At 73.6% G+C, this 55457-nt stretch carries 55 protein-coding genes and 2 tRNA genes (2 of these 57 cut by a window edge); 20 read left to right on the top strand and 37 right to left on the bottom strand.

All coding sequences use genetic code 11. The features are described from left to right. Together ACWERV_RS12395 and ACWERV_RS12400 are read right to left on the bottom strand one after the other, a co-directional pair. Window positions 1–1671: the 5' portion of a glycosyl hydrolase family 18 protein gene (locus tag ACWERV_RS12395; protein ID WP_452931943.1), read on the bottom strand. Its footprint begins 81 nt before the window's first position; only the first 1671 of its 1752 coding nucleotides appear in the window; it begins with the start codon at window positions 1669–1671; its stop codon lies off the left edge, out of view. 275 nt (window positions 1672–1946) lie between these two features. Further along, the gene (locus tag ACWERV_RS12400; RefSeq protein WP_452932095.1) at window positions 1947–3032 is read right to left on the bottom strand and encodes an LLM class flavin-dependent oxidoreductase; all 1086 of its coding nucleotides are present in this window, start codon (window positions 3030–3032) and stop codon (window positions 1947–1949) included. Window positions 3033–3482: 450 nt separating this feature from the next. Between ACWERV_RS12400 and ACWERV_RS12405 the strand changes: the two genes are divergently transcribed. Together ACWERV_RS12405 and ACWERV_RS12410 are read left to right on the top strand one after the other, a co-directional pair. Next, complete coding sequence (locus ACWERV_RS12405) at window positions 3483–4238, top strand: IclR family transcriptional regulator (RefSeq protein WP_452931946.1); 756 nt, start codon at window positions 3483–3485, stop codon at window positions 4236–4238. Between the two features lie 70 nt (window positions 4239–4308). Beyond that, window positions 4309–4385: transfer RNA gene (locus ACWERV_RS12410), tRNA-Lys, on the top strand. 46 nt (window positions 4386–4431) lie between these two features. Here ACWERV_RS12410 and ACWERV_RS12415 read toward each other — a convergent pair. Both ACWERV_RS12415 and ACWERV_RS12420 read right to left on the bottom strand, forming a co-directional pair. Beyond that, window positions 4432–5232, bottom strand: coding sequence for a pentapeptide repeat-containing protein (locus tag ACWERV_RS12415; RefSeq protein WP_452931949.1), 801 nt, complete (start codon window positions 5230–5232; stop codon window positions 4432–4434). Between the two features lie 376 nt (window positions 5233–5608). Continuing rightward, complete coding sequence (locus ACWERV_RS12420) at window positions 5609–7018, bottom strand: M1 family metallopeptidase (protein ID WP_398181231.1); 1410 nt, start codon at window positions 7016–7018, stop codon at window positions 5609–5611. Between the two features lie 282 nt (window positions 7019–7300). Between ACWERV_RS12420 and ACWERV_RS12425 the strand changes: the two genes are divergently transcribed. Further along, window positions 7301–8440, top strand: a complete 1140-nt coding sequence (locus ACWERV_RS12425) for a PP2C family protein-serine/threonine phosphatase (protein ID WP_452931952.1) — start codon at window positions 7301–7303, stop codon at window positions 8438–8440. Between the two features lie 22 nt (window positions 8441–8462). Here ACWERV_RS12425 and ACWERV_RS12430 read toward each other — a convergent pair whose 3' ends face one another. Beyond that, window positions 8463–9113, bottom strand: a complete 651-nt coding sequence (locus tag ACWERV_RS12430; protein ID WP_452931955.1) for a TetR/AcrR family transcriptional regulator C-terminal domain-containing protein — start codon at window positions 9111–9113, stop codon at window positions 8463–8465. 83 nt (window positions 9114–9196) lie between these two features. Here ACWERV_RS12430 and ACWERV_RS12435 point away from each other — a divergent pair, with 83 nt between their 5' ends. Further along, window positions 9197–10579, top strand: coding sequence for an FAD-dependent monooxygenase (locus tag ACWERV_RS12435; RefSeq protein WP_452932098.1), 1383 nt, complete (start codon window positions 9197–9199; stop codon window positions 10577–10579). On the opposite strand, the gene ACWERV_RS12440 is transcribed toward ACWERV_RS12435, so the two are convergent. Continuing rightward, a complete protein-coding gene (locus ACWERV_RS12440; protein ID WP_452931958.1) occupies window positions 10580–13522 on the bottom strand; it encodes an FAD-binding and (Fe-S)-binding domain-containing protein in 2943 nt (980 codons plus the stop codon). A 614-nt stretch (window positions 13523–14136) separates the two neighbouring features. Between ACWERV_RS12440 and ACWERV_RS12445 the strand changes: the two genes are divergently transcribed. Next, complete coding sequence (locus tag ACWERV_RS12445) at window positions 14137–14997, top strand: GAF and ANTAR domain-containing protein (RefSeq protein WP_452931961.1); 861 nt, start codon at window positions 14137–14139, stop codon at window positions 14995–14997. 13 nt (window positions 14998–15010) lie between these two features. On the opposite strand, the gene ACWERV_RS12450 is transcribed toward ACWERV_RS12445, so the two are convergent. The 13 genes from ACWERV_RS12450 to ACWERV_RS12510 all read right to left on the bottom strand — a co-directional run bounded on the left by ACWERV_RS12450 (window position 15011) and on the right by ACWERV_RS12510 (window position 25458). Next, a complete protein-coding gene (locus ACWERV_RS12450) occupies window positions 15011–15586 on the bottom strand; it encodes a GNAT family N-acetyltransferase (RefSeq protein ID WP_452931963.1) in 576 nt (191 codons plus the stop codon). Window positions 15587–15647: 61 nt separating this feature from the next. Continuing rightward, window positions 15648–15761 carry a DUF6886 family protein gene (locus ACWERV_RS12455; RefSeq protein WP_452932101.1) on the bottom strand — a complete coding sequence of 38 codons (114 nt, stop codon included), beginning with the start codon at window positions 15759–15761 and terminating at the stop codon, window positions 15648–15650. After that, window positions 15713–15997: a DUF6886 family protein gene (locus ACWERV_RS12460; protein ID WP_452931964.1), complete on the bottom strand. Its 285-nt coding sequence runs from the start codon at window positions 15995–15997 to the stop codon at window positions 15713–15715. Before ACWERV_RS12460 ends, ACWERV_RS12455 begins: the two co-directional genes overlap by 49 nt. A gap of 31 nt (window positions 15998–16028) precedes the next feature. Beyond that, the gene (locus tag ACWERV_RS12465) at window positions 16029–16703 is read right to left on the bottom strand and encodes a class F sortase (RefSeq protein ID WP_452931967.1); all 675 of its coding nucleotides are present in this window, start codon (window positions 16701–16703) and stop codon (window positions 16029–16031) included. 5 nt (window positions 16704–16708) lie between these two features. Then, complete coding sequence (locus tag ACWERV_RS12470; RefSeq protein ID WP_452931969.1) at window positions 16709–17389, bottom strand: hypothetical protein; 681 nt, start codon at window positions 17387–17389, stop codon at window positions 16709–16711. Window positions 17390–17522: 133 nt separating this feature from the next. Continuing rightward, window positions 17523–18302: an HAD-IIA family hydrolase gene (locus tag ACWERV_RS12475; RefSeq protein WP_452931972.1), complete on the bottom strand. Its 780-nt coding sequence runs from the start codon at window positions 18300–18302 to the stop codon at window positions 17523–17525. Between the two features lie 102 nt (window positions 18303–18404). Further along, window positions 18405–19508, bottom strand: a complete 1104-nt coding sequence (locus ACWERV_RS12480) for a 2-aminoethylphosphonate ABC transporter substrate-binding protein (RefSeq protein WP_452931974.1) — start codon at window positions 19506–19508, stop codon at window positions 18405–18407. 66 nt (window positions 19509–19574) lie between these two features. Next, the gene (locus tag ACWERV_RS12485) at window positions 19575–20372 is read right to left on the bottom strand and encodes an ABC transporter permease (protein WP_452931976.1); all 798 of its coding nucleotides are present in this window, start codon (window positions 20370–20372) and stop codon (window positions 19575–19577) included. After that, window positions 20359–21273 (bottom strand): 2-aminoethylphosphonate ABC transporter permease subunit, encoded by a 915-nt coding sequence (locus tag ACWERV_RS12490; protein WP_452931979.1) that lies wholly within the window; start codon window positions 21271–21273, stop codon window positions 20359–20361. Before ACWERV_RS12490 ends, ACWERV_RS12485 begins: the two co-directional genes overlap by 14 nt. Further along, entirely contained in the window at window positions 21266–22342 is a 1077-nt protein-coding gene (locus ACWERV_RS12495; RefSeq protein WP_452932104.1) for an ABC transporter ATP-binding protein, read from the bottom strand. The genes ACWERV_RS12490 and ACWERV_RS12495 overlap by 8 nt, the downstream gene beginning before the upstream one ends. Window positions 22343–22658: 316 nt before the next feature. Beyond that, on the bottom strand, window positions 22659–23441 hold the full coding sequence (locus ACWERV_RS12500) for a phosphonatase-like hydrolase (protein ID WP_452932107.1): 783 nt from the start codon (window positions 23439–23441) through the stop codon (window positions 22659–22661). Window positions 23442–23446: 5 nt separating this feature from the next. After that, the gene (locus tag ACWERV_RS12505) at window positions 23447–24565 is read right to left on the bottom strand and encodes a TIGR03364 family FAD-dependent oxidoreductase (protein ID WP_452931981.1); all 1119 of its coding nucleotides are present in this window, start codon (window positions 24563–24565) and stop codon (window positions 23447–23449) included. A gap of 134 nt (window positions 24566–24699) precedes the next feature. Further along, window positions 24700–25458 (bottom strand): GntR family transcriptional regulator, encoded by a 759-nt coding sequence (locus tag ACWERV_RS12510; RefSeq protein ID WP_452931983.1) that lies wholly within the window; start codon window positions 25456–25458, stop codon window positions 24700–24702. A 55-nt stretch (window positions 25459–25513) separates the two neighbouring features. On the opposite strand from ACWERV_RS12510, the gene ACWERV_RS12515 reads away from it, so the two are divergent. Next, complete coding sequence (locus tag ACWERV_RS12515) at window positions 25514–26641, top strand: aminoglycoside phosphotransferase family protein (protein ID WP_452931986.1); 1128 nt, start codon at window positions 25514–25516, stop codon at window positions 26639–26641. A 58-nt stretch (window positions 26642–26699) separates the two neighbouring features. On the opposite strand, the gene ACWERV_RS12520 is transcribed toward ACWERV_RS12515, so the two are convergent. Together ACWERV_RS12520 and ACWERV_RS12525 are read right to left on the bottom strand one after the other, a co-directional pair. Further along, window positions 26700–27839 (bottom strand): pentapeptide repeat-containing protein, encoded by a 1140-nt coding sequence (locus ACWERV_RS12520; protein WP_452931989.1) that lies wholly within the window; start codon window positions 27837–27839, stop codon window positions 26700–26702. A 164-nt stretch (window positions 27840–28003) separates the two neighbouring features. Continuing rightward, the gene (locus tag ACWERV_RS12525) at window positions 28004–29119 is read right to left on the bottom strand and encodes an ROK family transcriptional regulator (protein ID WP_452931992.1); all 1116 of its coding nucleotides are present in this window, start codon (window positions 29117–29119) and stop codon (window positions 28004–28006) included. Window positions 29120–29175: 56 nt separating this feature from the next. Here ACWERV_RS12525 and ACWERV_RS12530 point away from each other — a divergent pair, with 56 nt between their 5' ends. Both ACWERV_RS12530 and ACWERV_RS12535 read left to right on the top strand, forming a co-directional pair. Continuing rightward, window positions 29176–30237 (top strand): Gfo/Idh/MocA family oxidoreductase, encoded by a 1062-nt coding sequence (locus tag ACWERV_RS12530; protein ID WP_452931994.1) that lies wholly within the window; start codon window positions 29176–29178, stop codon window positions 30235–30237. Further along, window positions 30234–30704, top strand: a complete 471-nt coding sequence (locus tag ACWERV_RS12535) for a heme-degrading domain-containing protein (protein ID WP_452931997.1) — start codon at window positions 30234–30236, stop codon at window positions 30702–30704. The genes ACWERV_RS12530 and ACWERV_RS12535 overlap by 4 nt, the downstream gene beginning before the upstream one ends. Window positions 30705–31137: 433 nt before the next feature. On the opposite strand, the gene ACWERV_RS12540 is transcribed toward ACWERV_RS12535, so the two are convergent. Both ACWERV_RS12540 and ACWERV_RS12545 read right to left on the bottom strand, forming a co-directional pair. Then, window positions 31138–31989, bottom strand: a complete 852-nt coding sequence (locus ACWERV_RS12540; protein WP_398181176.1) for a fumarylacetoacetate hydrolase family protein — start codon at window positions 31987–31989, stop codon at window positions 31138–31140. Between the two features lie 193 nt (window positions 31990–32182). Further along, window positions 32183–33487 (bottom strand): DUF445 domain-containing protein, encoded by a 1305-nt coding sequence (locus ACWERV_RS12545; protein WP_452932110.1) that lies wholly within the window; start codon window positions 33485–33487, stop codon window positions 32183–32185. Window positions 33488–33584: 97 nt separating this feature from the next. On the opposite strand from ACWERV_RS12545, the gene ACWERV_RS12550 reads away from it, so the two are divergent. Further along, window positions 33585–34724 (top strand): aminotransferase class V-fold PLP-dependent enzyme, encoded by a 1140-nt coding sequence (locus ACWERV_RS12550; protein WP_452932000.1) that lies wholly within the window; start codon window positions 33585–33587, stop codon window positions 34722–34724. Between the two features lie 238 nt (window positions 34725–34962). Here the strand turns inward: ACWERV_RS12550 and ACWERV_RS12555 are convergent, their stop codons facing one another. Continuing rightward, complete coding sequence (locus ACWERV_RS12555; RefSeq protein WP_452932002.1) at window positions 34963–37233, bottom strand: transglycosylase domain-containing protein; 2271 nt, start codon at window positions 37231–37233, stop codon at window positions 34963–34965. 407 nt (window positions 37234–37640) lie between these two features. Here ACWERV_RS12555 and ACWERV_RS12560 point away from each other — a divergent pair, with 407 nt between their 5' ends. The 4 genes from ACWERV_RS12560 to ACWERV_RS12575 all read left to right on the top strand — a co-directional run bounded on the left by ACWERV_RS12560 (window position 37641) and on the right by ACWERV_RS12575 (window position 41280). Further along, window positions 37641–38444 carry an ABC transporter permease gene (locus ACWERV_RS12560; protein ID WP_452932003.1) on the top strand — a complete coding sequence of 268 codons (804 nt, stop codon included), beginning with the start codon at window positions 37641–37643 and terminating at the stop codon, window positions 38442–38444. Window positions 38445–38625: 181 nt separating this feature from the next. After that, window positions 38626–39390, top strand: coding sequence for an ABC transporter permease (locus ACWERV_RS12565; RefSeq protein WP_452932113.1), 765 nt, complete (start codon window positions 38626–38628; stop codon window positions 39388–39390). Between the two features lie 39 nt (window positions 39391–39429). Then, window positions 39430–40380, top strand: a complete 951-nt coding sequence (locus ACWERV_RS12570) for an ABC transporter ATP-binding protein (protein ID WP_452932116.1) — start codon at window positions 39430–39432, stop codon at window positions 40378–40380. Between the two features lie 51 nt (window positions 40381–40431). Further along, the gene (locus ACWERV_RS12575; protein WP_452932006.1) at window positions 40432–41280 is read left to right on the top strand and encodes a GNAT family N-acetyltransferase; all 849 of its coding nucleotides are present in this window, start codon (window positions 40432–40434) and stop codon (window positions 41278–41280) included. A gap of 69 nt (window positions 41281–41349) precedes the next feature. On the opposite strand, the gene ACWERV_RS12580 is transcribed toward ACWERV_RS12575, so the two are convergent. After that, window positions 41350–41652, bottom strand: a complete 303-nt coding sequence (locus tag ACWERV_RS12580) for a GroES family chaperonin (protein ID WP_052398200.1) — start codon at window positions 41650–41652, stop codon at window positions 41350–41352. Window positions 41653–41701: 49 nt separating this feature from the next. Further along, complete coding sequence (locus ACWERV_RS12585) at window positions 41702–42028, bottom strand: DUF3618 domain-containing protein (RefSeq protein WP_452932009.1); 327 nt, start codon at window positions 42026–42028, stop codon at window positions 41702–41704. Between the two features lie 97 nt (window positions 42029–42125). Between ACWERV_RS12585 and bcp the strand changes: the two genes are divergently transcribed. From bcp to ACWERV_RS12605, 4 genes are all read left to right on the top strand, one after another. Beyond that, on the top strand, window positions 42126–42593 hold the full coding sequence (bcp, locus tag ACWERV_RS12590) for a thioredoxin-dependent thiol peroxidase (RefSeq protein ID WP_452932012.1): 468 nt from the start codon (window positions 42126–42128) through the stop codon (window positions 42591–42593). A 76-nt stretch (window positions 42594–42669) separates the two neighbouring features. Further along, entirely contained in the window at window positions 42670–43296 is a 627-nt protein-coding gene (locus tag ACWERV_RS12595) for an HNH endonuclease (protein WP_452932015.1), read from the top strand. After that, window positions 43293–43784 carry an HNH endonuclease signature motif containing protein gene (locus tag ACWERV_RS12600; RefSeq protein ID WP_452932017.1) on the top strand — a complete coding sequence of 164 codons (492 nt, stop codon included), beginning with the start codon at window positions 43293–43295 and terminating at the stop codon, window positions 43782–43784. Before ACWERV_RS12595 ends, ACWERV_RS12600 begins: the two co-directional genes overlap by 4 nt. A 17-nt stretch (window positions 43785–43801) precedes the next feature. Next, window positions 43802–43885 (top strand) — tRNA-Leu (locus ACWERV_RS12605). A 60-nt stretch (window positions 43886–43945) separates the two neighbouring features. On the opposite strand, the gene rdgB is transcribed toward ACWERV_RS12605, so the two are convergent. The 3 genes from rdgB to ACWERV_RS12620 all read right to left on the bottom strand — a co-directional run bounded on the left by rdgB (window position 43946) and on the right by ACWERV_RS12620 (window position 45784). Beyond that, entirely contained in the window at window positions 43946–44551 is a 606-nt protein-coding gene (gene rdgB / locus ACWERV_RS12610) for an RdgB/HAM1 family non-canonical purine NTP pyrophosphatase (RefSeq protein ID WP_452932020.1), read from the bottom strand. 72 nt (window positions 44552–44623) lie between these two features. Further along, window positions 44624–45361 carry a ribonuclease PH gene (gene rph / locus ACWERV_RS12615; protein WP_452932023.1) on the bottom strand — a complete coding sequence of 246 codons (738 nt, stop codon included), beginning with the start codon at window positions 45359–45361 and terminating at the stop codon, window positions 44624–44626. A gap of 189 nt (window positions 45362–45550) precedes the next feature. Continuing rightward, window positions 45551–45784, bottom strand: a complete 234-nt coding sequence (locus ACWERV_RS12620) for a glucose PTS transporter subunit EIIB (RefSeq protein WP_031524681.1) — start codon at window positions 45782–45784, stop codon at window positions 45551–45553. Window positions 45785–45967: 183 nt separating this feature from the next. Here ACWERV_RS12620 and ACWERV_RS12625 point away from each other — a divergent pair, with 183 nt between their 5' ends. Beyond that, window positions 45968–47287: a PTS transporter subunit EIIC gene (locus tag ACWERV_RS12625; RefSeq protein ID WP_398181138.1), complete on the top strand. Its 1320-nt coding sequence runs from the start codon at window positions 45968–45970 to the stop codon at window positions 47285–47287. 182 nt (window positions 47288–47469) lie between these two features. Continuing rightward, entirely contained in the window at window positions 47470–48741 is a 1272-nt protein-coding gene (locus ACWERV_RS12630) for a PTS transporter subunit EIIC (RefSeq protein ID WP_398181135.1), read from the top strand. 132 nt (window positions 48742–48873) lie between these two features. Here ACWERV_RS12630 and ACWERV_RS12635 read toward each other — a convergent pair whose 3' ends face one another. The 8 genes from ACWERV_RS12635 to clpS all read right to left on the bottom strand — a co-directional run bounded on the left by ACWERV_RS12635 (window position 48874) and on the right by clpS (window position 54432). After that, a complete protein-coding gene (locus ACWERV_RS12635) occupies window positions 48874–49626 on the bottom strand; it encodes an MBL fold metallo-hydrolase (RefSeq protein WP_398181132.1) in 753 nt (250 codons plus the stop codon). Between the two features lie 262 nt (window positions 49627–49888). After that, window positions 49889–50839 carry a PLP-dependent cysteine synthase family protein gene (locus ACWERV_RS12640; RefSeq protein WP_398181130.1) on the bottom strand — a complete coding sequence of 317 codons (951 nt, stop codon included), beginning with the start codon at window positions 50837–50839 and terminating at the stop codon, window positions 49889–49891. Beyond that, on the bottom strand, window positions 50839–51117 hold the full coding sequence (locus ACWERV_RS12645) for a MoaD/ThiS family protein (RefSeq protein ID WP_398181128.1): 279 nt from the start codon (window positions 51115–51117) through the stop codon (window positions 50839–50841). The genes ACWERV_RS12640 and ACWERV_RS12645 overlap by 1 nt, the downstream gene beginning before the upstream one ends. Window positions 51118–51277: 160 nt before the next feature. After that, entirely contained in the window at window positions 51278–51391 is a 114-nt protein-coding gene (locus ACWERV_RS12650) for a putative leader peptide (protein WP_398181125.1), read from the bottom strand. 59 nt (window positions 51392–51450) lie between these two features. Continuing rightward, complete coding sequence (locus tag ACWERV_RS12655; RefSeq protein ID WP_452932028.1) at window positions 51451–51870, bottom strand: Mov34/MPN/PAD-1 family protein; 420 nt, start codon at window positions 51868–51870, stop codon at window positions 51451–51453. Window positions 51871–51958: 88 nt separating this feature from the next. After that, window positions 51959–53473, bottom strand: a complete 1515-nt coding sequence (locus tag ACWERV_RS12660; RefSeq protein WP_452932031.1) for an amino acid permease — start codon at window positions 53471–53473, stop codon at window positions 51959–51961. A gap of 72 nt (window positions 53474–53545) precedes the next feature. Next, complete coding sequence (locus tag ACWERV_RS12665) at window positions 53546–54115, bottom strand: DUF2017 domain-containing protein (protein WP_452932034.1); 570 nt, start codon at window positions 54113–54115, stop codon at window positions 53546–53548. Then, window positions 54115–54432 carry an ATP-dependent Clp protease adapter ClpS gene (gene clpS, locus ACWERV_RS12670; RefSeq protein WP_398181114.1) on the bottom strand — a complete coding sequence of 106 codons (318 nt, stop codon included), beginning with the start codon at window positions 54430–54432 and terminating at the stop codon, window positions 54115–54117. Before clpS ends, ACWERV_RS12665 begins: the two co-directional genes overlap by 1 nt. Window positions 54433–54567: 135 nt before the next feature. Between clpS and ACWERV_RS12675 the strand changes: the two genes are divergently transcribed. Continuing rightward, on the top strand, window positions 54568–55457 hold the 5' portion of the coding sequence (locus ACWERV_RS12675) for a nicotinate phosphoribosyltransferase (protein WP_398181111.1). It continues 433 nt past the right edge of the window; only the first 890 of its 1323 coding nucleotides appear in the window; the start codon lies at window positions 54568–54570; the stop codon falls past the right edge of the window.

The following is a 55457-nucleotide window of genomic DNA, read 5'->3' on the forward strand; positions in this document are numbered from 1 at the left end:
CCACTTGTGGCTCTTCCACGAGACCTGGTTGCCGCCGACGTAGACGGCCGAGGCCGACCAGGAGGGCAGGGTGCAGGTGCCGCCCGGCGGAGTGGTCGGGGGCGTGGTCGGAGGAGTGGTGGGCGGCGTCGTCGGCGGGGTCGTCGGCGGCGTCGTCGGCGGAGTGGTCGGCGGGGTGGTGGGCGGGGTCGTCGGGGACGAGCAGCCCGAGGCCGAGCCCTTCGTGGCCGCCACGATCTTGTTGAAGAGGGTGGCCGCCGGGTCCAGGTCGAGCAGCGAGTACATCATCGAGCCGGCGAGCCCGTGGCAGTGCGCGTAGTCCGCCTTGGCCTGGATGGCCTGGGCGCCGAGGCCGGTCCAGAACTCGTTGCCGTTGTAGAACCAGTTGGACTGCGTGGCCGGGTCGTAGAAGGTGTCGGCGGGGTTGTCGACGACGCCGGTCAGCTCCTTGTAGTACGCGGTGCCCGCGACCTGGCTGATGCCGCGCGCCTGGGACGGCCCGGAGGCCGACGAGTAGAGGCCGTGGTTGCTGCCCGCGCTCACGCCGGTCCACCCGCGGTAGTACGTCGGGTAGCCCATGGTGATCTTGTTCGCCGGGAAGCCGCCGGGGATGCCGTACGCCGAGTTGCCGCTCGTCCAGGCCGTGATGGCGTGGTCGACGCTGTACTTCTCGGTGCCCGGGGCGACCGGGGTGGAGGGGTCGCTCGGCGACTGGTACAGCGGGTCCTGGAAGTTGGTGGGCCCGGTGGCGTCCCAGGCGCCGTGCATGTCGTACGTCATGATGTTCGCGTAGTCGAGGTACTGGCCGATCTTGTCGGTCTCGATGTTCGCGATCTTGTCCTGGCCGGACGGCATCGCCGCGGTCAGCAGCATCTTCTTGCCGCCGTTGGCCGCGCCGTACGCGTCCAGCTCGGTGCGGAACTCCTGGGCCAGCTTGGTGAAGTTGGCCTTGTCGTTCGGGCTGTAGTGGTTGCCGACGTGGCCGTTGGGCGAGCCCGGGTACTCCCAGTCCAGGTCGAAGCCGTCGAAGATGTTCGCGGCCGCGCCGGTGCCGCCGTAGCCGCCCTGCACGGGGAGGTTGCCCTTGATGAACATGTCGATGCAGGAGCTGACCAGCTTCTTGCGGCTGGCGTCGGTCGCGGCGGCGTCCGAGAAGTACTTGGAGTAGGTCCAGCCGCCCAGCGAGATGACGATCTTCAGGTTCGGGTACTTCGCCTTGAGCTTCTTCAGCTGGTTGAAGTTGCCGACCAGCGGCTGGTTCCAGGTGTCGGCGACGCCGTCGACGCTGATGTCCGACCCGAAGGACTTCTGGTAGTCGGCGAAGGCGTCGCCCGCGCCGTCACCGGCGTTGGGGTTGCTCTCGTTCGTGGAGTCGGACGCCTTCGTGGCCTCGAAACAGGTGAGGTTCGTCGGGTCGATGTTCTCGAACGAGTAGTTGAGGATGTCGAGCTTGCCGGCGATGCCCTCGGTGTCGAGGTTCTTGGGGTAGAAGGCGTTGCCGTAGATGCTCCACTGGTCGTAGTAGGCGATGTTGACACCGCCACTCGACGCTGCCGCCGCCGCGGCGGGCTGGGCCGCCGTCGAGGACGACTCCGCCTGGGCGGTGCCGAGTCCGCCGACGAGCGCGGTGAGCGCGCCGAGGGCGAGCGCGGCGCTCGTGGCCGCGGCCACGAACGCTCTCTTCCTGGACTGCACAAGAACCTCCGGGGGGAGAGGGAGGAACAACAGGGGGCTGCGGGGTATGGATAGTCCCCTGATCAAGTGCACGTCAATGGTCTGAACCAAAGCCAGGACTAGACCAATTTCCGGCCCGGCGCGGCCCGTTGTCAGTTCACGACATGAGCAAAGCCGCTCGTCAGCCGGGTGACGAGCGGCTTTGACCCTGTGTGATGTTCAGCCCCGCGGTCGGTTCGGCGTTGGACCACCGGGTCGCGAGTTACCGGCAATTAACTCGCGGAGACGTCTTTGGGGAACCCGTACGCGTCCGCGATGAGGTCGTACGAGCGCAGCCGGACGTCCGGTGTGTGCGCGTTCGCGGTGATCACCAGCTCGTCCGCACCGGTCCGCGCGACCAGCTCGTCCAGCCCGGTGCGCACCGTCTGCGGGTCGCCGTGGATGACGTTGCCGGTCCAGGACGACAGGAACTCCTCCTCCGCGGGGCTGAACGGATACGCCGCCGCCTCCTCCGGCGTCGGGGTCAGCCCCGGCCGGCCCATCCGCAGCCGCAGCATCCCCAGCGCGCCGGCCATCACCTGGCGGCGGGCCTCCTCCGGATCCTCGGTCGCCAGCGCCGACACCCCGATCGAGGCGTACGGGCGGTCCAGCACCTCCGAGGGCCGGAAGGACTCGCGGTAGAGCGCGAGCGCCGGGATGGTGTTGTGCGCGGAGAAGTGGTGCGCGAAGGAGAACGGCAGCCCCAGCGCCCCGGCCAGCTGGGCGCTGAAACCGGACGAGCCCAGCAGCCAGATGCTCGGCCGGTCCGGCGACTGCACCCCGCCCTCCGCGCTGCCCTGCACCGGGCCGGGCACCGCGTGGATCCGGGAGAAGCGGTGGCCGGGCGGGAAGTCGTCGTCCAGGAACCGGGTCAGCTCGGCGAGCTGCTGCGGGAAGTCGTCCGCGCCCTCGTGCAGGCCCTCGGTACGGCGCAGCGCCGCCGCCGTCGCCCCGTCCGTGCCGGGCGCGCGGCCCAGGCCCAGGTCGATCCGCCCGGGGGCGAGCGCCTCCAGGGTGCCGAACTGCTCGGCGATGACCAGCGGCGCGTGGTTGGGCAGCATCACCCCGCCCGAGCCCAGCCGCAGCGTGCGGGTGTGGGCCGCCAGGTGGGCCAGGATGACCGCGGGCGAGGAACTGGCCACACCCGGCATCGAGTGGTGCTCGGCCACCCACATCCGGTGGTAGCCGCGCGTCTCCGCGGTCCGGGCGATCTCCACGCTGGTGCGCAGCGCGTCGCCGGCCGTGAGCCCGGCCCCGACCCCCAGGAGGTCCAGCACCGACAGCGGTACGGGCGCGCTGCCGCGGACCACCCCGCGGATCCCGTGCCCGGCGGGGCGCCGCTCCCGCCGCCCGCCACCGCCCGTACGGCCGTCCGTCCCGCCGTTCCTACCGCCGTCCGCTCGGGCCTGCTCGTCACCCACGGCCGATGCCTCCTCGTTGCTCCTGCGTGCCGCTCGTGGCACTCGGCCCGCGCGCGCCGGGCGCGCGGAATGCTCCGGAAAAGGACAACCGGAGTGACCGCGGGGTTGTTCCCGGCCGGAAATCGCTGCATCCGGAAATCGGGCAATGCCGTCGGCATATGCCAGACAGGCCCCTTCCTGCATATACGGCTGCGGTCACGGGAAGAACGCGCCAACCTCCTCTTCCCATAACGGCTTTGGGGCTATCGTGGAAACCGGTCGGACTGCCGGCTCCACCCACATCCGGGCACGAGCCGTGACCAGCAGCGACGACCGGGACGCAAACGGTCACACCTGCAGGGGGCTACCGTGGCGCTTGAGCACCGACAGACCGCGCCGGTCTACGCGGTCCAGCACGCCTTGCGCGTACTGGAAGCCGTCGACGCGCACCGGCACGGCGTCACCGCCGACCAGCTCGCCAAGGAGATCGGGGTACCCGTCGCGTACCTCGGCCAGCTCCTCGCCATGCTGCGACGCGAGCGTTATCTCGGATTTCTGCCCGGCGGCGGCTACGTCGTCGGCGAGTCCCTGGTGCTGCTCGGCGCGGCCAACCACGACGACGCCCTCGCCGAAAAACTCCAGGCCATTCTCGTCGAGCTGCGCGACGAGGTCGGCGCGGCGGTCTATTTCAGCCGTTACGACGACGGCGAGGTCAACATCATCGACTTCGCGGCCGGTCCCGACGCCCCCAAGGTCAACGAGTGGGTCGACTTCCGCTCGGCCGCCCACGCCAGCGCCGTCGGCAAGTGCCTGCTCGCCCAGCTCGACCACAACGGGCGGCTGGAACACCTCTCCCGGCACCGCCCCGCCCGCCTCACCTCCCGCACCGAGATCGACGACCGCGCGCTGCTCACCAAACTGGAGCGGCAGCCCGCGAGCGTCCCCACGCTCGACCTCCAGGAGTACGCGGTCGGCACGGTGTGCGCGGCGATCCCGGTCACCATAGGCAAGACGGTGGCGTGCCTGGCCCTGTCGATGCCGCTCGCCAAGGCCCACCGGCTGCGCCCCGCCGTCGACACCCTCAACGAGCGGGCCGCGCCCGTCCTGCTCTCCATGAGCATCTGAGCCGCGCCCGCGGGTCCCCCGGAAGAGTGGTCATCGGCACCCCTCCGGAGGACGTATAGTTGTCCTCGTTGCGCCGCTAGCTCAGTTGGTTAGAGCAGCTGACTCTTAATCAGCGGGTCCGGGGTTCGAGTCCCTGGCGGCGCACCACCGAGGCCCGTACGCACTGCGTACGGGCCTCTTTCCCGTACCCGGCTCAGGCCCAGTGGGCGGGACGGGCCAGGCCGTCCGGAAGGCGGGTCGCCGCGTCACCGGCCGCCCCGCCGAGCTGGGTGGCGGTCACGAACAGCGCGCCGCGCAGATCCGCCGCCCGCAGATCCGCGCCCCGCACGTCCGCGCCGATCAGATCCGCGGACCGCAGGTCCGCACCCCGCAGATCCGCGCCCACCAGCAGGGCCCCGCGCAATTCCGCGCCGCGCAGATCGGCGCGGCGCAGCCTCGCCCCCGCGAGGTCGGCGCCGCCCAGCGCGCGGGCCCGCGGAAAACGCGCGCGGGCCAGCGCGGACGCCTCCCGCAGCACCGGCACGACCCGGGCCCGCTCGGCGGCCACGTCCAGCGCGAGCAGCTCGTCCGCGCCGCCCAGGCTCAGCGCCTCGACCCGCTCCGCCGCCGCCGCGGCCGCCGGGTGCAGCCGCTCGGCCGCGGGCAGCGCCCGCACATCCGCGAGGTAGCGCAGCAGCTCGTGCAGCTGCCGCACGACCGGCAGCACCGCGAACATCGCCCGGCCACCGTCGGCGGCGTCGCGCCAGTCGCGCCCGCCGAAGGTGTGCCGGGAGATCTTCTGGCCCGCACCGAAGCAGTCGTACGCGGTGCAGCCCGCGTAGCCGCGGTCGCGCAGCCGGTCGTGGATGCCGCACCTGTGCGAGCCGTCGAGGTGTTCGCACGCCTCGCCGGGTGCCTTGTCCCGCGGGAAGTCCGCGGAGCGCGTGAAGGCGAGGGCGACGCAGCACAGCCCGAAGCACTTTGCGCAATCCGCGCGCAGATCCCCGACGTCCACGTCCAGCCCCTCTCGTCACCCGCCCCCTATGGTGCCGCACCCCCCGCGGTGCCGCGCCCACCGCGGGTGCCGCACCCTCCGCGGGTGCCGCGCCCACCCTCCGGGCTGCCCCCTCCCGCGTCCCGGGACCTTCCCCCCGGTGGGGGCTTGTCGCGCAGTTCCCCGCGCCCCTAAAAACGCTCGCCCTCGTCCCGCAAGAGGCACCCCCCGCAGGGGGAAGCGCCCGAAGGGCTCGCGCTTGCGGCGCGGGGCAACAAACCAGGGGCGCGGGGGGGGACCCCCAGGCGAAGCTCTGGGGGAGAACGGCGCGACAAGCCCACCGCCGGGGGAAGGTCGCGCGTGCCACCGCAAGGGGCAGCCCGGGGCGCTCCCCCGGTTACGCGCCCGGCAAGGCGCTGGGCTTCAGCGGCGTGTAGAGCCACGTCGTGAAGAAGGTGCCGAGGTCGCGGCCGGAGAGCCGCTCCGCGAGGGCGCGGAATTCGGCGATCGTGCCGTTGCCGTAGCGGTGCTGCGCGGGCCATGCGCGCAGGAGGGCGCGGAACGCGGGGTCGCCGATCGTCGTGCGGAGGGCCTGGATGGCGACGGCGCCGCGGTCGTACACCGCGTCGTCGAACTGCTTGTCCGGCCCCGGGTCGCCCGGCTTCACCGTCCAGAAGGGGTCGTCGGCCGGGTAGGAGTCGTACGTCTGGCGGGCGGCCTGCTGGGTCGTGGGGCCGCCCTGGTGCTCGGCCCACAGCCAGCTGCCGTAGGTGGCGAAGCCCTCGTTGAGCCAGATGTCGGACCACCGCTCCAGCGAGACGTCGTCGCCCCACCACTGGTGGGACAGCTCGTGCGCGACGGTGCCGTTGCCGTCGGCGGTGGCGAAGACGGAGGGGCTGTAGAAGACGCGGGTCTGCGCTTCGAGGGAGAAGTGCGAGGGGACGTCGGGGACGTAGCCGCCGGCCGCGTCGAAGGGGTAGGGCCCGAACCAGGTGCTGAGGAAGTCGATGATGTCGGCGGTCTGCTCGACGCCCTTGCGGGCGTTCGCCGCGGTGGTGGCGGGCAGCGCGGTGCTGTAGGCGTTGATGACGGGCACGCCGGTGCGGGTGCGGCTGTGGGTGATGTCGAAGTGGCCGACGGCGAGCGTGGCGAGGTAGGTGGCCTGGGGGGCGTCCTGCCGCCAGTGGTAGCCGGTCCAGCCGCCCGCGGTGTGCTGGGAGACGAGCAGGCCGTTGCTGATGGCCTGCTCGCCCTCGGGGACGCGCACGGTCACGTCGTAGGTGGCCTTGTCCAACGGGTGGTCGTTGCTGGGGAACCACCACCAGGCCGATTCGGGTTCGTTGGCGGCGACCCCGCCGTCGGCGGTGCGCTGCCAGGACGTGAAGCCGTAGCGCTGCACGCCGGAGGGCACGCCGGTGTACGTGACGGTGACGGTGAAGGGGCGGCCGCGCGGCAGGGTGCGGTCGGGGGTGACGACGAGTTCCTGCTCGCCGCTGGTCGCGAAGTGCGCGGGGCGGCCGTCGACGGTGACCTTGCCGACGGTGAGGGCGAAGTCGAGGTCGAAGGAGGTGAGGCCCTGCGTGGCGGTGGCCCGGATGGTGGCGGTGCCGGACAGGGTGTCGGTCGCGGGCTGGTAGCGCAGGTCGAGGTCGTAGTGGGAGACGTCGTAGCCGCCGTTTCCGTACGTGGGGTAGTACGGGTCGCCGATGCCGGGGGCGCCGGGTCCGGCGGACGCGGCGGACGCGGGGATCACCAGCAGGTAGCCGAGTACGGCGGCGGTGGCGGTCGCGAGCAGACTCTTTCGCACCGAGTGTCCTCCCGTGCGGGACGTGATGGGCTGACAGGGACACGTCGACCGTAGGGAGCCGACCCCGCTCCCGGCCACCCCATCGCCCCCATCTGTCGCAGAAACTTCACCCGGCGCAACACATGACGCCCCGTCGGGCCCGGATGACATGCCGTCACCCGCGCGGGCCGGGAACCCCGCCGCCGTCCGGGCCGTTCCGGGAGGGAGCGGTGTCGATCACCCGGGCGTAACGCGGGCGTCACGGGTACGGGCGGATAGGTTCACCATGTGAAGATTGTCTGGTTGAGGAAGGCCCTCCTGCGGGTGGAGGGCGAGTATCTGGCCCGCCTGGGTCTTTCGCTGCCGCTGGCCACCATCGGGCTGGTCGTCGTCGCGGACCTGATCGCCGGCCGGGACCACTTCCTCACCCCCGGCATCGTGGTCGCCCCGCCGCTCGCCGCGATCACCGTCAGCTGGCGCAAGACGGCCTTCGTCGGCGTGCTCGGCCTGTTCGTGCAGGCCGCGCTCGCCCCGTACGACGGCATCACCGACATCCCCGACCACGACGTCTTCTTCGGCCAGGCCTTCGCGTACGCGCTCGTCAGCCTCTTCAGCGTCTACATCGCGTGGCGGCGGGAGACGGGCGCGAAGGCCTTCACCGCGATCGCGTCCGTCGCCGAGGCCGCGCAGCACGCGCTGATGCGCCCGCCCGCCCCGCGGGTCGGCCCGGTGCGGCTCGCCGTGCGGTACGTGTCGGCCGCCGACGCGGCGCAGATCGGCGGCGACCTCTACGCGGTGCTGGAGACCCCGCACGGGGTGCGGGCGCTCATCGGGGACGTGCGCGGCAAGGGCCTGGCCGCGGTGCAGACCTCGGCGGTCGTGCTCGGCGCCTTCCGCGAGGCCGCGTTCGACGAGGGCGGGCTCGACACGGTGGCCCGCCGGGTGGACACCAGCGTCGGGCGGCACGTCAGCACCGGGGACTTCATCACCGCGCTCTTCGCCCAGTTCGACACCCCCGGCTCCGTCGAGCTGCTGCACTACGGGCACGTGGCGCCGCTGCGGGTCGCGCGCGACGGCGCAGTCGAGACGCTCGACCCGCCCGAGCCGTGGGCGCCGCTCGGCCTCGCCGACCTCGTGCCCGGTGACGCCGGGCCGGTCGCCTGGCGCGTGCCGCTCACCACGGGGGACGTCCTGGTGCTGTGCACGGACGGGGTGATCGAGGCGCGCAGCCCGCTCGACGGCACGTTCTACCCGCTGGCCGAGCGGGTCGGGCCGATCGTCGCCGCCGCCGAGCACGATCTCGACGCCGCGGTCGAGCGGGTCTTCGCCGACCTGCTGCGGCACGCGGGCGGCTCGCTGTCCGACGACGTGGTGCTGCTCCTGCTGGCCCCGCAGCCGCGCGCCCTCCCCGTCCACCCGCCGGACCCGCCGCTGCCGGGCTGAGCCGGGCGGGCCCGCCGCGGGGTCAGGCGATGCCGTAGCGGGCGGCGATACCGGCGATGACGAGTTCGAGGCCGTCGGCGAAGTGGGCGTCGTAGTCGGCGAAGATCTCCGCGCCCGCCGCCGCGGACAGCGGGAAGTCGGCCATGGCGCGGGCCCGTTCGCCGATGTCGAAGCCCTCGCGGCGCTCGTCCGGCATGGGCTGCACGCCCTGCTCCTCGATGACGAAGCCGAGCGTGTAGAGGTAGCTCGTCGAGGTCGCGCGGACGGCCTGGGTGAGGGTGAAGCCCGCCCCCGTGAAGAGGCTCAGGATGGCCTCCATCTCCTTGACGTGCTCGTTGCCGGTGAAGCGCGAGCCGCTGAAGACCCGGGCGCCGTCGCGGTGGCCGCGCAGCGCGTCGCGCAGGCCGTGGTTGGCCTTGCGCAGCCGTTCCTGCCAGGTGTCGGCGGGGTCGAGCTCGGCGCCGGCGACCATGCGCCGGTACATCTGCGTGGCCATCTCGTCGAGCAGCGCCTGCTTGTCCTTGAAGTGCCAGTACAGCGCGGGCGCCTTGACGCCCAGTTCGCGGCCGATGGCGCTCACCGTCAGGCCGTCGAGCCCGACCCGGTTCAGCAGGTCGAGCGCGGCGTCGGCGACCCGCGTGCGGTCGAGGGGGACTCGGGGGGTGGCGTTCACGCTTGACAGTTTAACGCCGTTAAGGGCAGCCTGGGAGCCGAGCAATTTAACGACGTTAAGGAGTGGACGGCATGGGGGACCACATGGACGTGGACGTACTGGTGGTGGGCGCGGGCCCGTGCGGGCTCGCGCTCGGCGTCGACCTCGCCCGGCGCGGGGTGGACGTGCTGGTCGTCGAGCGCGGGGCGGGGCTCTCCCCCGGCTCGCGCGGCAAGGGCATCCAGCCGCGCACGATGGAGGTCTTCGACGACCTCGGCGTGCTGGACGCGATCCGCGCGGCAGGCGGCACCTACCCGCTCGGCGCGGTGTGGCAGGACGGCGCGATCGCCGACCGGCGGCCGATGTTCGACCCGGCCGAGGCCGACGAGTCCTCGCCCTACACCGAGCCGTGGATGGTGCCGCAGTGGCGCACCCAGCAGATCCTGCTGGCCCGGCTGGAGGAGCTGGGCGGCACGGTCGCCTTCGGCCGCGAGGTCACCGGCCTCGGCCAGGACGCGGAGTCGGTGACCGTGCGCTTCGCCGACGGCGGCGCGCTGCGGGCCCGTTACGCCGTCGGCGCGGACGGCGGGCGCAGCGCGGTGCGCCGCGCGCTCGGCATCGCCATGACCGGCGAGACCGTCGACCCGCAGCCGCTGCTCGTCGCCGACGTCCGGATCAGCGGGCTGGACCGCGACCACTGGCACATCTTCCCGCCCGCCGGCGACACCGGCTTCATGGTCGCCTGCCCGCTCGCCGGGACCGACGACTTCCAGCTCGTCGCCCAGTTCGCCGAGGGCACCCGGGTGGACCTGTCGCCCGAGGCCGTCCGCGCCCTGGTCGCCGCCCGCTCGCACCTCGCACCGCAGGACGTCACCGCGCTGTCCTGGGCCTCCGACTTCCGCCCGCGCGCCGCCCTCGCCGACCGCTTCCGCGACGGCCGGGTCCTGCTCGCCGGGGACGCCGCCCACGTCCACTCCCCGGCGGGCGGCCAGGGCCTCAACACCAGCGTGCAGGACGCGTACAACCTCGGCTGGAAGCTCGGCGCAGTGCTGAACGGCGGCGCCCCGGCCGCGCTGCTCGACACCTACGAGGAGGAGCGGCGCCCGGTCGCGGCCGACATGCTCGGCCTCTCCACCCGCATCCACCGCGGCGAGGCCCGCCGCGGCGCCGCCACCCGCCAGCTCGGCCTCGGCTACCCCGCCTCCTCCCTCACCGCCGAGACCCGCCCCGCACCCGGCCCGCTGCGGGCCGGGGACCGCGCCCCCGACGCCCTCGTGTCCGGCACCCGTCTGCTGGACGCCTTCCGCGGCCCGCACTGGACGCTCCTGACGACCGGCGAGGACGCCCCGCCCGCCTACGGCCCCGGCGTCTTCCTCGTCCGCCCCGACGGCTACGTGGGCTGGGCCGGCGCCACGGAGGACGGCCTCGCCGCCTACACCGCGCGGGTGGGCGCCCCGGAGCCGGTCCGGGTGCCGCTCGCCGTCTGATCAGCGGGTCGCGCGTTCCAGGGCGAGGATCACCGACTCGTACGGCTCGCCCGTGGCGCGGGCCATGCCGACCTCGCACATGCGGTTCGCGCACAGGTAGGCGCCGTAGGAGCGGGCGGTGACCTCGTCGGCCTCGGGGCGGGTCGCGGACGCGGTCAGTTCCTCGTGGAGCATGCCGCGGTCGCCCGCGAAGCCGCAGCAGCCCGCGTCGACCGGGGTGACGACCTCGCGGGCGAGGGCCGCGGCGACGGCGGCGAGGGCGGGGACGGGGGCGCCGAGGTGCTGGGCGGAGCACGTGGGGTGGAGCACCGCGGAGTCCAGCGGGGCGGTCACGGTCAGGCGGGGCAGGACGTGCTCGGCGGCCCACACCGTGGAGTCCAAGACGGTCAGTTCGCGGTGCAGCTCGCGGTTGGCCTCGGTGAGGTACGGGACGACCTCGGCGGCCAGGCCCAGCGTGCAGGACGTCGCGTCCACGACGAGCGGGAGCCGCCCGCCGCCCGTCCACGCCCAGGCGTGCTCGACGACACGGTTGGCCATCAGCGCGTTGCCCGCCGCGTAGCCCTTGGAGTGCCAGATCGTCGCGCAGCAGGTGCCCGCGACGTCGGGCGGGATCCACACCGGCAGGCCCGCCCGCGCCGAGACGGTGACCAGGGCGCGCGGCAGCCAGCCCGCCCCCTCGTCGGCGGGGCCGAAGACCCGGTTGACGCACGCCGGGTAGTAGACGGCGGTGGCGCCGTCCTTCGCGGTACGGGGCAGGGCGGCGGGCGCGGCGCCCGGGATCTCCGGCAGCCACTCCGGTATCAGCTCGCGGCCCGCCGCCCGCCGGGCCAGCGAGGTGGCCGCGGCCAGCGGACGGTCGCCGACCCGGTTGCGTACCGCGTCGGCGGTGGCGACCGCGCCGCGGGCGGTGCGCTCGCCCGTACGCCAGTGCCGCGCGGCGGACGCGGCGGCCCGCTCCTGGGCGCGGCCGTGCCGGGCGTGCCGGAAGTCCTTCATCATCGCGCCGGTGTCGATGCCGACCGGGCAGGCGAGCTTGCAGCTCGAATCCCCCGCGCAGGTGTCGACGGCGGCGTAGCCGTACGCGTCCAGCAGCGCGCCGAGGACGGCGGAGTCGGCGCCCTGGCGCAGCATCTCGCGGCGCAGCACGATGCGCTGGCGCGGGGTGGTCGTCAGGTCGCGGCTGGGGCAGACGGGTTCGCAGAAGCCGCACTCGATGCACGGGTCGGCGACCGGCTCGATCGCCGGGATGGTCTTCAGACCGCGCAGGTGGGCGCGCGGGTCGCGGTCCAGGATCACATGCGGGGCGAGCACGCCCCCCGGGTCGAGCAGCGCCTTGATCCGCCACATCAGCGCGGTCGCCGCCGGGCCCCACTCCTGCTCCAGGAAGGGCGCGATGTTGCGGCCGGTGCCGTGCTCGGCCTTCAGGGAGCCGTCGAAACGCTCGGTGACGGTGCGGCAGAAGTCGGCCATGAAGGCGCCGTAGCGTTCGACGTCCTCCGGCCGGGCGGCGTCGAAGGTCAGCAGGAAGTGCAGGTTGCCGTGCGCGGCGTGACCCGCGACGGCCGCCTGGAAGCCGTGCCGCCGCTGGAGGGCGAGGAGTTCCTCGCAGGCCTCGGCCAGGCGGCCGGGCGGCACGGCGAAGTCCTCGGTGATCAGGGTGGTGCCGGACGGGCGCGCCCCGCCGACCGCCGTGACGAACGCCGTCCGGGCCCGCCACAGCGCGGCGATCCGCTCCCGGTCGCGCGTGAAGCCGCCGTAGCCCTCCCCCGCCGGTACGGGCGCGACCAGGCCGAGGTCGGCGCACACGTGCCCGGCGGCCCGCTCGTACGCGGCGAGCTGCGTGTCGTCCGCGGCCCGGAACTCCACGAGCAGCGCCGCGCAGTCCAGCGGCAGCCGCGCCCATTCCTTCGGCACGCCCGGCACCGCGGTCACCGCGCGCAGCACGTTGCCGTCCATCAGCTCCACCGCCTCCGCGCCCGCCTGCGCGAAGTGCGGCACGGCGGCGGCCGCGGCGGGCAGCGACGGGAAGAACAGCAGGCCCGCGGTGGCGGCGGGACGCAGCGGCAGCGTCCGGTAGACCGCCTCGGCGACGAAGCCGAGGGTGCCCTCCGAGCCGATCATCAGCCCGCGCAGGATCTGCACGGGGCTGTCGGCGTCCAGGAAGGCGTCCAGCCGGTAGCCGTTGGTGTTCTTGACCGCGAACTTCTCCCGGATGCGGGCGGTCAGCGCGGCGTCCGCCTCGATCTCGTCGCGCAGGTCCAGCAGGCCCTGGTAGATGTCCGGCTCGGCGGCGGCGAGCGCCGCGTCCGCCTCCGGGTCGGCGGTGTCCACGACCGTGCCGCTCGGCAGCACGACCGTCAGCGAGGCGACCGTCCGGTAGGAGTCGCGGGTGGTGCCCGCGGTCATCCCGGAGGCGTTGTTGGCGAGGACCCCGCCCACGGTCGCCGCACTCGCACTCGCCGGGTCCGGCCCCAGCACCCGCCCGTACCGGGCCAGCGCCGCGTTCGCACGGGCCAGCACCGTGCCGGGCAGGATGCGGACGAGAGTGCCGTCCGCCTCGGCGTCCACACCGGTGAAGTAGCGGCGGACGTCCACCAGGATGTCCTCGCCCTGCGCCTGGCCGTTCAGACTCGTGCCCGCCGCCCGGAAGACCAGGTGGCGGCGCTCGGACCGGGCGAAGCCCAGCAGCCGTACGACGTCCTGCACGCTCCGGGGCACCACCACCGCCTGCGGCACGAAACGGTAGGGGCTCGCGTCGGACGCGTACGCCACGAGGTCGCTGACACCCGTCAGGACCCGGTCCTCGCCCAGCAGCCGGACCAGCCCGGTCCGCAGTTCGGCGGGCGTGCCGCCCGCGAGCGTCTCCGCCACCCGGTCCGGCGCGGCCTCCCCCGCCGGGTACGGCCGCAGCGCGGCACCGCCCTTCGGTTCCAGCACGGGCATCGGGACCTCCTCGGCGGGCGGCCCCTCAGGGGCCGGACCAGGCGGAGAAACATTCCTTTCACACCTTCCGGCGAGGATATGCGCGCAGATCGCCCCCCGCGCGAGCTTCACCCCCTCCCCCCGCCGCCCCGCCCCCCCGGTCTCCGTCCTGCGACGGAGGCGGAAGCGCCGGTCAGCGGCAATACTCAAGCCCGGAGCCGGTCCGACGGGGGAAGGGGAACGGCGTGCACATACATCTGCCGGACGGGTGGGACTCACCCACGGAGCGCCCCGACACGACGGCGCCTCCGGCGCCGCCCTCCCACCCACCGGGCGCGGAGGCCACTGGCGCCCTGCCCGCGCCGGGCGGCTCGCAGGGGGACGCGGAGCCCCGCCCGACCGGTACGGAAGCCGCACGCGCCCTGCCGGGCGCAGGCGGGCCCGCTGCCGCGGCGGGCGGCTCGCGGGAAGACGCGAAGGCCCGGACCAGCCCGGGGGCCGCGCGCTCCGCGCCGGGCGCGGCCGGGGCCGGCACGAGCCGCCCGCACGGGCGGCCGGAGAGAGCGGCAATCCACGCGCCCGGCGCGGAGGGCACGGGCGCCCTGCCGGACGCAGCGGGCGGCTCGCAGGGAGAGGTGGAGTCCCGCCCGCCGAGCCCCGAGGCCGCGCACACCGCGCCGGACGCCGCCACAAGCCACCCGCAGGGAGACGCGAGGCCCCGCCCGACCGGCGCGGAGGGCACGGGCGCCCTGCCGGGCGCGGCCGGGGCCGGCGTCGCGGCGGAGGGCGCCGGGGGCGCTGCCGTACGGGTGTTGGCCGGGGTGTTGGTCGGGCTGGGGGACGGGCTCGACGACGGGGGCGAGGAGGACGTGGCTCTGCGGGAGCTCGCCGCGCGGTTGCCGCGGTTGGTGCGGGTCGCAGCGGCGGGTGTGCTGCTCGCCGGGGAGGACGGGGAGCTGCGGGTCGTGGGCGCTTCGTGCGAGCCCGCGCGGCTGCTCGCCGGGCAGGGGCTCGGGCCCGACAGCTTCCACGAGGGCGCGGAGTCGGCCGCCGCCGACCTGGACCGGGGGCCTGGCGGCCTCCCGCCGGAGTACGTACGGCGGGTGCTGCGCGCGGGTTACCGCGCGGTCCTCGCGCTGCCGCTGCGGCACGGCAAGGAGACGGTGGGGGCGCTCGTCCTCTTCCGGGCGGCGCCCGGACCGCTGGACGCGGACAGCGCGGAGGTCGCCCGCGCCCTCGCCGGGGCCGCCGCGCTCGGTGTCCTCCAGCGGCGGACCCGCCGCCACCAGGCCCGTCTGGCCGCCCAGTTGCAGACCGCGCTGGACACCCGGGTGCCGGTCGAGCAGGCCAAGGGGCTGCTCGCCGAGCGCTTCCACATCTCGGTGGACGCCGCCTTCGACCTGCTGCGCACCCACGCCCGCGCCCAGCGCCTGAGGGTGGCGGACCTGGCCCTCGCCCTCCTCGCCGGCACGGCGACCGTACCCGGCCCCTCGTAGCGGCGCGCCGGGCTCAGATCCGGCCCGTGGGCACCGGGCGGTCGGTGAAGGTGAGGCGGCGGCGGCCGGCGGCGGGGCCGGAGGGTTCCAGGTCCTCGCGGAGGAGGGTGAGGCCGGCTCGTTCGGCGACGCGGCGCGAGGCGGTGTTCTCGACCAGCAGCCGGGCCACGACGGGGCGGGCGGGTGCCACGGCCGCCGCGCACACCAGGGCCTCGGCGGCGACCTCGCCCGCGAGGCCGTGTCCCCACGCGGCCGGGGTGAGCCGGTAGCCGAGGTTCCAGACGTCGCCGGCGGCGTGGGACACCCCGCCGGTGCCGATGATCTCGCCCGCCCGCACCGGGCAGCCGGGGATCTCCTCGGCGAGCGCGAGCGCCCAGTAGCCGAGTCCGTGGTCGCGCCAGCTCGCCTCGGCCCTGCCGATCATCCCGGCGGTCGTCCCGGCGTCGGTGTGGCGCCCCTCGGGCAGGTGCGCCCACGTCCCCGGGTCGCCGTACACCGCGTACACCCCGGCGAGGTGTTCGCCGCCCAGTGCGCGCAGTTCCAGCCGCCGCGTCCGGTGCCGCCGGAAGGCCACCGCCACGCCGCCCATACCGTTCCCCGATCCGCTCGACGATCCGCTCGACGTAATAGTCGTAAAGCCTCTTTGAGTATTACACACCCGGCCCGCCGACGGCGTTGCGCAGGCGGATCGCGCTGAAGCCGAGGGTCGTGGCCGTCACCGTCGACCGGAAGTCGTGGAGGGTGGGCAGGACGCGGAGCTGGATGCCCGCGTCCTCGTGGAGGCACGCGCTCGCCCCCGCCGGGCCCGAGGACGAGGTCCCGGTCGGCGCGGGTGGTGCCGGGGACCGTCCAGGCCATCGCGCGCGGGCACTGCCGGGGGAATCAGTACGGCCCGGACGTACGCCTCGGGCTGCCGCGCGGTGGCCGCGACGTGCGGGCGGAACACGGTGATCGTGGGGTCTTCCGAGAAGTGCAGGACCTCTCCCGGGCAGAGGCGCATCGCACCGTTCTACCGCCGCTGCCCGCCCGGTTCACGCGGCCTTGTGGGAGCCGGTCAGGGCCGCGTAGACGACGACGTTCGCCGAGTAGGCCTGGGCCGTCTCGTCGAAGGCGCCGCCGCAGGTGATGAGGCGCAGTTCGGGGCGGCCCGCGGAGCCGTAGACGCGGTCGGCGTCGAAGTGGGCCTTCTCCTCGATCTCGACGGCCTCGACGGCGAAGTCGGCGACCGTGCCGTCGTCGCGCGTCACGGAGACGATCGCGCCGCGCTTGATCGTGCTGAGGCCGTAGAAGACCGCGGGCTGGGTCTCGGTGTCGACGTGCCCGACGACGAGGGCCGCGCCGGCCGCGCCGGGGGCCGGGCCGCCGCGGTACCAGCCCGCGACGTCGGGGGTGGAGTACGGGGGCGGGTCGACGGCGCCGTCCTTGAGGCCGCGGGCGACGAGCCGCGCGTGGATCCCGACGGACGGGATGTCGATGCGGGTGGGCAGCGCGTCGGGCAGCGGCAGGTGCGGGGCGTAGACCTGCGGGGGGCGGTCGGCGGCCGCGGCGGCCAGGTTGCGGCCGGCGGGCGGCGCGGTGCCGCCGGGGAGGTGGCCGCCGTGACCGAGCAGCCAGGCCGCCAGCAGGACCAGGCCGACCACCGCGGCCGCCCAGGTCCTGCCGCTCCCGGCCGGGCCGGCGCCGTTCTCGTCCGCCCCCTCCGCCATGCCGTTCAGCCGCGGTCGGCGCTGCGGGCGGCGGTACGGCGGCGGTGCAGGACCAGCCCGGCGAACCCGGCCGCCGCCACCGCGCCGGTGACGAGCAGCGGGCCGGTGCTGGTGCCGGCGGCGGCCGGACCCGCGGCGAGCTGCGCCGGGCCGCCGTGGGTGACGATCTTCGCGGTGCCGCCGCCGCCCGCAGGGACGGGGTTGACGGGCGTCAGCGGGTTGTGGCCACCGCCGCCGCCCGCGCCGCCGCCCCCGCCGGTGGTGACCGTCACGGTCGCGGACGCGGAGCTGGTGGAGCCGTTGCACTCGACGGAGACGGCGTAGGAGCCCTCCGTCGCGTCGGACTTGATGAAGGCCGTACCGTCCCAGCCGTCACCGGCGGGCGCGAGCGTGACGGCGTCCACGAAGACCTCGGCGCTGGCCTGCGCCTTCGCACCGGCCTTGCAGGAGGCCTTGAGGTGCAGGTTGACGACCCCGCCGGGCGCGACCGTCGCGGGCGAGACGTCCATCCCGGAGGCCGACGACGCGGCGGAGGACGAGGAGGACGACGAAGACGACGAGGACGAGGACGCCCCACCTCCCCCCTCGTCCGCGAGTGCCTGCTTCGGCAGCCCGGTCACACCGCCCAGGGCGAGCACGCCGAGAGCACCGGCGGCGGCGATGACGGGCATTTTCAGACCAAACATGGGGACCTCCGCTCGGCCGGGGCGGGGACTCGCACCCGGTGTCTTCGAAGATCCCCGCGGGCCCCCGGCTTCGCACGCTCGGGGGTCCATCAGGGTGACACGAACACTACGGAACGTGACGTGGAGCGGAGGGTCAGATCTCGGCGACCAGATCGGCGATCGAGTTCACGACGTACGACGGCTTGAACGGGTAGCGCTCGATGTCCGGCACCGCCGTGAGCCCGGTGAGCACCAGGAACGTCGTCATGCCGGACTCCAGCCCGGCCAGCACGTCGGTGTCCATGCGGTCGCCGATCATCGCGCTGGCCTCGGAGTGCGCGCCGATCGCGTTGAGCCCGGCGCGCATCATCAGCGGGTTGGGCTTGCCGACGAAGTACGGGTCCCGGCCGGTGGCCTTGGTGATGAGCGCGGCCACCGAGCCGGTCGCGGGCAGCACGCCCTCGGGCGAGGGGCCGGTCTCGTCGGGGTTGGTGGCGATGAAGCGGGCGCCGCCGCGGATGAGCCGGATGGCCTTGGTGAGCGCCTCGAAGCTGTAGGTGCGGGTCTCGCCGAGGACGACGTAGTCGGGGTCCTGGTCGGTCAGGACGTAGCCGACGTCGTGCAGCGCGGTCGTCAGGCCCGCCTCGCCGATGACGTACGCGGTGCCGCCGGGGCGCTGGTCGTCCAGGAACTTCGCGGTGGCGAGCGCGGACGTCCAGATGTTGGCGACGGGAACGTCCAGGCCCATCCGGGAGAGCCGGGCGTGCAGGTCGCGCGGGGTGTAGATGGAGTTGTTGGTCAGCACCAGGAAGGGCTTGCCGGAGTCCTTGAGCCCCTTGAGGAAGGCGTCGGCGCCGGGGATCGGGGTGCCCTCGTGGATGAGCACGCCGTCCATGTCGGTGAGCCACGAGTCGATGGGCTTGCGGGTCGACACCGGTCGGTCTCCTGTCGTCATGGCCTGCGTGGTGCCCCAGCGTAACCGGGGCGGGATTGCCCCGCCCCGGCTGTCTCGGCTGCTGGGCGACCTGGCGGGGTGTCAGCTGCCGGTCGCGGACTGCCAGGCGTCGACGTAGGTGGTGAGGTTGCTGTCGATGTCGTTCCAGTCGGGGGTGAAGACGTCCACCCCGGACATGATCTTCTGGAGCTCGGTGGCGTTCTTGTCGGTCGCGTGGACGTCGCCGCGCGAGGAGAAGCCGCCGCCGACGGAGGAGACCTCCTGCTGGACCTCGGGGGTCAGGAAGTAGTCGAGGAGCTTCTTCGCCGCGTCCGCGTGCGGGGCGTTCTTCACCACACCGGCCGCGTACGGCAGCGCGAAGGTGGTGGGCTTGCCGGTGCCGGTGGCAGCGGGGAAGAAGATGCCCTGGTTGGGCATGGACGCCATGTCGGCGTAGTTCATCTGGACGTCGCCGTTGGCGACGAGCAGCTCGCCCTTGTCGACCTTGGACGCGAGCTGGCCGGTGGAGGCGGACGGGCCGACGTTGTTGGCCTGGAGCTTCTTCAGGTAGTCCATCGCGGGCTGCTGCCCGCCGAAGTCGTGCATGGCCTTGATGACGACCGCGGTGCCGTCGCCCGCGACACCGGGCGTGGAGTACTGGAGCTTGTTCTTGAACTTCGCGTCCAGCAGGTCGTCCCAGGTCTTCGGCGGCTGCGGCAGCTCCTTGGTGTTGTAGATGAAGCACAGGTAGTTGTTGACGATCGACACCCAGCGGTTGTCGGCGCCCTTGTCGGCCGCGGCGACCTGGTCGGCGCCCTTGGGGGTGTACGTGTCGAGCAGGCCCTTGGTGTCGGCCTGCTGGATGAACGGCGGCAGGGTCACGATCAGGTCGGCCTTGGTGTTGGACTTCTCCCGCACCAGGCGCTGCACCATCTCGCCGGAGCCGCCCTCGACGTAGTTGACCTTGATGCCGGTGGCGGCGGTGAAGTCCTTGAAGACCTTGTCGTAGAAACCGTCGCCCGCGTCGCTGTGCAGGCCGTCGGCGCTGTAGACGGTGACCTCGGTGGAGGCCTTGGCACCGTCCTTGCCGCCCTTGTCGGAGGCGGAGGACGAGCCCCCGCAGGCGGCCAGCGTCAGCCCGAGGGCGAGCGCGCCGGCGACGGCGGCGAGCGGAGTGAGGGTACGGGGACGGGGGTGTGCGCGCATGGCAGGTCGAACTCCTTGCCGGAACGTGGTGAACAAGAGGGGAGGGAGAAGGGGTGACGGGAGGGGTCAGCGGTGGTCGGCGCGCGAGCGCACCCTGCCCAGGGCGAGCAGCACGACGAGGGTGGTGAGCATCAGGGCGACGGCCAGGGCGGCACCGGTGAACAGGGAGCCGCGGTTGGTGGCCGCGTAGACCCGGACCGGGAGCGTCGTCCAGTCCGGCGGGTAGAGCATCATCGTCGCGCTCAGCTCGCCCATCGACAGGGCGAAGCACAGCGCGGCGGCGGCGCTCAGCGAGGGCAGCAGCAGCGGCAGCTTCACCGTGAGCAGCACCCGCAGCGGGCGGGCGCCCAGCCCCGCGGCGGCCTGCTCGTAGGCGGGGTCCAGGCGGGCCAGCGCGGCGGTCACCGACTGGTAGGCGAAGGCCGTCACGAGCACCGCGTGCGCCAGGATCACGATCCGCCGGGTGCCGTTGAGCAGCAGCGGCGGCTGCGAGAAGGCGACCAGCAGCGCGAGTCCGACGACGACCGAGGGCACCGCGACGGGCAGCATGAACAGCCCGTCCAGCACCCGCCGCCCCCGCCCGCGCAGCCGCTCGGCGGCCAGCGCCGCCCAGCCGCCGGTCAGCAGCGCGAGCACGCTCGCGGCCAGCGCCGTCCACAGGCTCGTGGTGAGGGCGTCCAGCGAGTCGCCGCCGGTCAGGTCGCGGTAGTGGTCCAGCGTGGGGTGCGAGGGCAGGGCGCCGCTCCAGTTGCCCGCGAAGGACGCCGCGAGGACGACGGCGAAGGGCAGCGCGAACAGCGGCAGGAAGAGGACGAAGAACAGGACGCGGGCGGCGGTGCGCCCGGCGCGGCTATGCACCAGCACGGCGGGCTCCTCCGGTGGCACGGGCGAGGGCCGCCCGGTAGAGGGCGTACAGGGTGACCGACAGCACGACGCACACCATCGCGACCGCGCACGCGCCCGGGTAGTCGCCGTCGAGGATGGCCTTGCTGTAGACCATCAGCGGCAGCGTCGTCACGCCCTTGGCGCCGGTGAAGAGCACGATGCCGAACTCGTTGAGGCACAGCACCAGCACCAGGCTGCCGCCCGCCGCGAGCGCGGGCACCGCCTCGGGCAGCACGATCCGCCGCACGATCCGCGGCGCCCGCGCGCCCAGCGAGGACGCCGCCTCGATCTGCGCGGTGTCCAGCCGGGTGAAGGCCGCGAGCAGCGGGCGCATCACGAACGGTGTGAAGTACGTGATCTCGGCCAGCAGCACGCCCCACGGGGTGCGCAGGAAGTCCACCGGCCCGGTGGCCGCGCCGGTGACGTCCGTCCACAGGCCGTTCGCCATGCCGACGGTGCCGTAGACGAACAGCAGCGCCAGGGTGATCAGGAAGGACGGGAAGGCGAGGAAGACGTCGATGAAGCGGCTCAGCGCCCGGCTGCCGGGGAAGGGCACGAAGGCGATGACCAGCGCCAGGAAGAAGCCCAGCAGCAGGCACCCGGCGGTGGAGGCGCACGCGATCCACACCGTGTTCCACAGCGCCTTGCGGAAGGACTCCTGCGCGAACAGGTGCCGGTAGACGCCGAGGGAGTGGCCGCCGGTGTCGGGCGAGAAGGACTGCTTGGCGACGAGGTAGAGCGGATAGCCGAAGAAGAGCGCGAGCGCGGCGAGCGGGGGCAGCGCCCACGCCCACGGCCTGAGCGCGGCGGCGCGCTCCCACCGCGCCCTCCCCACCGGGGCCGCCGGGGCCGCCGTCTCCCGCACCCGGGTGCTAGCCATGGTCGGCGCCGCCTTCCGCGGTCATGCCCGCGGGCAGCAGCACCGCGTCCTGCGGGTCGAAGGCCAAGGTGACCTCGGCGCCGGGCCGCGGCGGCTCACGCAGATCGCCGACGTCGGCGTGCAGCGCGGTGCCGTACGCCTCGACCAGCAGCCGGTGGGTGTGGCCGCGCCACTGGACGGCGGTGACGGTGCCGCGCAGCACGTTCGGGCCGCCCGCCTCCGCGAGCCGCAGCGCGTGCGGCCGTACGCACACGGTCGCCTGCGCGCCGGGCGCGGGACCGGAGACGGGGGCCGGGTCCACGCGCAGCGCCGCCGGGCCCAGCCGGTACGTGCCGTCCGCCGCCGCCGTGACGGGCAGCAGGTTGGCGTTGCCGACGAACGTCGCGGTGAAGGCGGTGCGCGGGGTGCGGTAGAGGGCGTCGGGGGTGTCGCAGTCCTGCAGCCGGGCCCGGTCCAGGACGGCGATACGGTCGGCGAGGGTGAGCGCCTCGATCTGGTCGTGGGTGACGTAGAGCATCGAGACGTCCGGCAACTCGCGGTGCAGCCGCGCGAGTTCCGCGAGCATCCCGGAGCGCAGCGCGGCGTCCAGCGCGGACAGCGGCTCGTCGAGCAGCAGCACACCGGGCCGGATCGCGAGCGCGCGGGCCAGCGCGACCCGCTGCTGCTGACCGCCCGACAGCTCCCGCGGGTAGCGGCGCGCGTAGCCGCTCATCCCCGTCATCTCCAGCGCCTCGCCGACCCGCGCGGCCGTCTCGGCCCGCGAGGTGCGGCGGGCCCGCAGCCCGAAGGCGACGTTCTGGTCGACCCGCAGATGCGGGAAGAGCGCGTAGCTCTGCACGACCATCCCGATCCCCCGCCGGTGCGGCGGCAGCCCGGTGACGTCCCGCCCCCCGATCAGCACCCGCCCGGCGCTGGGCCTCACGAACCCGGCGACCGCCCGCAACGCGGTGGTCTTCCCCGACCCGGACGGCCCGAGCAGCGCCATCACCTCCCCGGGCTCGACCGTCAGCTCCAGCCCGTCCAGCACGGTGTTCCCGCCGTACGTGACACTGACCCCCTCGAACCGGATCCCGGACCCGCCCCCGCCCGAAGGCGAGCCGGCCTTCCGGGCGCCCCTCGTCGCCCCTCCGGGCGCGGGCTTCGCCCCCTCGGGGCCGGCGGCGTTCTCCGCCGACACCTCGCCGGAGGCGGTGCCGGCGACCACGGTGGCCGCAGCAGCGTCAGCCGCGGGCTGCCCGGCCGCCGGGGCGGGGGCGTTCTCCGCCGCGGGGCCGGGCACGGCCGGGGCGGACGCCGAAGACCCGGACGCGGAGTCCACCGCCGACGCCCCGCCGGAGGCGAGGGTGGGGGTCGGGTTGGCGGGTGGGGTGCTGTTCGTGGGCATGTCAGTGCTCCCGCAGCAGGGCGGGGAGGTCGGCGACGGAGGCGAGGACGTGGGTCGCGCCTGCCGCGTGCAGCTGGTCGGCGGTGTGGGCGCCGGTCGTGACGCCCGCGGCCACCGCCGCGCCCGCGCGCAGGGCGCTGCGGACGTCGGAGGCGGTGTCGCCCGCGGCCGCGACCTGCCGTACGGCCCCGGTGCCGGTGCGCAGCAGCGCGGTCAGCACCATGTCGGGGTGCGGGCGGCCGCGGCCCGCGTCGGCGGGGCAGAGGGTGAGGTCGGCGAGGTCCTGCCAGCCGAGGGCGGCGAGGATCGCGTCCTGCGTGGTGCGGGCGAAGCCGGTGGTCAGGACGACCTTGCGGCCGTCGGCGCGCAGCTCGCGGACAGCGTCCTCGGCGCCGGGCAGCGGCGCGCACAGCCCGCTGTCGACGAGTTCGGCGTAGGCCTCCTCGAAGGCGGAGTTGGCCGCGCGGGCGCGGTCCTCGGCGCCGAAGAGCGCGCGGAAGACGGTGATCTTCGACTCGCCCATCGTGGCCCGCACGTAGTCGAGCTGCCGCTCGTACACCTCGCTGCCGGGCTCGACGCCGAGCCGCCGGACGGCCCGGGAGAAGGCCTCCTCGACGAGGCCGCCGTCGGCGACCGTCGTACCGGCCATGTCGAGGACGACGAGCGTGACGGGCGGCCGCGCCAGATCGGCGGCCTCGCCGTCGTACGGGGCGGTGCCGGGCGCGGTCGCCGCCGGGTGCGGGGCGCCCGGGGTCGCCGGGCTCTCAGGAATCTCGGAGGTCATCGTGCTCACCAGCCCATCTCGTCCGCGCTCGCCTCGCCGATGGCCGGCGAGCAGGTCATGCCGCGCCCGCCCGGTCCGGTCACCAGCCAGACCCCGTCGCGCACCTGCTCGCGGTGCACCACCCGGGTGGTGTCGACGCACTGCGCGTACACCCCGGCCCAGCGGCGGCGGATGCGCGGCAGCGGGCGGCCGAGGAGGGCGGCGGCGCGCTCCAGCAGGTGGTCGTAGGGGTCCTCGGTGACGTCGAAGCCGAACGGCTCGTCGTATTCGTGGGTGTCGCCGATGGTCAGCGAGCCGTCGAGGCGCTGGACCAGCAGCAGTTGCATGCGGTGCTCGGCCGCGACCGGCGGTTGCGGGGAGCCGTCGCGCAGCGCGTCGAGGGCGCCGCCCTCGTACGCCGGGTAGTAGCGGAAGCTGTCGGCGTCGGCGACCGACGTGGTCAGCTCCTCGCCGAGCGGGTCGGTCTGCGCCATCTGGAGCCGGACCCGGCGCACGGGGAGTCCGGGGGCGAGTTCGCGGGCGAGGCCGGAGAGCCAGGCGCCGGTGGCGAGCACGGTGTGGTCGGCGCGGTGGGTGTCGCCGTGGTCGTCGCGTACGGCGCCGTCCGCGACCTCGCGGACCTCGCGCCCGGCGAGGAAGGTGTAGCGGCCGCTCTCGGCGAGGCGGGCGCGCAGCGCGGGGAGGGCGACGCGGGATTCGACGGCGGCGTCCTTCGCGCACAGCAGCGCGCCGCGGATCTCGCCGCGCACCGCGGCGTTGCGCTCGCGGACCTGCTCCGCGGTGAGCCAGGCGAAGCCGCGGTCGGCGGCGTCGGGCCGGGCCAGCACCTCGTCGGCGACGGCCTGCTCGGCCTCGTCGCGGACGAGCGTCAGCGAGCCGTTGGCGCGGAAGCCGACGCCGGGGACCTCGGCACCGATCTCCTCCCACAGCTCGCGGGCGCGCAGCGCGGTGGCGAGTTCGGGCCCGGCGGCCCGGCCGCCGACCCAGACGAGGCCGAAGTTGCGGACGGAAGCGCCGCGGGCCTCGCGCTCGCGCTCCAGGTGGACGACTTCATGGCCGCGCGCGACGGCGTGCCATGCGTGCATGGTGCCGAGCACCCCGGCTCCTACGACAGTGACTCTCACGCGGTCGAGATTCGGCGGGCAGGGTGTCGCGTACGCGACGGTACGGCGGCCGGGGGGTGAACAAGCCCACAAGCTTGGACTAGACCCGTTACCTTCCCGTGATCTTACGGGACGGGTCCGCGCCCGACGGTCCGTCAGGCCTTCTTGTCCAGACGGACGGTGAAGCTGAAGCGGTCACCGCGGTAGAGCGACCGCACCCGCTCCAGCGGCTCCCCCGCCGAATCCCGGCTGGAACGGTGCAGCAGCAGCATCGGCAGCGCGGGCGGCGTACCGATCAGCAGCGCCTCGCGCGGGGTCGCCAGCACCGTCTCGATCCGCTCGTCCACGGACACCGGCTCCACGCCGAGCCGCTCGCGCAGATAGGCGTAGAACGACGTGTCCGGCGCGAAGTCCCGTGCCAGGTCCGGGATACGGGCCACCGCGAGGTACGTGCTCTCCAGCCCCACCCGCTCCTCGTCGGCGAGCAGCACGCGCTCCATGTGCCAGACCGGCGCGCCCGGCTCGATCCGCAGCTCGCGGGCCAGCACCGGGTCGGCCTCCAGCTGCTCCAGGTCGATCAGCCGCCGCCCCGGGGTACGGCCCTGGCGGCGTACGCCCTCGGTGTAGCTCGCCGTCGACAGCGGCTGCACCAGCTTCGGGCCCGCCACCACCGTGCCGCGGCCCTTGCGCCGCACCCGGCCCTGGATCAGCAGCTCCCGCAGCGCCTGCCGCACGGTCTCGCGGGCGACCGCGAAGCGCGCCGCCAGCTCCCGCTCGGTCGGCAGCAGCCCGCCCTCGCCCAGCTCGTCGAGCATCGCCTCAAGACGCGTCTTGACGGCGAAATACTTCGGCACCCGGCCGTGCTCCGGGATGCCGGCCCTGATCGGGGCATGGGGATCGGCGGCGTCACTCACGCCCCGATCTTCCCAGACGCGCACAGCGCGCCCGCGGGGGATGGATGATGGCGGCATGCTGAGGCGCCTGCCGTGGGGGGACGAGCTGCGAGCCGCGCTGGGTGTGCCCCGCCGCGTCCGGCGGCTGGGCAGCAGCCCGCGCTCACGCGTCTGGCACGCGCACCTTCCGCCGGGCACACCGGTCGTGGTCAAGCACCTCGTCGCGGGCCCCGGCGCGGACGCGGGCTACGCCCGCGAGGTCGCCGCCCTCCGCCTCGCCGCCCGCGCAAACCCGCCCGTCGCGCCCCGCCTGCTCGCCACCGACCCGCTCCGGCGCGTCCTCGTCCTCGAACACCTGAAGGAGCTCCGCCCGCCCGCCGACTGGCACGTCCCCTGGGCGACCGCACTGGCCCGCCTCCACGCGGCGCCACTGCCCGGCGCCCCCGCCGCTCCGGGGGCTCCCCCGCACGAACGCGGCTCCGAAAGGCCCGGGGCGGCAGCGCGCGGCGGAGGGGCGGGGGACGCGGGTCCCGGGGTCGCGGGCGGGCTGCCCGCCTGGCAGGGGCCGACGTCCCGGGACGTCGAGGCCTTCCTCCGGCTCGCGCGGGCGCTGGGCGCAGACGTGCTGAAGGGGGCCGCGGACGCGATGGAGCAGCTGGTGGAGCGGCTCGCCCGGCTCGGCGGAAGCGCGCTGCTGCACGGCGACCCGTGCCCCGGCAACGACCTGCACACCGCCGCCGGAGTGCGCTTCGTCGACTTCGAACAGGCCTCGCTGGGCAACGGGCTGACGGAACTGGCCTATCTGCGCATCGGCTTCCCCACCTGCTGGTGCGTCACCGCGCCGCCCGCGGCGACGCTCGGCGCGGCGGAGGCCGCGTACCGCACGGCGTGGCGGGAGGCGACCGGCGGCGAGCCCGAGGGCGACCTCGCCGACGCGTGCGCCGGGTGGCTGCTGCGCGGTGACGCGCTGGTCGAGCGCGCCCGGCGGGACGGCACCGACCACCTGCGCGAGGTCGTCCGCCGCGACTGGACGTGGGGAACGGCGAGCGCGCGCGGGCGCCTGGCCCACCGCCTGGCCGTGGTCGCCGCGCTCGGCCCCGCCTCCCCCCGTCTGCGCCCCTTCGCCGACCTCGCCGCCGCCGTCCACGCGGTCCTCCCCGCCTCCTGGCCGCCCCCGCCGCCGCTCCCCGAGGACCGCCCGTAGGACGGGCAGACCGTAGCGGGGCGGAAGCGGGGCAGGAGCCGTGGCACGTGCCCGGGTGTCAGGCCGAGCGCAGGGGCGGGACCCGCCGGGTGAGGGCGGCGGCCGGGAGCGGGTTGTCCGGCTCGGCTCCGGGGTCGTCGGCGGCGACGACCCCGGCCGCCGCGGCGTCGAAGCCGGGCGGCCAGACCGTCAGGTCGCTCGCCAGCGCCCCCTCCAGCCGCGCCATGCGCAGGTCGGCGCCGCCGAGGTCACTGCCGCGCAGGTCGGCCAGCCGCAGGTCCGCGCGCAGCAGGACGGCCCCGGCTGCGCGGGCCTTGCGCAGGTTGGCCTCCCGCAAGTCCGCGCCGGTGAGGTCCGCCTCCCGCAGGTCGGCCCTGACCAGGCGGGCACCGCGCAGATCGGCTTCCGTGCAGCGGGCCCGGCGCAGCACCGCCGTACCGCATTCGGCGTGCCGCAGGTCGGCCGCGATCAGCGATGTCCCGGTCAGGTTGGCCCGGTAGAGGCTCGCCGCCTCCAGGCACGCGCCGTCGGCGTTGAGGCCGTCCAGCCACAGTCCGTCGCCGTCGGCCCGGCGCAGATCGGTGAAACTGACGTTGAGCCAGCCGGGACGGCGGTCCTGGCACAGGACCCCGAGGCAGGTGAGCGCCGTCTGCGCGTCCGCGGCACGGGTCTCCAGCGGGCGCACCTCGTTGACGGACACCTCCGCCGCCGGGACGCCCGGCGCGTGCGGCGGCGGCCACGGCAGATGCGTGCGCAGGTAGGCCGCCATGAGGGCGACGACCGCCTCGTGGTCGCGGGCGGAGTGGTCCGCGATCCGCCACAGCGCGTGGATGCCGCCGATCCGCACGTCCAGCTTGTCGCTGCCCAGGTGCTCCACGGCCCGGCTGAACCGGTCGGTGACCTGGCCCTCCCGGGTGGCGCTCAGCCCCTCCTGGCTGACCCGCACCTGCCGCCAGGTGGCGAAGGCACCGAACAGCACGACTGCCCCGCCCAGCGCCTGGAGCAGCGTGGTGCGCACGTCGTTGACCGCGCTCAGCCGCTCCGCCGCCGGGACCCGGCCGCCGGCCAGGTCGTGGTCGACCACGAGACCGGGAAGGACCAGCAGGGCGAGAAGCAGCCCGCCCAGGACGGCCACCACCGCCGACACGACGGCGGCCACCCGGACCACCCGCCGCCGGCCACGCATGGATACCCCCATGGCCAACGGATCCTAGGGCACTCCCGCCCCCGGCGGCCGGGCCGGACGGTGCCTGGTGCGTGCGATCGCACGGCGGAGGGCCGTCCTCGTAGCGGGCACACCCTGGGGCACTCCCGCCCCCGGCGGCCGGGCCGGACGCCCCCTACCGCCCGCGCCGGGTGCCGTCAGGACAGCGCGGCGGTGGCGAAGAGCGGGGCCAGGGCGAGGAGGGCGGCGCCCTCGGGGGTGGCGCGGGGGCCGGCGGCGGGGAGGGTGACGAGGGCGGGGGCGACCGCGGCGGACACGCCCGCGCGGAAGGCGTCCGGCGCGGCCAGCACCGTACGGCCGCCGAGGACGACGCGGTCGACGTCCAGCAGCGCCACCAGGTTCGCCGCCCCCACACCGAGCAGGTACGCGGCCCGGTCCGTGTCGCCGCGGGCCACCGCCGCCAGGCACAGGGCCTCCAGGCAGCCGCGCCGCCCGCACTTGCACGGCGGCCCGTCCAGCTGCACGACCTGGTGCCCGAACTCCCCCGCGCCAGCGGCCCCGCCGCGGTGCAGCGTGCCGTCGAGGACGAGCGCGGCGCCGAGCCCCGTCCCGAGGTGGAGGTAGGCGAACGAGCCGCCGTCCGGGCCGGGTTCGGCCAGCACGGACAGGGCCGCGGCGTTCGTGTTCTTGTCGACGGCGACGGGCAGGCGAAGCCGCCGCGCCAGCTCCTCGCGCAGCGCGCAGCCCGACCAGTGCGGGAAGCCGGTCACGGCGCGCAGCGTGCCGGTGCGGTGGTCGAGCGGGCCGCGGATCCCGACACCCACGCCCAGGACCCGTCCGGGCGCGAGCGCGGCGGCGGCGCGCAGCTCGCGCTCCATCGCCGCCAGGCCCTCCGGCACGGGCCGCCCGAGGTCGAGCGGCGCGGCATGCTCGGCGACCGTGCGCCCGCCGAGGTCGGTGACGACCGCGGTGAGCGCCTCCCCGTCCAGATGCGCCCCGACCGCGAAGGCGGCCCCGGCCGCGAGCCGCAGCTCGGTGCGCGGCTTGCCCCCGGTCGAGGCGAGCCGTCCGGCCTCCTCGACCAGGCCGTCCGCCCGCAGCCGGGCGGTGATCTTGCTGACCGCCTGCGGGGTGAGCCCCGTGCGCTCGGCCAGTTCCAGCCGGCTGAGCCCGCCCGTGGCGTCCCGCAGCAGCCCGAGCACGACGGCGGCGTTGTGGCTGCGCAGCCCGGGGAGGTTGAGCCCGCCCCGGTCCGCACCGCCGGCGGGCGGGGGCGGCGGGGCGGCGCGGTCCGGGGACGGGGGCGTGGTCACCCCTTCATTGTCGCGCGCGCTTGCACTTTGGCAACACTGTTGCCAAAGTGAGGTGCATGACCACCGCCGCTCCCCTCCGCGTCGCCCTGGTCGGCTACGGCCCGGCCGGCTCGTTCTTCCACGCCCCGCTGATCGCCGCCGCACCCGGGCTGCACCTCGACACCATCGTCACCGGCAACCGCGAGCGGCGCGCGCAGGCGCGCGCCGAGCATCCGGGGGTCGTCTTCGCCGGCACCGCCGACGAGCTGTGGCCGCGCGCCGCCGAACTCGACCTCGTCGTCCTCGCCTCGCCCAACCGCACCCACGTGCCGCTCGCCACCGCCGCCCTCGAAGCGGGACTGCCGGTCGTCGTCGACAAGCCGCTCGCCGCGACCGCCGCCGAGGCCCGCACCCTCGCCGCCCTCGCCGAAGAGCGCCGGCTGCTGCTCACCGTCTTCCAGAACCGCCGCTGGGACAGCGACTTCCTCACCCTGCGCGAACTCCTGGCCCACCGCGAACTCGGCGAGATCCACCGCTTCGAATCCCGCTTCGAGCGGTGGCGCCCCCAGCCCAAGGGCGGCTGGCGCGAATCCGGCGACCCCGCCGAGATCGGCGGCCTCCTCTACGACCTCGGCAGCCACCTCGTCGACCAGGCCCTCACCCTCTTCGGCCCCGTCCGCACCGTCTACGCCGAATCGGACGTACGACGGCCCGGCGCCGCCGCCGACGACGACGACTTCATCGCCCTCACCCACACGGGCGGCGTCCGCTCCCACCTGTGGATGAGCGCCACCGCCTCCCGCCTCGGCCCCCGCTTCCGCGTCCTCGGCAGCATCGGCGGCTACGTCACCTACGGCCTCGACCCCCAGGAAGCCGCCCTCCGCGAAGGCCTGCGCCCCGGCGAAGGCACCGGCTGGGGCACCGAACCCGAGGACGCGTGGGGCACCGCCGGCACCGACGAGACGGCCTGGGCCGTACCCTCCGCCCCCGGCGACTACCCGGCCTTCTACGCCGCCGTCGAAACCGCCCTCCGCGAAGGCACACCCCCACCCGTCACCGCGTGGGAAGCCGCCGCCACCATCGAGGTTATCGAAGCCGCCCGCGAATCCGCCCTCACCGGCCAGGCGGTGACCCTGTGACCACCCCGCACCTCGTCGACCCCGCGGAACTCGCCGAGCAGGAACGCACCCTCGTCCTCTCCCGCTTCACCCACGACGACGCCTGGCGCCTCGGATGCCTCCTCGTCGACCTCGCGCGCGAGCAGGGCGCCCCCGTCGTCATCGGCATCCGCCGCGGGGAGCAGCGCCTCTTCCACTACGCCCTGGAGGGCACGGCCCCCGACAACGACCAGTGGCTCGAACGCAAGACGCGGGTCGCGCTGCGGTTCGGGACGTCGTCGCTCGCGGTCGGCGAGCGGTTCCGGGCGAAGGGCACGACCTTCGAGGCGTCCTCACACCTCGACCTCGCGCTCTACGCCGCGCACGGCGGCGCGTTCCCGCTGCGCGTCGCCGGCGTCGGCGTCATCGGCGTCGTCGCCGTCTCCGGCCTCCCCCAAACAGAAGACCACGCCCTCATCGTGCAGGCCCTCACGCAATTCCTGGCCTGACACTTGCCGCCTCGTGAGCGACCGTCTCCCCAGAGCTTCGCGTGGGGCTACCCCCACGCAGCCCCTGGGTGGTTGCCACTTGCGGTGGCAGCTCGCCTTCCCCCCGGTGGGGGCTGAGCGCGCAGTTCCCCGCGCCCCTGAAAAACGGGAACTCTCCCCCGCAGCCTCGCCCTGCACACACTCACCCTCACCGGCTGGCAGCCGCTCAACCGGCCGGAGGGGGACGGTGCGGGGTGCCCCCGCAGGAATGCGCTGGGAGGGGCTCACCAACTCGGGAAGAGGGCGAAGGCGCATTCCGAGGAGGTGCCCCGTGGCGGCCCCCGCCCCACCAACGGCGGCGCCGCGAAAGGGGCGCGAGGAACGGCGCGAGCAACCCCCCACCGGCAGAAGGTCGCGCGGCCAACCGCAACAAGCCACCCCGGGGCGCACCCCCCTACGCCGAAGCAAGCACCTGCTTCTGCCGCCCCAGCCCCTCGATCGTGAGCTCCACCGTGTCGCCCGCCCGCAGGTACGGGCGGGGCTCGGGCTGGCCGAGGGCGACGCCCGCCGGCGTCCCCGTGTTGATGACGTCACCCGGGTAGAGCGTCATGAAGTGGCTGAGGTAGCGGACGACCTCCGCGACCGGGAAGATCTGGTCGCGCGTCGAACCGTCCTGCCGCAGCGTGCCGTTGACCCACAGCCGCAGCGAGAGCGCCTGCGGGTCGGGGACCTCGTCCGCGGTGACGAGCCAGGGGCCGAGCGGGTTGAAGGTCTCGCAGTTCTTGCCCTTGTCCCACTGGCCGCCGCGCTCGATCTGGAACTCGCGCTCGGAGACGTCGTGCGCGACGGCGTACCCGGCGACGGCGGCGAGCGCCTCCTCGTGGTCGGCGGCGTACCGCAGCTCGCGGCCGATGACGACGGCGAGTTCGACCTCCCAGTCGGTCTTGGTGCTGCCGCGCGGCACGAGCACGGTGTCGTCGGGGCCGACGACGGTGTCGGGGGCCTTCATGAAGACGACCGGTTCGGCGGGCGCCTGCGCGCCCGTCTCGGCGGCGTGGTCGTGGTAGTTGAGGCCGATGCAGACGATCTTGCCGATGCGGGCGAGCGGCGGCCCGACCCGCAGGTCCGCGTCGAGCGCGGGCAGCGCGGCGGTGTCGGCGGCCGCGACACGGGCGAGGGCGTCGGCGTCGGCGAGCAGCGCGCCGTCGATGTCGGGGACGAGTCCGGAGAGGTCGCGCACGACTCCGTCCTGGTCGAGCAGAGCAGGGCGCTCCGCCCCGGCGGGTCCGACTCGCAGCAGCTTCACAGGGGTACTCCGTTGTGCCTAGGGTGTCCGCGGCGGAGCACGGCGCGGACGGCGCACGTCCTCCGGCAGGGCGGAGATGTCATCGGATGTCTTTCCGATCCTGCGACCGGCAGCGGATCCACGCAAGCCCTGTTCACGGGCTGGACGTCATGTCAGGTCCGCCACTGCGGCCTGCGCAGACGTCGGAGGGGGCTCAACCGCCCACCAGCCGCGACACGGTGTAGATGAGCAGTCCCACGAGCGCGCCGACGACCGTGCCGTTGATGCGGATGAACTGCAGGTCGCGCCCGACGTGCGCCTCGATCTTGCGGGAGGTCTGCTCCGCGTCCCAGCCGGCGACGGTCTCGCTGATGAGCGCGGTGATCTGGTCGCGGTAGGTGGTGACGAGGTAGACCGCCGCGTCCTCCAGCCAGCCGTCGACCTTCTCCCGCAGCCGCGGGTCCGCGGACATCCGGCGGCCGAGGGTGAGCAGCGAGGCGCGCGTGCGGGTGCGCAGCTGGCTGTGCTCGTCCTCGGCGGCGGCGACCGTCATGGCGCGTACCGAACCCCACACCGAGGCGATCAGCTCCTGCACCTCGGGGCGGGCGAGCAGGTCGTTCTTCAGGCGCTCGACGCGCTCGCGGGTGTCGGGGTCGGTCTGCAGCTCGGTGGCGAAGTCGCGCAGGAAGCGGTCGACGGCGCCGCGCGCGGGGTGCTCGGGCGACTCGTTCATCTCGGTGACGAAGCGCAGCAGTTCCTTGTAGACGCGCTCGCCGACCTTGCGGTCCACAAAGCGCGGGGTCCAGCCGGGCGCGCCGCCCTGCACGGCGGCCATGACGGAGTCGGAGTGCTGGATCAGCCAGTCGCGGGCGCGCACGCACACCAGGTCGACGAGGCGGCGGTGGCCGCCGTCGGCGACCGTGCGCTCCAGGAGCTTGCCGAGCGCCGGGGCGACCTCCTGGGCGGCGGCCCGCCGGGTGATCGCCTCGCTCACGACGGCCTGCACGTCGGAGTCGCGCAGCACCGTCAGCACACCGCGCAGCGCGGCGGCGGCCTGCTCGGTGACACGCTCGGCGTGGGCCGGTTCCGACACCCACGCGGCGAGCCGGGAGCCGACACCGACGGCCCGCAGCCGGGTGCGGACGACCTCGCCGGACAGGAAGTTCTCCCCCACGAAGTCGCCGAGGCTCGCGCCGAGCGCGTCCTTCTTGGTGGGGATGATCGCGGTGTGCGGGATGGGCAGGCCCAGCGGATGCCGGAACAGGGCGGTGACGGCGAACCAGTCCGCCATCGCACCGACCATGCCCGCCTCGGCCGCGGCCGCCACATACCCGGCCCACGCGCCGGAACCGCTCGCGTCCGCCCATTTGGCCAGGGCGTAGACGGCGGTCGCGACCGCGAGGAAGCCGGTCGCGATGAGCTTCATCCGGCGCACTCCACGCCGCCGGGCCGCGTCCGGATCGGCCGCGCCCGCCGGGACGACACTCCCCGGCACCTGGTCCACCTGCTTCGCCCGCATATCCACCTGCGTATTGTCGCCAGCGCTGACGGAAGTGGAACGAACGGCGGGTTCCCGGCGCCTCCCGCGCCGCCCCGCGGACAGGAGAGCGACCCTGATGGACGACGCGACGCACGACGCGACGGGCACCGGCGGCGCGCTCGCCGGGTACGCCGAACTCTTCGACGCCCCCGCCGGCTACCTGGACTTCGCCCGCTACGGGCCGCCCTCGCGCGCGGTGCTCGACGCCACCGCCGAGGCGCTCGGCCGCTCGGCGCGCGCCGACCACACCACCGTCAACGAGCTGATGCGGGCCGATCTGCGGGCCCGCGAGTCCGCCGCGCGGCTGGCCGGCACGGACGCCGCGCACACGGTGCTGCTGCCCAACACCACCACGGGGCTCTTCCAGGCCGCCTTCGGCATCCCCTCCGGCACGGTGCTCGTGCCCGAGGGCGACTTCCCCGCCAACCACTACCCGTGGCGCCGCACCGCCGCCGCGGGCCTGGCCGAACCGCGCTGGCTGCGCGGGCGGCCCACCCCGGAGGCGGTACGGGACGCGCTCACCGCGGACGTCGTCGCCGTCTCCCTCAGCGCGGTCGACTTCCGCACCGGCCACCGCGCGGACCTCGCCGCGATCCGCGACGTCATCGGGCCCGACCGGCTGCTCGTCGTCGACGCGATCCAGGGCTTCGGGGTCGTCGAGATGCCCTGGCAGGCGGCGGACGTCGTCGTCACGGGCGGCCAGAAGTGGCTGCGGGCCGGCTGGTCGACGGGCTTCGCGGCGCTGTCCGACCGCGCGCTCGAACGGCTCGCGCCGACGCTCACCGGGTGGACGGGCGTGGAGGACGTCGCCCTCTTCGACGGCGCCGAGCACCCGCCGGCCGCGGACGCGGGGCGGCTGAGCCTGACGAACCTCAGCCCGGTCGCGGCCGCCGCGTTCGCCGCGGCGCTGCGGGTGGTGGAGGAGGCGGGGGTCGCGGCGATCGAGTCCGCGGTCGCCGCGCGGGTCGACGAACTGCTCGACGCGGTGCGGTCCGCCGGGGCGGAGGTCCTTTCCGAGACGGCGCGCCCCCGCCGGGCCGGGATCGTCTCCTTCCGCCTCCCGGGCGTCCCCGCGCCCGCGGTGGCCGCCGCCCTCCACGAGCAGGGCCTGACCCCCACGGTCCGCCCCGACTCCCTGCGGCTGTCCCCGCACGCCTCCACCCCGTCCTGGGTGGGCCCGCAGGTGACGAAGGCGCTCCGCTCCCTCGGGGGGTGACCCCCTGCCCCGCCGGGCACTGTCCGTGCCGGGACCTTCCCACCGTCGTGGCTGATCGCGCAGTTCCCCGCGCCCCCGAAAAACGCGCACCCCGCGCGCAGAGGGCACCCCCAGGGGCGCGTGGGGGCACCTCCCGGGCGAAGCCTGGGGGAGAACTGCGCGCGCAACCCACCACCGGCGGACGCTCGCGATGCCTACCGCAAGAGGCAGCCCGGGGCGCCCTCAGGCCCAAAAAGGGCTAGCCCCCTTCCGGGCCGCCGCCGGGGCGGGCCGTGCCGCCCGAGTCGCCGCCGGCGCCGCCGCCGGTGAGGCCGCCGAGGGGGTCGAACGTGGGCTGCGTCGGGGGCGGCTCGGACGTGGGAGGCGGCTCCGAGGTGGGCTCGTCGGTCGGGCCGCCCGAATCGCTGGGCGGCGGCTGCGAGGTGTGGGGCGGCGTGGTGTGGGAGGGCGGCGCGGACGTCTCGCCCGTCCCGGAGGTCGGCTCGTCGGACGGCTCGTCCGTGACCGGCGGCAGCGTCGGCACGTCCGCGTTCGTGTCGAGGTCGAAGTCGGCGACGGGCACCCCGTCGAGCGCGGCCGCGGTGTAGTCGGCCCAGACCGCGCCGGGCGGGCCGCCGCCGTTGATGCGGTCGGTGTGCATCGCGTCGTACATCGGCTTCTGCTTGCCGTTGGCGGGGTCCATGCCGAGCAGTGCGACGACGGTGGCGAGCTTGGGGGTGTAGCCGGCGAACCACGCGGCCGTGTCGTTCTCCGCGGTGCCGGTCTTGGCCGCGGAGGGCCATCCGGAGTCCTGCGCGACGGTTGCGGTGCCGCCGGAGCTCTCCACGACGCTGCGCAGCACCTGCGTGACGGTGTCGGCGACGTCCCGCGGCACGGTCTGGTGCGCCTGCCGGTCGGGCAGCGGCAGGTCGTTGCCGTCCCTGCTGACCTTCTTCACCAGCGTGTAGGGGATCTCCTTGCCGTGGTTGGCGAGGGTCGCGTAGACCTGCGCCATGTCCAGCGGGCTGGCGCCGAAGGAGCCGAGCGCCATCGCGGGCGTCGTCGGGATCTTCACCGAGTCGGGCATCCCGAGGTCGTGCGCGGTGTCGATGACCTTGTCCGTGCCGACGTCCTGCGCCATCTGGGCGTAGACGGAGTTGACGGACTTGTCCATGGCCCGGGTGACGTCTATGCGCCCGTAGCTGTGCCCGTCCTCGTTCTCCGGGGCGTAGCCGACGGGCCCGTCCGGGCCGACGACGGGCCGCTTGTTCTCACCGTCGTAGACCGTCTTCGGCGTGATCCGCTTGCCGCTCTGCGTCCGGGAGTCGTGCTGGAGCGCGGCCGTGAGGATGACCGGCTTGAAGGTCGAGCCGGGGGTGTACGTGGCGTTGGTGGCGCTGCTCACGTACTGCTTGGTGTAGTCGATGCCGCCGTAGAGGGCGACGACCTCGCCGGTGGCGGGGTCGATGGACACCCCGCCGGCCCGCACGTACGAGTCGGCCTTCTTCTTGCCGAGCTTGTCGTAGACCTGGGCCTGGGCGGCCTTGACGAAGTCGTCCTCCTTGCCCTTCTGGATGCTGGTGACGATGCGGTAGCCGCCGCGGCGCAGCGAGTCGGCGTCGACGATGTGGTTGGCGTCGAGGTAGTCGTTGACGGCCTCGATGATGTAGCCGCGCTGGCCCGCCTTGCTCGCCACCGGGGTGGGCGCGCCGATGGTCGGGAATTTCGTCGCCGCCCGCTGCGACGCGCTGAGCCAGTGCTCCTTGACCATGCCGTCCAGGACGTAGTTCCAGCGCGCCTGGGCCGCGTGCGCGTTCTCCGGGTGGGCGGCGAGGTCGAATTCGCTGGGCGCGTTGAGCAGCGTCGCGATGTACGCGCCTTCCGCCGTCGTCAGATCGGACGCGTTCTTGTGGAAATAGGCCTGGGAGGCGGCCTGGATCCCGTACGCGTTCCGCCCGTAGTAGCTGGTGTTGAGATAGCCCTCGAGGATCTCGTCCTTGGTCACGTTCCGGTCGAGTTTGATCGCGATGAAGAATTCCTTGATCTTCCGCGACGCCGTCTGGTTCTGGTTCAGGTAGTAGTTCTTCACGTACTGCTGGGTGATCGTCGAACCCGACTGCCGGCCCTTGCCGGTCGCGGTGTTCCACGCCGCCCGCACCATCGCCTTCGGGCTGACCGCCGACTCGTGGTAGAAGCTGCGGTCCTCCGCGGAGAGCACCGCGTACTGCGCGGTCTTCGCGACCTCCGACAGCGACACGTTCTGCCGGTTGACCGCGCCGTCGCGGGACAGCTCGGTCTTGCCGTCGGAGTAGTAGTAGACGTTGCTCTGGGCGACCGCCTCGGCGTTCGCATCCGGGATGGACACCAGCGCGTAGCCCAGGAAGAAGCCGCCCAGCAGCAGTACCAGGACGCCGAGGAACGTGCCCAGGACGACCCGCCACGTCGGCACCAGCCGCCGCCATCCCGTACGGCCGGACCGGCCCGAACCGCCCGCGGCGCCACCCGCCGCCCCGAAGTGCGCGTCGCTCATATCAGTAGGGACTCCTCATCCGCCGCCGGGGTTGTCCGCGGCGGAAAACCGAGAGAACACCGAGAATTCCGCCCCGAACCGGCACGGACCTGCACGTAATCGTACGTACGCCCCAGGGCGCACACTCCTCCCACACTGGCGCATCCCCCGTCCGCACGGGCATCCGGCCGCCCATCCGTGACAGGCCTGTGACAGGACGGTCAAACCCCGGCAGACGCCTCCCGGCGGGAAACCGCCCGGGAAACGGCGCGGAACCCCGGGAAACTCCGGCGAAAAGCAGTGGAAGCCGCACCGCGCGGCCGACTAGGCTCCTGCGCTTGTGTGTCCCGCGGGGATGTGGCCCATCTCACGGCGCCACGACGGGGGCCGAGCCCTGGAAAAGCGGGAATGGGAGAAAGGCGGAAGATATGGGCGGCTTCTACGCTGCCGTCATGGTCCGCGGCTTCCGGCGCTATGCGACGTACCGCATCGCCTCGGCGGCCGGAGTCATCACCAACACGGTCTTCGGACTCATCATCTCCTACAGCTACATCGCCCTGTGGGACCAGCGCCCGCACCTCGGCGGCTACACCGAGGCGCAGGCCCTGGCCTACGTGTGGATCGGCCAGGGACTGCTCGCGCCCATGGCCCAGATGGGCGGCGGCTTCGAACGCGAGATGATCGGCCGGATCAGCTCCGGCGCCATCGCGATCGACCTCTACCGCCCCGCCGACCTGCAGGGCTGGTGGCTCGCCTCCGACCTCGGCCGGGCCGGATTCCAGCTGCTCGGCCGCGGGATCCTGCCGGCCGTCGCGGGCGCCCTGGTCTTCACCCTGGCGCTGCCCCGCACCCCGCTGCCCTGGGTGCTCTTCGCGGTGTCCCTCGCGCTGGGCCTGCTGGTGAGCTTCGCGATCCGCTACCTCATCGCGCTCAGCGCCTTCTGGCTCATGGACGGGGCCGGGGTCATGCAGATCGCCGGGATCGTCGCGCTGTTCTTCTCCGGCATGCTGCTGCCGCTCAACGCCTTCCCCGGCGCCCTGGCCGGCCTCGCCCAGGCACTGCCCTGGGCGGCGATGCTGCAGACCCCCGCCGACCTGCTGCTCGGCCGCCGGCACGGAACGGGCGCCGCCCAGGCCCTCGCCGTCCAGGCCGGCTGGGCCGCCGCACTGCTGACCGCCGGGCGGCTGATCCAGGGCGCCGCGACCCGCCGGGTGGTGGTCCAGGGTGGCTGACACCGCCGGCGCCGCCGACACCACCGGCGCCGCCGACACCACGGGCGCCGCGGGTACCAAGGGCACCACCGGGAGCGCCGGCCCCGCCGCCACGGTCCCATGGGCCCGGCCCGCCACCGGAACCGGTCCCCACCCCGGGCCCGTCCGCGCGGGCATCCGCGCCTACGGGCTGATCGTGCGGATGTGGATGCGCTCCACCATGGCCTACCGCACGTCCTTCGCCCTCACGACCCTCGGCAACCTCGCCGCGACCGCGCTCGACTTCGTCACCATCGCCCTGATGTTCTCCCACATCGACACCCTCGGCGGCTTCGGCCTGCCCGAGATCGCCCTGCTCTACGGCACCACCAGCGTCTCCTTCGGCCTGTCCGACCTGCTGGCCGGAAACGCCGGCTCGCTCGGCGACCGGGTCCGCGACGGCACCTTCGACGTCCTGCTGCTGCGCCCCGCCCCGCTCGTCGCCCAGGTCGCCGCCGACCGCTTCGCGCTGCGCCGCCTCGGCCGCGTCACCCAGGGCGTCGCCGTCCTCGGCTGGGGCGTGCTGCGCACGGACGTCGACTGGACGGCGGGCCGGGCCGCGCTGCTGGCCGTCACCCTGCTCGCCGGGACGGCGATCTTCTGCGCCGTCTTCGTCGCCGGGGCCGCCTTCCAGTTCTGGGCCGGCGACGCCTCCGAGGTGCAGAACTCCGTCACCTACGGCGGCAACACCCTGCTCCAGTACCCGCCCGGCATCTTCGGCCGGGAACTCGTGCGCGGGGTCACCTTCGTCGTCCCCCTCGCCTTCGTCAACTGGATGCCCGTGCTGCACATCCTGGGCCGCCCCGACCCGCTCGGCCTGCCCGGCTGGGCCGACTACCTCGGCGCACCCGTCGCCGCCCTGTGCTGCGCGCTGGCCGGGCTCGCCTGGCGCGCCGGCGTCCGTTCCTACCGCAGTACCGGGAGCTGAGATCCGTTGACCGACACCCCCACCCCGGGCGCCGACCCCATGATCGCCGTCGAGGACCTGGAGAAGGTCTTCGACGTCCGCCGCAAGGCCGCCGGCCACACCCTGCGCCGCGAACGCCACCAGGTCGCAGCCGTCGACGGCCTGTCCTTCACCGTGCCGCGCGGCGAGATGGTCGGCTACATCGGCCCCAACGGCGCCGGAAAGTCCACCACCATCAAGATGCTCACCGGCATCCTCACCCCCAGCGGCGGCACCGTCCGCGTCGCCGGCATCGACCCCTCCCGCGACCGCACCCGGCTCGCCCGCCGCATCGGCGTCGTCTTCGGCCAGCGCACCACCTTGTGGTGGGACCTGCCGCTGCGCGACTCCTACGAGCTGGTCCGCCGCATGTACCGCATCGAGCCCTCCCGCTACACCCGCAACCTCGACTCCTGCGTCGACCTCCTCGACCTCGGCCCGCTGCTCGACGTCCCCGTCCGCCAGCTGTCGCTCGGCCAGCGCATGCGCGGCGACATCGCCGCCGCCCTGCTGCACGACCCCGACGTGCTCTACCTCGACGAACCCACCATCGGCCTCGACGTCGTCAGCAAGGCCAAGGTCCGCGAGTTCCTCGCCGCCGTCAACGCCGACCGCGGCACCACCGTGCTGCTCACCACCCACGACCTCACCGACATCGAGACCCTGTGCAGCCGCGTCATGGTCATCGACCACGGCCGGCTCATGTACGACGGCGACCTCGACGGGCTGCACGCCGCCGGGGAGTCCGAACGCACCCTCGTCGTCGACTTCGCCCGCGAACTGCCCGCCGTGCACATCCCCGGCGCCCGCTGGATCCGCAGCGACGGCCCGCGCCAGTGGCTCGCCTTCCCCGCCGGGCACAGCGCCGCCCCCCTCGTCGCCGCCCTCGCCGCCGACCACCCCCTCGTCGACCTGTCCGTCCGCGAACCCGCCATCGAAGATGTCATCGCCCGGATGTACGGGGCGGCGTAACATCCCCGGAACCGTCCGTGCGGGCCGGGACCACAGAACAAGGGAGTTCATGTGCGGGAGGACTTCACCGTCGCCGAGGCGACGGCCGCCGACTGGGACGAGATCATCACATGGTGCGCCGCCGAGGGCTGGAACCCCGGCCTCGGCGACGCGGCCTGCTTCCGCCCCACCGACCCGGCCGGCTTCCTGGTCGGGCGGCTCGGCGGCCGCGTCGTCTCCGCCGTCTCCGTCGTGACCTATTCGCCCGATTTCGCCTTCCTCGGCTTCTACCTCGTCCACCCCGACCACCGCGGCACCGGCCTCGGCATCGCCACCTGGAAAGCCGCGATGCCGCACGCCGAAGGCCGCCTCGTCGGCCTCGACGCCGTACCCCAGCAGCGCGCCACCTACGAACGCTCCGGCTTCACCGCCGCCCACGACCAGATCCGCCACACCGGCCGCCCCCACCGCGGCACCCCGTCCGCCGCCGTCCGCGCCGTCACGCCCTACCACCTCGACGCCATCAGCGCCTACGACACCAGGTGCTTCCCCGCCGAACGCCACGCCTTCCTCAGCCGCTGGCTCACCGCCGACGGACACACCGCCCGCGTCCTGCTCGACGACGCCGGACACGTCACCGGCTACGGCGTCATCCGCGCCGCCCACGAAGGCCTGCGCGTCGGCCCCCTCTTCGCCGACACCCCCACGGGCGCCGCCGACCTGCTCGACGCCCTCACCGACGGACTCCCGCCGGACGCCGAGATCTGCGTGGACGTACCCGACCACAACACCGCGGCACTCGATCTGGTGACATCCCGCGGCCTCACCCCGACCGCCCGCTTCACCCGCATGTACACCGGCCCCGCGCCCTACTCGCGCCACGAGGCCACCTACGCCACGACCACGCTCGAACTCGGCTGAACACAGCGGTGCCCCGGGCCGCACCCTGCGGCCCGGGACACCGGGAGACGGTCGGTCAGCGGATCACGGTCACAGATACAGCCCGGTGGAATCGTCGGTGCCCTTCAGGCGCTCCGCGGCCACCGCGTGCAGATCGCGCTCACGCATCAGCACGTACGCCACGCCCCGCACCTCCACCTCGGCCCGGTCCTCCGGGTCGTACAGCACCCGGTCGCCGACCTCCACCGTCCGTACGTTCTGCCCCACCGCGACGACCTCGGCCCACGCCAGCCGCCGGCCCACCGCCGCCGTCGCCGGAATCAGGATGCCGCCGCCGCTGCGGCGCTCGCCCTCGCCGGCCTCGTGCCGCACCAGGACGCGGTCGTGCAGCATCCGGATGGGCAGCTTGTCGTGCTCACTGTTCGAACTCACCCGCACGACGTTACCGGCGGCGCCGCCACGACGAGAGACCGCCCACCACCGCGATCAGCGCCACACCCGCCACCGCCGCCGGAACGATCCGCTCCAGCCGCGGCGCGCCGTCCGCCCCCACGAAGGGCGCGGTCACCCGCCCCACCGCCTGATTGATCTTCGTGTACGCCCGCCCCGCCGTGCGGTCCACCGCCGACACCGCCTTGGCCTTCGTGTCCGCCGCGATCGTCGCCGGATGCACCCGCACCGCGAGCTCGTCCAGCGTCTCCGCGAGGTCCTGCCGCCTGCGGGCGATGTCCGCCTCGATCTGAGCGGGCGTCCTGACGTCGTCCGACACCGCGTATCCTCCATCGGCTGATTAGGTACCGTTCGGACAGTCTGTCAGTTCGACGCGGCCCGCGCCTCGTCGGCACCCCCGTTTGAGGAGCTTCCCCATGGCCGAGCGCCTGTCCCCCGGCGACCCCGCCCCCGACTTCACCCTCCAGGACGCCGACGGCAAGCCCGTCTCCCTCGCCGACCACCGCGGCCGCAAGGTCATCGTCTACTTCTACCCCGCCGCCATGACCCCCGGCTGCACCAAGCAGGCCTGCGACTTCACCGACAACCTCGACCAGCTCGCCGCCGCCGGCTACGACGTCCTCGGCATCTCCCCCGACGCCCCCGAGAAGCTCGCGAAATTCCGCACCAAGGAATCCCTCCGCGTCACACTTCTGTCCGACCCCGACCGCGCCACCCTCACCGCCTACGGCGCCTTCGGCGAGAAGATGAACTACGGCAAGAAGATCATGGGCGTCATCCGCTCCACCTTCGTCGTCGACGAGTCCGGCACGATCGCCCACGCCTTCTACAACGTCCGCGCGACCGGCCACGTCGCCAAACTCCTCCGCGACCTGGACGTCTGAACAGCCGTAACCGGCGGCGGCGCGGAGCGTTAGTCCGTACGAGGGACGAACACACGTCCTGACTACGGGGGTGGGGATGGGGACGAGGTACACGCGGGAGGCGCTGGCGGAGGCGGTCGCGTCGGCGCGGACGCTGTCCGAGGCGCTCACGGCGCTCGGCGTCGATCCGCGGGACGCACCGCGGCGCAAATACCTGCGGGAACGCATCAGGACCCTGGGAATAGACACCGCGCACTTTGAACGGGAGGGCACCCGCTGGAGCCGGGAGGCCCTGGAGGCGGCCGTCTCGGCGGCCACCTCCCTCGCGGGCACCCTGCGCCACCTGGGCCTCGACGTGACCGGCGGCCACCACACCCACATCGCCCGCCGGGTGCGCACGCTGGGCATCAGCACGGCCCACTTCACCACCCCCGTCCCCGCGCGCGGACCCCGCCGGACCACCCCCGCCGACGTCCTGGTGAAGCTGCCCCCCGAGCACCCCAGGCGCCTCCCCGGCGCCCAGCTCAAACGCGCCCTGCGCGCGTCCGGCGTCCCCGAGCGCTGCGCCCTGTGCGGCACGGAGCCGCACTGGCAGGGGCGCCCGCTTCCCCTGGAGGTCGACCACACGGACGGCGCCTGGCGCAACAACCGCCGCGAAAACCTGCGGCTGCTGTGCCCCAACTGCCACTCCACGACCGACACCTACCGCGGGCAGCGCCGGTGAGGCCCGACGCCGCGCAGGTTCGTGCGGCCGTCGCCGCCTCGGTCTCGACCGCCGGAACGCTGCGACGGCTCGGGCTGCCGGACAACAGCCGTGAGCGGGCGTGGCTGCGCGAGCAGATGGCGGCGGCGTCCGTCGACGACTCGCACTTCCTCGGGCAGGCCCACCAGCGCGGCAGGCCGGGACCCAAGCGGGTACGGCCCGCGGCGGAGGTGCTCGTGAAGCGCGAAGGCGGCGGCCGGACGGGGGCGGTCGTGCTGCGGCGCGCCATGGCACAGATGGGCGTCGCGGAGCTGTGTGCCCAGTGCGGTACGGGGCCCGTGTGGCGCGGGAAGCCGATGACGCTGGAGGTGGACCACGTCAACGGCGACCGGAGCGACGACCGGCTGGAGAACCTGCGGCTGCTGTGTCCCAACTGCCATGCGGTCACCGGCACGTGGTGCCGCGGCGGAAGGACGGGTGAGCGGATGGCGGCGGAGGAGCACCGCTAGAATGGCCGGGCCAACCGGCGGCGGTGGCGCAACGGCGACGCAGCAGATTTAGGTTCTGTGGCCCTTGACCGGGCTTGAGGGTTCGAATCCCTTCCGCCGCACCGCAAACGGCCTGCGATTCGCATGTGCGAGGCGCAGGCCGTTCGTATGCCCGGCAGCCCTCAGCCCAGCAGTTCCGCCACCATCGGCGCCAGCGCGCGGAAGGCCTTGCCGCGGTGGCTGATGGCGTTCTTCTCGTCGGGGGTCAGCTCCGCGCAGGTGCGGGTCTCGCCGTCGGGCTGGAGGACGGGGTCGTAGCCGAAGCCGCCGGTGCCGGCGGGGGTGTGGCGGAGGGTGCCGGTGAGGCGGCCCTCGGCGACGCGGGTGGTGCCGTCGGGGAGGGCGAGGGCGGCGGCGCAGGCGAAGTGCGCGGCGCGGTGCTCGTCGGCGATGTCGGAGAGCTGGGCGAGGAGCAGGTCGAGGTTGGCGGTGTCGTCGCCGTGGCGGCCGGCCCAGCGGGCGGAGAAGATGCCGGGGGCGCCGCCGAGGACGTCCACGCACAGGCCGGAGTCGTCGGCGACGGCGGGCAGGCCGGTGCCCTGGGCGAGGGCGTGCGCCTTGAGCAGCGCGTTCTCCGCGAAGGTGACGCCGGTCTCCTTGACGTCGGGGATCTCGGGGTAGGCGTCGGCGCCGACGAGGTCGACGTCGAGTCCGGTGCCGGCGAGGATGGCCCGCAGTTCGACGACCTTGTGGGCGTTGCGGGTGGCGAGTACGAGGCGGCGCGTCATGGGTCCGATTATCCCGGGGCCGCCGGGCGCGTACCGCGTACGGGGGCGTACGCGGTACGCGCGCGCGTCGGGTCAGGCCTCGGTGACGGCTTCGAGGGCCGCTTTCTGGGCCGCGGTCAGTTCGGCGCAGCCGTTCACGGCGAGGGCGAGCAGCGCGTCGAGTTCGGCGCGGTCGAAGGGCTGGCCCTCGGCGGTGCCCTGGACCTCGACGAAGCGGCCGTCGCCGGTGCAGACGACGTTCATGTCGGTCTCGGCGCGGACGTCCTCGGTGTAGGCGAGGTCGAGCAGCGGCACGCTGTCGACGATGCCGACGCTGACGGCGGCGACGGTGCCGGTCAGCGGGCGGGACTTGGCCTTGATGAAGTGGTTCTGCTGCATCCAGGTGACCGCGTCGGCGAGGGCGACGTAGGCGCCGGTGATGGCGGCGGTGCGGGTGCCGCCGTCCGCCTGGAGGACGTCGCAGTCGAGGACGACGGTGTTCTCGCCGAGGGCCTTGTAGTCGACGACGGCGCGCAGCGAGCGGCCGATGAGGCGGGAGATCTCGTGGGTGCGGCCGCCGATCTTGCCGCGGACGGACTCGCGGTCGCCGCGGGTGTTCGTGGCGCGGGGCAGCATGGCGTACTCGGCGGTGACCCAGCCTTCGCCGCTGCCCTTGCGCCAGCGGGGGACGCCCTGGGTGGCGCTCGCCGTGCAGAGGACGCGGGTGTCGCCGAAGGACACGAGGACGGAGCCTTCGGCGTGCTTGCTCCAGCTTCGTTCGATGGTGACGGTTCGAAGCTCATCCGGCCTGCGGCCGTCGTTACGTGACATCCCCGCACCCTATCCGGGTGCGCCCGGCGCCTTCCCCGGGTCCACCCGGGCCCGCGGGGCCCGCGCCCCGCCGGGTGCTTGCCCCGGGCCGGGGGCGATCTTTTTCCGCGCCCCGCCGGGGAGCCTTCGTGAGGCGGGGCGCGGAAGAGTTCTCTTGCCCGGCGGGGCCCCCGAGGGGTCCCGGCAGGGCTACATCATGTCTTCGATGTCCGCGGCGATCGGGTCGGCGTCGGTGCCGATGACGACCTGGATGGCGGAGCCCATCTTCACGACGCCGTGTGCGCCCGCGGCCTTGAGGGCGGCCTCGTCGACGAGCGCGGGGTCGCGGACCTCGGTGCGGAGCCGCGTGATGCAGCCCTCGACCTCTTCGATGTTGTCGATTCCGCCGAGCCCGGCGACGATCTTCTCTGCCTTGGTGGCCATTGGTGTCTCCCTGTTTCCCTGACCCACCGCGGGTCCGTAATGTCACGGTAACGCACGGTTGGCCCAACTTCACGGGCGGTGGGCCGCCCCATGGACCACCATGTCGATCATGGATGCCGGTCACCCGCACCCCCAAGTGGTCTACACCACTGTACGCGAGCAGCGCCCCCGCGGAGCCACCCGGTGAGCGCCGCGGACGCCGCCGCGAGCGGGCCGGTACGGCGCGGCTGGGGCAGCAGGTTCTTCCAGGGTCTGCAGAAGATGGGCCGCAGCCTCCAGCTGCCGATCGCCGTCCTCCCGGCCGCGGGCATCATCAACCGGCTCGGCCAGGACGACGTCTTCGGCCCCGACGGTCTCGGCTGGGACCGGGTCGCGAAGGTCTTCGTGGGCGCGGGCGGCGCGCTGCTGGACGGCAACTTCGGCCTGCCCCTGCTCTTCTGCGTGGGTGTGGCGATCGGCATGGCCAAGCGCTCGGACGGCTCGACGGCGCTGGCCGCGGTCGCCGGCTACCTGGTCTTCTTCGGCATCCTCACCCGCTTCCCGAAGGACTGCCCGCCGGGCGCGACGTACACCCAGCTCGGGCAGCTCGCGGGGGCGTGCACACTCAAGGACGGGACGACGACGCTCGCGGAGTTCCAGACGCCGGGTGTCTTCGGCGGCATCGTGATGGGTCTGCTGACCGCCTTCTTGTGGCAGCGCTTCCACCGCACGAGGCTGCCGGACTGGCTGGGCTTCTTCAACGGCCGCCGTCTCGTCCCGATCATCATGGCGGGGGTGGCGATCGCCTTCGCGGTGGTGTGCCTGTTCATCTGGCCGCCGATCGGCGACGGTCTGACGAGCTTCAGCAAGAAGCTGGTGGACCTGGGCTCGTGGGGTGCGGGCATCTTCGGTGTGGCGAACCGCGCCCTGCTCACGGTGGGCCTGCACCAGTTCCTGAACACCTTCGTGTGGTTCCAGTTCGGCGACTTCACCAAGCCGGACGGCACGGTCGTGCACGGCGACATCCCGCGGTTCCTGGCGGGCGACCCGACGGCGGGGCAGTTCCAGACCGGCTTCTTCCCGATCATGATGTTCGCGCTGCCCGCGGCGGCGCTGGCGATGACGCACACGGCCAAGCCGCACCGCCGCAAGGAGGTCGGCGGGCTGATGCTGTCGGTCGCGCTGACCTCGTTCGTGACGGGCATCACCGAGCCGATCGAGTACTCGTTCCTCTTCATCGCGCCGCTGCTGTACGCGTTCCACGCGGTGCTCACGGGTGTGTCGATGGCGCTGTGCTGGGCGCTGGGCATCAAGGACGGTTTCAGCTTCTCCGCGGGCCTGATCGACTACGTCATCAACTGGAACCTGGCGACCAAGCCGTGGCTGATCCTGGTGGTGGGCGCGGGCTTCGCGGTCGTCTACTACGTGCTCTTCCGCGCGGTGATCCAGTATTTCGATCTGAAAACGCCGGGCCGCGAGCCGGAGGAGCTGGGCGAGGAGATGGAGCGCGACAACGTCAAATAACCGCGACACCGCGTGACCGCGGTGCGGACCATGCGTAAGACCCCCTGGTCAGCGGACCGGGGGGTCTTCGCTGTGCGTGAGCGGTGTGACGCAGCGCACCCGGAAGCGCGGATTCCTTTACCCGTAGGGGTCGTGTAAAACTGGTCTACACCACTGAGTGGTATAGACCACGGAGGAATCTGATGACAACGGCCACGGCCACCGCCGGCACTCCGGCGGCCCCCGCGAAGAAGCGGGGCTCCGGCCTCTTCCAGGGGCTGCAAAAGGTCGGCCGCAGCCTTCAGCTGCCGATCGCCGTCCTGCCCGCCGCGGGCATCATGGTCCGGCTGGGCCAGGACGATGTCTTCGGCTCGAAGGGCCTGCACTGGGACAAGGTCGCGTCCGTCTTCGCGAACGCGGGCGGCGCCCTCACCGGCGCGCTGCCGATGCTGTTCTGCATAGGCGTCGCCATCGGCTTCGCGAAGAAGTCCGACGGCTCGACCGCGCTGGCCGCCCTGGTCGGCTTCCTGGTCTACACCAAGGTGCTCCAGGCCTTCCCCGTCCATGACGCGATCATCAACACGACCGCGAACAAGGGCATCGACGTCGCCGCGGTCTACAACGACCCGGGCGTCCTCGGCGGCATCATCATGGGTCTGCTGTCCGCGATCGTGTGGCAGCGCTTCCACCGCACGAAGCTGCCCGACTGGCTCGGCTTCTTCAACGGCCGCCGCCTCGTCCCGATCCTGATGGCCTTCGTCGGCCTGCTGATCGGTGTGTTCTTCGGCCTCGTCTGGGAGCCCATCGGCAACGGCATCACGCACTTCGGCAACTGGATGACCGGTCTCGGCTCCGGCGGTGCCGCGATCTTCGGTGGTGTGAACCGCGCGCTGATCCCGGTCGGCATGCACCAGTTCGTCAACGCGGTGGCCTGGTTCCAGATCGGCGACTTCACCGACGCCTCCGGCACCGTCGTGCACGGTGACATCCCGCGCTTCCTCGCGGGCGACCACACCGCGGGCATGTTCCAGTCCGGCTTCTTCCCGATCATGATGTTCGGCCTGCCGGCCGCCGCCCTGGCGATGGCGCACACCGCCCGCCCGGAGCGCCGCAAGGCCGTCCTCGGCATGATGGTCTCCATCGGCCTGACCTCGTTCGTGACCGGTGTCACGGAGCCGATCGAGTTCTCGTTCATGTTCATCGCGCCGATCCTGTACGTGATCCACATCGTGCTCACGGCGGCCTCGATGGCGATCACCTGGGGCCTGGGCGTGCACGCGGGCTTCAACTTCTCCGCGGGCCTGATCGACTACGCGATCAACTGGAGCCACGCCACCAAGCCCTGGCTGATCATCCCGATCGGACTGGTCTTCGCGGTGATCTACTACGTGGTCTTCCGGTTCGCGATCCTCAAGTTCGACCTCAAGACCCCGGGCCGCGAGCCCGAGGAGGAGATCGAGGACCTCACGAAGTAGCGGACCTCGTGAAGTAACGGACCACCCGCCCCGGCGTCCGGCCGGGCTCCCGTACCGATACGGGAACCTGCTGCGCACCTGCCGGGTGCCGTGGGCGGGCGGGTGTGAGGCGGGTGTGGCCTGCCGGCTGGACTACAGCTGGTAGACCGCGCCCGCCTTCGCCAGTTCCACGGGGCCGTCGAAGGCGGTGCGGGCGTCGCGCAGGTTGACCGCCGGGCTGGTCCACGGCGGGATGTGGGTGAGCACCAGGCGCGAGACGCCGGCGCGGTCGGCGATCTGGCCGGCCTCCAGGCCGTTGAGGTGGAGGTCGGGGATGTCCTCCTTGCCGTGCACGAAGGACGCCTCGCACAGGAAGAGGTCGGCGCCCTCGGCGAGGGTGTCGAGGGCCCGGCAGGGGCCGGTGTCACCGGAGTACGCGAGGGTGCGGCCCTGGTGGCCGAGCCGGAAGCCGTAGGCCTCGACGGGGTGGCTGACCAGGTCGGTGGTGACGTCGAAGGGGCCGAGGGAGAAGCGGCCGGGGGTGAGGGTGCGGAAGTCGAAGACCTCGCTCATGCACTTCTCGTCGGGCACGTCGCCGTACGCGATGTTGAGCCGCCGCTCGGTGCCGGCCGGGCCGTAGACGGGGATGACGGGGGCGGGGCCGCCGTCGTGCCGGTAGTAGCGGGCGACGAAGTAGCCGCACATGTCGATGCAGTGGTCGGCGTGCAGATGGCTCAGCACGACGGCGTCGAGGTCGTACAGCCCGACGTGCCGCTGGAGTTCGCCGAGGGCGCCGTTTCCCATGTCGATGAGCAGCCGGAAGCCGTCCGCCTCGACGAGATAGCTCGAACAGGCCGAGTCCGCGGACGGGAAAGACCCCGAGCAGCCGACGACGGTGAGCTTCATTCCGGGAAACACCTCCGTGGGCGCGCCGCATTCACCCCATTCCTGAGGGCGTGGGGGTATTGGCGGAAGCGGTCCGCCATGTCTTGCGAGGGTAAGGCGCGCTGCGCCGCGCGGGGCCACCGTGGCACCCCGTTGTGGGCGGAATCACCAGTCCGGGGGTTCTTTTCCGTCCCGTACGGCCGCACTTGGCGATTTGTGTGGTGCGCGACACCGGGCGTGGCGCACGTCCCGGGGTGTCGCCCCGGGACGTGCGGGGGGGGGCTCAGGCCCAGAGCTGGCCGTGCAGGGCGGCGACGGCGGCCTCGTCGCTGGGGGCGGTGTAGATGCCCGTCGACAGGTACTTCCAGCCGCCGTCGGCGACGACGAAGACGACGTCGGCGCGTTCGCCCGCGCGCTGCGCCTTGGCGGCGACGCCGAGCGCGGCGTGCAGCGCGGCGCCGGTGGAGACACCGGCGAAGATGCCTTCCTGGGCGAGGAGTTCGCGGGTGCGGCGGACGGCGTCCTGCGAGCCGACCGAGAAGCGGGTGGTCAGCACGGACTCGTCGTAGAGCTCCGGCACGAAGCCCTCGTCGAGGTTGCGCAGGCCGTAGACCAGGTCGTCGTAGCGCGGCTCGGCGGCGACGATCGTGACACCGGGCACCTTCTCGCGCAGGTAGCGGCCGACGCCCATGAGGGTGCCGGTGGTGCCGAGCCCTGCGACGAAGTGGGTGATGGTCGGCAGGTCCGCGAGGATCTCGGGGCCGGTGGTGGCGTAGTGGGCGCCGGGGTTGGCCGGGTTGCCGTACTGGTAGAGCATGATCCAGTCCGGGTGCTCGGCGGCCAGTTCCTTGGCGACGCGTACGGCGGTGTTGGAGCCGCCGGCCGCGGGCGAGGAGATGATCTCGGCGCCCCACATGGCGAGCAGCTCGCGGCGCTCGGAGGAGGTGTTCTCCGGCATCACGCACACGATGCGGTAGCCCTTGAGGCGGGCGGCCATCGCGAGCGAGATGCCGGTGTTGCCGGAGGTCGGCTCCAGGATGGTGCAGCCGGGGGTGAGGCGTCCGTCCGCCTCGGCCTGCTCGATCATGTACAGGGCCGGGCGGTCCTTGACGGAGCCGGTGGGATTGCGGTCCTCCAGCTTCGCCCAGACGCTCACCTCGTCGGACGGGGACAGGCGCGGCAGGCGGACCAGCGGCGTGTTGCCGACGGCCGCCAGCGGGCTGTCGTAGCGCATCAGGCCATGCCCCCGGCGACGGCGGGCAGGATCGTCACGCTGTCGCCGTCCTTGACGTCGGTCGCGATGCCCTTGAGGAAGCGGACGTCCTCGTCGTTGAGGTAGACGTTGACGAAGCGGCGCAGCTCGCCCTCCTCCACGACCCGGGCCCGCAGGCCGGCGTGCCGGGTGTCGAGGTCGGTGAGCAGCTCGTCGAGCGTGCTGCCGCTGCCTTCCACGGACTTCTCGCCGTCGGTGTAGGTGCGGAGGATGGTGGGGATGCGGACCTCGATGGCCATTCGTTCGCTCCAGTGAGTGCGTGGGGCATGCGGGGGTTCGTGTCGCGGTGGCGACGCGGGCTGGCTGCGGTGCTGTGCGGGCCGTACGGGGTTCGTGCGGTCGTGCGGGTCCGGGGCCCGGAGGGCCCTGGGATCGCGTGCGGCAGGGCGGGGCGCGCCGTCAGTCGCCGGGGGCGGACGGACACGCCGCGCTGGTGCGGCGGCACAGGTCGACGTGCAGCCGCGCCACGAGCAGCGAGCCCGGCGCCTTGTCGCTCACGTCGGAGGAAACCATGGGCTCATCGTATCGATTCCCGCCACCGGCCCCAGGGCCTCGTCTCGGTATCCGGGACGTCAGGCGTACGAAGCCACTACTTTGACCGGCTCTTCGGTCACCGTGCCGTCCACGATGCGGAACGAGCGGAACTGCGGCTCGGAAAACTCCTCCGCGGTGGACACCAGGACGTAGTGCGCGCCGGGCTCGTTGGCGTACGAGATGTCGGTGCGGGAGGGGTAGGCCTCGGTCGCGGTGTGCGAGTGGTAGACGATCACCGGCTCCTCGTCCCGGTCGTCCATGTCCCGGTAGAGCCCCAGCAGGTCGGTGGAGTCGAACTCGTAGAAGGTCGGGGAGCGGGCGGCGTTCAGCATCGGGATGAAGCGCTCGGGGCGGCCGCTGCCCTCGGGGCCGGCGACGATGCCGCAGGCCTCGTCGGGGTGGTCGGCGCGGGCGTGGGCCACGATCGCGTCGTGCAGCTCCTGGGTGATGGTCAGCATGCAAGAAAAGTACCGCCCGCCCCCGTCGCCCCTCCCCCGCCGGTGGCCGGTCTCACAGCGTCCCGGACGAGCGCGGCGGGCGCTGCGGTCACAGCGCCGCCGCGTCGGGTGCGGCCGGGCCGTCCGGGGTGCCCGGCGCCGTCTCGGCGGGCCGCGGCGGCAGGTGCGGGCGGCGGGTGAAGGCGGCGGGGTTGCGGCGGCGCAGCACCCGGTATCCGGCGGCGAGCAGCGCGAACCACACGGGCACCCCGTAGAGCGAGATCCGGGCCTGGCTGTCGGCGCCGGTCATGACCAGCACGGCGGCGAGGAAGCCGAGCGCGGCCCAGCTGGCGGCGGCCCCACCGGGGGCGCGGAACCACGCGGTGGCGGCGCGCCCGGCGCGGACGGCGGCGCGGTAGCGGATGTGGGAGCAGAGGATGACGCCCCACGTCCAGACCCCGGCGACGGTCGCGAAGGCGGTGATGTACGTGAACGCGCCGTCGGGGTCGATGTAGTTGATCCACACCCCGACGCCCATCAGGGCGACCGACGCGGCGGTGCCGGCCGCGGGGGTGCGGCGGCCGGTGAGGCGGGAGAAGAAGGCCGGGCCCTGGCCGTTGACGGCGAGGTCGCGGAGCATCCGGCCGGTGGAGTACATGCCGGAGTTGCACGACGACAGGGCGGCCGACAGCACCACGAAGTTGACGATGCCGGCGCCGAAGGGGATGCCGATGACGGCGAAGGCGGCCACGAAGGGGCTGACCCCGGGCTGGAAGTGCGTCCAGGGCACCACGCACAGGATGACGGTGAGCGCGCCGACGTAGAACAGCACGATGCGCCACGGCAGGGTGTTGATGGCCTTGGGCAGCGTCTCGCGGGGGTTCTGCGCCTCGCCCGCGGTCACGCCGACCAGCTCGACGGCGATGTAGGCGAACATGACGATCTGGAGGGTCAGCAGCGAGCGGCCGATGCCGTGCGGGAAGAAGCCGCCGTCCTGCCACAGGTGGCCGGCCGACGCGGTGTCGCCGGCCGCGGACACGCCGAGGGTCAGCACGGCGACGCCGATGAGGATCATCCCGACGATCGCGGTCACCTTGATCATCGACAGCCAGAACTCGACCTCGCCGAAGAGCTTCACCGAGATCAGGTTGGCCGCGAAGAGCACCAGCAGGAAGCCGCCGGCCGCCGTCCACTGCGGTACGTGCGGCCACCAGTACTGCACGTAGGTGGCCGCGGCGGTGACCTCGGCCATCCCGGTGACGACCCACATCAGCCAGTACGTCCAGCCGGTGACGTAGCCCGCGAAGGGGCCCAGGAACTCCCGGCCGTAGTCGGCGAAGGAGCCGGACACCGGGCGGTAGGTGAGCAGTTCGCCGAGCGCGCGCATGATCGCGAAGACCGCGGCGCCCGCGACCGCGTACATCAGGATCAGGCTGGGGCCCGCCTGGTGGATGGCGCGGCCCGCGCCGAGGAAGAGCCCGGTGCCGATGGCGCCGCCGATCGCGATCATCTGGATTTGCCGGCTGCCGAGCCCGCGCTCGTAGTCGGCGTCCGCGTCCCCGCCCGCGCCCGTGCCGCCGCCGGGGGCGGGAGCGCCGGGCGGCACGTCCTTCACGTCCGTCATGCCCGGATCCGTACCACGCGGGCGGTACGCCGGAATCCACGCTCCGCCACCCGGGGGGCCGCGCGGGCGGTCTCAGCCGGTCATCGCCTCGACGAGGGACTCCTGGAGGCTGCCGAGCCAGAGGTAGGCCATCACCATGGGCTTGCGCTCGTCGCTGTCGGGCAGCTGGTAGAGGCCGTTCTGGTCGTCCTCGCTGACGTCGAGGTAGGTGCCGATCGTCAGCCGCAGGTCGTTGAGCGCGCCGAGCCACTGGCGGGCCTCGGGCGCGGCCAGCCGCAGCTCCGAGCCGTCGCGGTCGAGGCAGCGCACCATCGCGAGGGCGTCCTCGCGCTTGCGGGAGCGCAGGTCGTTCTCGGTGAAGCGGCGGAATTCCGAGGCGTCCCCGTCGTCCTCGTAGGCGTTCGGGAAGAGCCTGGCCAGCGCGGGGTCCTCGGGGGGCTTGCTGGGGCCCTCGGCGAACAGCTCCGCGAGCGGGTCGGCGTCCGGGTCGGACTCGGCGGCTCCCGGGCCGGGGCCGATCAGCTCCAGCAGCTGCACGGCGAGCGTGCGCAGGATGGAGATCTCGTCCTCGTCCAGCAGGATCGCGGCGCCTCCGCCGTCGACGCCCGTGAACACGCCCCGCCGGGCGCGGCGGCGGCCCATCAGCGGTCCTGCGACAGGGTCGCCCACAGGCCGTAGCCGTGCATCGCCTGCACGTCGCGCTCCATCTCTTCGCGGGTGCCGCTGGAGACCACGGCTTTCCCCTTGTAGTGGACGTCCTCCATGAGCTTGGTGGCCTTGTCCTTGGAATAGCCGAAGTACGTCTGGAAGACGTAGGTCACGTAGCTCATGAGGTTGACGGGGTCGTTGTGCACGAGCGTCACCCAGGGGACGTCCGGCTCCGGCACCTCGAACGGCGCTTCGCTCGAAGCGGGGCGGGTCTCGACGGGCTCGACAGGCGCGACACTCACAGGTTCCATGCTGCCGCCGGTGGGGGCTCTCGCACAAATGGGCGTGCCAGCCGGGGTGTGCGCGGGGCGCGTTTTCACCGTGTGAGGGGCCGCACACGACGGAGATCTCGTCAGTTTGACGAAATCGGGGGTAGCATCGGTGCCATGAGCACAGCAGAGCTGGGACTGCCGGTGGACGTGCCGTCCACCGCGCTTTTCACCGACCGCTACGAGCTGACCATGCTGCAGGCCGCACTGCGCAGCGGGGCGGCCCACCGCCGCTCGGTCTTCGAGGCCTTCACCCGGCGGCTGCCGGAAGGCCGCCGCTACGGCGTCGTCGCGGGCACCGGCCGGGTGCTCGACGCCGTCGAGAACTTCCGCTTCGACGCGCCCGTCCTGGACTTCCTGCGCCGCGAGCAGGTCGTCGACGACGACACCCTCGAATGGCTGGCCGGCTACCGCTTCAGCGGCGACATCTGGGGCTACCCCGAGGGCGAGGTCTACTTCCCCGGCTCGCCGATCCTGCGCGTCGAGGGCACCTTCGCCGAGGCCGTCGTCCTGGAGACGGTCGTGCTGTCGATCCTCAACCACGACTCCGCCATCGCCGCGGCCGCCTCCCGTATGGCCGTCGCCGCCGGCGGCCGCCCGCTGCTGGAGATGGGCGCCCGCCGCGCCCACGAACTCGCCGCCGTCGCCGCCTCCCGCGCCGCCTACGTCGGCGGCTTCCGCACCAGCTCCAACCTCGCCGCGGGCTTCCGCTACGGCATCCCCACCGTCGGCACCAGCGCCCACGCCTTCACCCTGCTGCACGACACCGAACGCGACGCCTTCACCGCCCAGGTCGAATCCCTCGGCCGCGGCACCACGCTGCTCGTCGACACCTACGACGTCGCCGAGGCCGTCCGCGCCGCCGTCGAGATCGCCGGACCCGAACTCGGCGCGGTCCGCATCGACTCCGGCGACCTGCTGCTGCTCGCCCACCGGGTGCGCCAGCAGCTCGACGACCTCGGGGCGAAGAACACGAAGATCGTCGTGACGTCCGACCTCGACGAGTA

Source organism: Streptomyces sp. NPDC004031 (assembly GCF_053604375.1).

Bases quoted from the DNA above. Each gene is read 5' to 3' on its own strand.
- ACWERV_RS12580 (WP_052398200.1), bottom strand. From the start codon at position 41,652: ATGCTGCACGACCGCGTCCTGGTGCGGCACGAGGCCGGCGAGGGCGAG.
- ACWERV_RS12435 (WP_452932098.1), top strand. From the start codon at position 9,197: ATGGACGTGGACGTACTGGTGGTGGGCGCGGGCCCGTGCGGGCTCGCG.
- ACWERV_RS12450 (WP_452931963.1), bottom strand. From the start codon at position 15,586: ATGGGCGGCGTGGCGGTGGCCTTCCGGCGGCACCGGACGCGGCGGCTG.
- ACWERV_RS12520 (WP_452931989.1), bottom strand. From the start codon at position 27,839: ATGGGGGTATCCATGCGTGGCCGGCGGCGGGTGGTCCGGGTGGCCGCC.
- ACWERV_RS12490 (WP_452931979.1), bottom strand. From the start codon at position 21,273: ATGGCTAGCACCCGGGTGCGGGAGACGGCGGCCCCGGCGGCCCCGGTG.
- ACWERV_RS12470 (WP_452931969.1), bottom strand. From the start codon at position 17,389: ATGTTTGGTCTGAAAATGCCCGTCATCGCCGCCGCCGGTGCTCTCGGC.
- ACWERV_RS12660 (WP_452932031.1), bottom strand. From the start codon at position 53,473: ATGACGGACGTGAAGGACGTGCCGCCCGGCGCTCCCGCCCCCGGCGGC.
- ACWERV_RS12460 (WP_452931964.1), bottom strand. From the start codon at position 15,997: ATGCGCCTCTGCCCGGGAGAGGTCCTGCACTTCTCGGAAGACCCCACG.
- ACWERV_RS12565 (WP_452932113.1), top strand. From the start codon at position 38,626: ATGTGGATGCGCTCCACCATGGCCTACCGCACGTCCTTCGCCCTCACG.
- ACWERV_RS12650 (WP_398181125.1), bottom strand. From the start codon at position 51,391: ATGGTTTCCTCCGACGTGAGCGACAAGGCGCCGGGCTCGCTGCTCGTG.
- ACWERV_RS12465 (WP_452931967.1), bottom strand. From the start codon at position 16,703: ATGGCGGAGGGGGCGGACGAGAACGGCGCCGGCCCGGCCGGGAGCGGC.
- ACWERV_RS12655 (WP_452932028.1), bottom strand. From the start codon at position 51,870: ATGCTGACCATCACCCAGGAGCTGCACGACGCGATCGTGGCCCACGCC.
- ACWERV_RS12550 (WP_452932000.1), top strand. From the start codon at position 33,585: ATGGACGACGCGACGCACGACGCGACGGGCACCGGCGGCGCGCTCGCC.
- ACWERV_RS12530 (WP_452931994.1), top strand. From the start codon at position 29,176: ATGACCACCGCCGCTCCCCTCCGCGTCGCCCTGGTCGGCTACGGCCCG.
- ACWERV_RS12480 (WP_452931974.1), bottom strand. From the start codon at position 19,508: ATGCGCGCACACCCCCGTCCCCGTACCCTCACTCCGCTCGCCGCCGTC.
- ACWERV_RS12555 (WP_452932002.1), bottom strand. From the start codon at position 37,233: ATGAGCGACGCGCACTTCGGGGCGGCGGGTGGCGCCGCGGGCGGTTCG.
- ACWERV_RS12545 (WP_452932110.1), bottom strand. From the start codon at position 33,487: ATGCGGGCGAAGCAGGTGGACCAGGTGCCGGGGAGTGTCGTCCCGGCG.
- ACWERV_RS12515 (WP_452931986.1), top strand. From the start codon at position 25,514: ATGCTGAGGCGCCTGCCGTGGGGGGACGAGCTGCGAGCCGCGCTGGGT.
- ACWERV_RS12620 (WP_031524681.1), bottom strand. From the start codon at position 45,784: ATGGCCACCAAGGCAGAGAAGATCGTCGCCGGGCTCGGCGGAATCGAC.
- ACWERV_RS12645 (WP_398181128.1), bottom strand. From the start codon at position 51,117: ATGGCCATCGAGGTCCGCATCCCCACCATCCTCCGCACCTACACCGAC.
- rph (WP_452932023.1), bottom strand. From the start codon at position 45,361: ATGTCACGTAACGACGGCCGCAGGCCGGATGAGCTTCGAACCGTCACC.
- ACWERV_RS12665 (WP_452932034.1), bottom strand. From the start codon at position 54,115: ATGGGCCGCCGCCGCGCCCGGCGGGGCGTGTTCACGGGCGTCGACGGC.
- rdgB (WP_452932020.1), bottom strand. From the start codon at position 44,551: ATGACGCGCCGCCTCGTACTCGCCACCCGCAACGCCCACAAGGTCGTC.
- ACWERV_RS12570 (WP_452932116.1), top strand. From the start codon at position 39,430: ATGATCGCCGTCGAGGACCTGGAGAAGGTCTTCGACGTCCGCCGCAAG.
- ACWERV_RS12635 (WP_398181132.1), bottom strand. From the start codon at position 49,626: ATGAAGCTCACCGTCGTCGGCTGCTCGGGGTCTTTCCCGTCCGCGGAC.
- bcp (WP_452932012.1), top strand. From the start codon at position 42,126: ATGGCCGAGCGCCTGTCCCCCGGCGACCCCGCCCCCGACTTCACCCTC.
- ACWERV_RS12440 (WP_452931958.1), bottom strand. From the start codon at position 13,522: ATGCCCGTGCTGGAACCGAAGGGCGGTGCCGCGCTGCGGCCGTACCCG.
- ACWERV_RS12640 (WP_398181130.1), bottom strand. From the start codon at position 50,839: ATGCGCTACGACAGCCCGCTGGCGGCCGTCGGCAACACGCCGCTGGTC.
- clpS (WP_398181114.1), bottom strand. From the start codon at position 54,432: ATGGAACCTGTGAGTGTCGCGCCTGTCGAGCCCGTCGAGACCCGCCCC.
- ACWERV_RS12500 (WP_452932107.1), bottom strand. From the start codon at position 23,441: ATGACCTCCGAGATTCCTGAGAGCCCGGCGACCCCGGGCGCCCCGCAC.
- ACWERV_RS12630 (WP_398181135.1), top strand. From the start codon at position 47,470: ATGACAACGGCCACGGCCACCGCCGGCACTCCGGCGGCCCCCGCGAAG.
- ACWERV_RS12560 (WP_452932003.1), top strand. From the start codon at position 37,641: ATGGGCGGCTTCTACGCTGCCGTCATGGTCCGCGGCTTCCGGCGCTAT.
- ACWERV_RS12595 (WP_452932015.1), top strand. From the start codon at position 42,670: ATGGGGACGAGGTACACGCGGGAGGCGCTGGCGGAGGCGGTCGCGTCG.